Genomic DNA, 42,061 nt, shown 5'->3' on the forward strand with positions numbered 1-42,061 from the left:
TAAAGCGTACAGAGCGGCCCCCGGAGCAATCCGGGGGCCGTTTCTGCATGCGGCCCACAGGACGGCGGACGCGAGCCCTGCGCGGGTCCTCGTGGGGAGATTGATCTGGGTCAAAACTTGGTTCTGGCTTGACCATAATGCATTGAAAATCATCGATATTAACGAAGCGACGGCGATGTCGGCGCATGGCTTCCCTGCGAAAGGGATAAGCATGACTGACATTGATTGGCCGCGCCGTGCGGGCCTGTCCGGCGCGCTGGACGAAGCGGCGATCGTGGCGATCACGGATCGCGCCGGCGAGATCCTGTACTGCAATCAGAAGTTCGCCGACGTCAGCGGCTACAACTGTGCCGAACTGGTCGGGCAGAACCACAGGCTGGTCAACTCCGGCCACCATCCGCGCGCCTTCTTCCAGAATCTGTACCGGACCATCGCCGGCGGCGCCGTCTGGCGCGGCACGATCCAGAACCGCAACAAGAACGGCGAGATGTACTGGGTCGACACCACCATCGTGCCGAACCTCGGCGAAGACGGGCGCCCCGAGACCTATACCGCGATCCGGTTCGAGGTTTCGGACCACATTCGGGCTCTGAAGGCTCTTGAGGTTGCGCAGGAGGAGGCGCGCCGCGCCGCCCAGGCGCGCGACCGCTTCTTCGCCAACATCAGCCACGAGGTGCGCACGCCGCTTAACGCGGTCTTGGGTCTGGCCTCGGCCCTGGCGCATACGTCGCTGACGAACCGACAGGCGCAGATGCTGTCTCTGATCACCGGTGCGGGCGATTCTCTGCGGCGGGTGCTGGACGACATGCTGGACCTGTCCAAGATGCAGGCGGGTCAGTTCCGCCTGACCCCGGCGCCCTTCGACCTGCGCGCTGACATCGCGGCGGTTGTGGAGATGCGGACGGCGACGGCCGAGCCGCGCGACGTGACCTTGTCGGTGGCGTTTTCGGAAGCGGCGTCGGGAAGGGTGCTCGGCGACGGCGTGCGGATCACCCAGATCGTGTCCAATCTGGTGTCGAACGCCGTGAAGTTCACGCCGACCGGGACGGTCGAGGTGCGGGTCGATCTGACGACTGACGGCGCTGGGGATCAGTTGCGGATCGAGGTGCAGGACACGGGGATCGGCTTTGATCCTGAAACGGCGGCGCGCCTGTTCCATCCCTTTGTTCAGGCCGATGACACCATCTCGCGTGAGTTTGGCGGTACGGGGTTGGGCCTGTCGATCTGCCGTTCCCTGGCGGAACTGATGGGGGGGCGGATCACGGCTGCGTCCACGCCGGGCGAAGGCAGTCTGTTCACAGTCGTCCTGCCCATCGAGAGGCTGTCAGAGACGGTGGATGGCACGGAAGAAGGGGATGGCGGTCTGGCGGCCGAGGCGTCGCAGATCCTGCTGGTCGAGGACAATTTCGCCAATCAGATGGTGGTGCGCTGCCTGCTGGAACCCCTGGGCTTTGGCATCGTGACGGCGGACAACGGGCGCGAGGGCGTGGACCGTTTTCTGGGCGGCGACTTCAGCCTGATCCTGATGGACATGCAGATGCCGGTCATGGACGGGCTAAGCGCCATCGCCGAGATTCGTGCGCATGAGGTCCAGCAAGGGCGGCGACGCACGCCCATAGTCATGCTGACGGCCAATACGACGGACGCCCACCATGAACGGGCCATGAGGGCGGGGGCGGACGCCTTGGTCGCCAAGCCGGTGACGCTGGAAATCCTGCTGGCCGGCCTGCGCCACGGCGCAGCGGCGGCTGAGGCTTGGTCGCGTACGGAGATCGCCGCCTGATTGAATCGTCTGGCGGAACCGCGGCCGCGCCGTGACGTTGCTGCTGGTTGTTAAGAAATGGGTAACCATAGATGCGGCGCGCGATCCGGCTGGGTTTGTTCATCGGCACCATCATTGGCATGAGCGCCTGCGCGTCGGCGCCCGATCCTGAAGGGCGAGCTTCGTCGGGCGCCTATGGCTCGATTGGGGTCGGACGCACCTTCTAGGCAATCAAATGCTGGCGTAGCAGGGCGATCGGCCTTATTGTCGCCGCGCGGACGCCGGTTGTCGCGCCGCGCCGCGGGTCTTTCCCCTTTCGATGTTGACCATCGCTATCGCCGTCGTGCTGCTGCTTGTGGTGCTGAACGGCCTGTTCGCCATGACCGAGCTTGCGGTCGTTTCATCGCGTAAATCCAAGCTCCAAAGTCGTGCTGAACGCGGGGATCGCGGCGCCAGGACGGCCCTGAAGCTGTCTGAAGAGCCGACGCAGTTCCTTTCGGCGGTTCAGGTCGGCATCACCCTGATCGGGATTCTGGCGGGCGCCTATGGTCAGGCGACCATCGCGGGTGAACTGGACCGCATCCTGGAAACCAGCTTCCCGGCCTTCGCGCCCTATTCCGAGATCGCCTCGACGGCCCTGGTGGTCGTGCTGATCACCTATGTTTCGCTGATCGTCGGCGAACTGGTGCCGAAGCGTCTGGCCTTGATCTTCCCCGAGACGATCGCCTCGAAGATGGCGGCGCCGATCTCGACCATGGCCCTGGTGATGAAGCCCTTTGTCCTGCTGCTGACGGCCTCGACCTCGGGCATCCTCAAGGTCATGGGCGTGAAGGACCGCGACGGTTCGGACGTCACCCAGGAAGAGGTCGAGAGCATTCTGGCCGAAGGCACGTCCGCCGGTCTGATCGAGCCTGAAGAACAGGTGATGATCGAGGAAATCTTGCGCCTGGGCGACCGCGCCGTGCGCGTGGCCATGACGCCGCGCCACGAGGTCTTCTGGATCGCCCTGGACGACCCCGAGGAGGTCGTGCGCGAGGAAATCCGCACCTGCCCCTATTCGCGGATCGTGGTGGCGCGCGAGAGCGACATCGATAACCCCCTGGGCGTGGTCCACAAGAAGGACCTGCTGGACGCCCTGCTGACCGACGGCTCCTACGACATTGAAAAGCTGGTCGCCGAGCCGGCCTTCATTCCGCAGTCGACCTCGGTGCTGAAGGCGCTGGAGATCCTGAAGGGCTCAAAGGTCCACATGGCCTTCGTGGTCGATGAATACGGCGCCTTTGAAGGCGTGGTCACGGCGACCGACCTGCTGGAGATGATCGCCGGCGATTTCAACGAGAGCCACGACGAGCAGGACCTGTCGATCCGCAAGCGCGAGGACGGCTCCTGGGCCGTGGACGGTCAGGCGGATCTGGACGAGCTGGGCGACGAACTGGGCGAGGATTTCGGCGAGCACGAGAGCTTCCATACGGTCGCCGGGCTGGTGCTGCACCACCTGTCGCGGCTGCCGCACGAGGGCGAAATCCTGCAACTGGGGCGGTTCGAGGTCGAGGTGCTGGATATGGACGATCGCCGGATCGACAAGTTGCTGTTCCGGGCGATCATCCCGGGGCAGGGAAGCGGCCCCACCGACACGGATTGATCGGGCGGCGAGCCGCTCACTCAAAACGAAGAAGCGCACGTCCGGTCAGCGGGCGTGCGCTTTTTCATGCATGGTCCAGGGGCGTCAGTTCTTGGTCTTGTCGCCCATGTTGCTCCACACCGAGGCGAATCCGAGGGCGGCCATGAAGACCAGGAAGGCCGAAACAATAGCGGCGATGACGGGAACGACGTCTGCGGGCATGGGGTGTCTCCTTTGATCCCAGCAAAGCCGTTTGCGGATGGCTTCGCCTTGATGGAGATCAAAGGCACGCGAAGGGATCAGGCCGTCGTCGCGGCCCTTCGCGGCGCCATCTGAACCACGCCGGACGGCGCCAGGCCCGTCACCGTCAGGTGTTGGTGGCACAGAGCCAGAGGCGCGGGGCGATGGCTGATCAGGATCAGGCCCTGGCCGGTGCGTTCCAGGCGTTGCGCCAGCCGTTCCAGCACCCGCGCCTCGGTGGCGGCGTCCAGACCTTCGGTGGGTTCGTCCAGCACCAGCCAGGGCGCGGGACGCAGATAGGCGCGGGCCAGGCCCAGGCGACGACGTTCGCCGCCCGACAGGCGGGCGCCGTTCTCGCCCAGAGGCGCGTTCAGACCGGCGGGCGCCGCACGGATGCGGTCAGCGAGATCGGCGTCTTCGAGCGCGGCCCACAGGGCGTCGTCATCGGCGCCCGGCAGGGCCAGCTTCAGGTTCTCTCGCACCGTGCCGGCCAGCAGCACGGCCTGCTGCGGGGCGTAGGCGAACAGGGCGCGCGCGGCGTCGGGGGCGGTTGCGGCGGCATCGACGCCGCCCAGCGTCGCTTCGCCGGGCAGGGGTGTGCGTAGGTGCATCCAGCGCTCGATCAGGGTGGTCTTGCCGGCTCCTGACGGCCCGGTCACGGCCAGACGCTGCGGCGGCGTCAGCGCCAGATTGGCGGACGGCAGGCCGATGGCCGGGCTGACGGGTGTGGCTGACGCGGCCGGAGCCGCTTCCAGCAGTTCGCCCAGCCGGTCCACCGCCGCTTCGACCGCGCCGTTGTGGCGGAAGGCGGTCAGCAGGGCGCCGGCGCTCTCGACCGTGGTGACGGCAGCCAGAATCGCCAGGGCGATCAGGGGCGGGGAGGCGGCCCCGGCAGTGGCCATCACCCCGACCACGGCCAGGGCCATGGCGACCGACTGGGTCAGCATGATCCAGCCGCCGGCCGAGGCCAGATGTTCGGTCGCGCCTTCCAGCACCGCGCCATTCTCGGCCAGACGATCCTCGGCCCAGGGCTTGACGCCATAGGCTTGCAGTTCCGGCGCGGCGGCGGCCAGGGCGGCGAACTGGGTCTTCAGATCGCCGGACGCGGCCTGCACCGCGCGACCCGCCGGGTCGGCCAGCCAGCGACCCACGAGGGCGGCGGCGATAACGCCGAGCAGCGCGGCGGCTGCGATGGCGACGGCGGTCGTCCAGCCGGTCAGCAGGGCCAGGCCGAGCCCGGCCATCAGACCGGCGGCGGCGCCCCAGGGCGCGGACAGGCGCACGAAGCGGTTCTGAACCGCGTCAACGTCCTGAACCATCCGCGAGGAGGCTTCGCCGCCCGCCAACGTCAGAGCGCGGCTTGCGGGGCCGCGCGCGACGCCCTCGAACAGCTGAGGACGCAAGACGGCCAGGGCCTTCAGCGCGGCGTCATGGCCGGTGATGCGCTCGCCGTAGCGCGAGCCGGTGCGGACGATGGCGAGGAAGCGGATCAGGGCGCTGGGCACCATGAAGTTGAAGCTGTGGGCCACCAGGGACCCCGCAAGACCGGCCAGGGCCGAGGCGGTGATGAACCAGCCGGACACGCCCAGAAGCAGGACGGCGGCGGCGGACACCAGGGCGGCGCAGACGGAGGCGGCCAGAAGGCGGGCACCCTGACGGCGCTCCTGCGCCCGGATCAGGGACTTGAGGCGGGCGACGCCGGACATGTTCGGTACGTTCACAGCCGCACCACAACGTCGGCCAGTTCGGCGACGGCCTCGGAATGGGTGGCGATCAGGGTGGTGCGGCCTTCGGCGGCGGCGCGGATGATCGGCAGCAGGGCGGCCTCCGACGCGGCGTCCAGATTGGCGGTGGGTTCGTCCAGCAGCAGGATCGGCGCAGGCTTGAGGAAGGCGCGGGCCAGACCCAGCCGCCGCCGCTCGCCGCCCGACAGACCGCCGCCGCGCTCGTCGATGAGCCGATCCAGGTCGCCGGTGAAGCCGGCGCGGGCCGCGGCCTCCATGACGCGCGACGAGGAGGCGCCGCGCCAGGCCAGGGCGATGTTCTCGGCCAGGGTTCCGGGCGCCACGACCGGCGCCTGCCCGGCCCAGGCGACCCAGCCGGTCAGGTCGGGATGCTCCGACAGGCGCGCCTCGCCGACCTCGACCTCGCCGCCGGTCAGCGGCGACAGGCCGAGGAAGAGGTGCAACAGGCTGCTCTTGCCCGATCCGCTGGCCCCCAGCAGGGTCACGGTGGCGCCCGGCGCGATCTCCAGATCGAACCCGGTCAGGACGGGCGCGCCCGCCTCATAGGCGATGGCGACGTCACGAAAGGTGATGGCCGGGGCGCCGGCGGGAACCGCCGGGCGCGCCGCTACGGGGGCTGCGTCCTCGGTCAAGGCCCTCAGGCTGGGCACGGCGGCCTCGGCGGCCTGGCGGTCATGATAGGCGGCGGCCAGGCGGCGCATCGGCGCATAGACCTCGGGCGCGAGGGCCAGCAGGAAGAAGGCCCGGGTCAGGCTCAGTTGCTCGGGCGCCGGGAAGGGCAGAAGCTTCAGCAGGTTGAAGCCGCAATAGACGGCGACCAGCGCGACCGCCAGGGCCGAGAAGAACTCCAGAATCGCCGAGGACAGGAAGGCGATCTTCAGCACCTTGCCGGTGCGCCGGGCGAGGTCGTTGGAGGCGCGGGCGATCACCGCCGTCTGCTGCGCCTCGGCCTGGAAGGCCAGGATGGCGGGCAGGGCGCGGATGCGGTCGAGGAAGAGGCCGGACAGCCGCTCCAGCGCCTGGAACTGACGGCGGCTCTCGGCCCCGGCCGCCATGCCGGTCAGGGCCATGCCGATGACGAAGGGCAGCAGGGTGAAGATGAGGATGCCGGCGGTGAAGGGGCTGACCACGGCGGCGACGGCGATCAGCAGAAGCGGCGTCACGGCGGCGGCCATGCGGGCGGGGAGGAAGCGCGAGACATGGCCGTCCAGCGCCTCAACCCCCTCGACGGTCGCGGTCATGGTCTCGGCGTCTGACAGGCGGCCTGAGAAGGCGCCGTTCAGGACCTGACGCCGCAGGTCGCCCTTGACGGCGCGGGCGGCGCGGGCGGCGACGACGGTGGCGCATTGCGCCAGCACGCCGCGCACCAGCAGGGCGGCGACCGCCAGGGCGGCGCCGGGCAGGGCTAGGCTGAAGCCTTGCGGCAGGGCGCCGACCGCCAGACCCAGACCCGCAGCGAACCCTACGGCCGGAACCGCGTCGGCGATCACCAGCCCGCTGGCCAGGGCCATGATCCGCTTGCGCGGGGCAAGCGCCGTCTTCAGCCATTGGGCCGGATTGGCGTCTGCTTCGATCGGCTGGGCCGTCATCGTCTCTCCTGCTCCGTCCGCGCGAACAGACATAGACCAGCGCGAAGGCGCATTGGGCGAATCGTCCTTGTGACGAAACAGCCTTGGGCGAAACGCCGTCTAGAGCGAGTCGTCGCGTCTGGGCTTTGATCAGGATCAAGGCGCGCCCAAGAGCGTTGCCTTAGGTTATAGTCGAACGCCGGTCGATGGGGGCTGGCGGTCAGGAGCCTGAGCCCATGATCGACCTGGCGGTCGTAGACCTGTCGCGCCTTCAGTTCGCACTGACGGCGCTATACCACTTTCTGTTCGTGCCCCTCACACTGGGCCTCTCCTTCATGCTGGTCATCATGGAGAGCATCTATGTGATGACGCGGCGGCCCATCTGGCGGACGATCACCCGCTTCTGGGGCACGCTGTTCGGCATCAACTTCGTTCTGGGCGTGGCCACGGGCCTGACCATGGAGTTCCAGTTCGGCATGAACTGGTCCTACTACTCCCACTATGTCGGCGACATCTTCGGGGCGCCGCTGGCCATCGAGGGCCTGATGGCCTTCTTCATGGAGGCGACCTTCGTCGGCCTGATGTTCTTCGGCTGGGACAAGCTGAAGCCCCACGCCCACCTGTTCGTCACCTTCATGGTCGCCCTGGGCACCAACCTGTCGGCCCTGTGGATCCTGGCCGCCAACGGCTGGATGCAGAACCCGGTCGGCGCCGCCTTCAACCCCGACACCATGCGCATGGAAGTCACCGACTTCATGGCGGTGATCTTCAACCCGGTGGCCCAGGCCAAGTTCGTTCACACCGTGTCGGCCGGCTATGTCTGCGCCGCCGTGGTCGTGCTGGGCATTTCGGCCTTCTATCTGCTGAAGGGCAAGCACGTCGGCTTCGCCAAGCGGTCGATGACCGTGGCCGCCGCCTTCGGTCTGCTGTCGTCGCTGTCGGTCGTGGTTCTGGGCGATGAGTCGGGCTATGCCCTGACCGACAACCAGAAGATGAAGCTGGCCGCCCTGGAAGCCATGTGGCGCACTGAACCGGCGCCCGCCGGTCTGACCGCCTTCGGCCTGCCCAGCCTGGAAGACCGTCACACCCATTTCGAGGTCAAGATCCCCTATGTCCTGGGCCTGATCTCGACCCGCAGCATCGACAAGCCGGTGATCGGCATTCTTGAGCTGGTCGCCGTGGCCGAGGACCGCATCGAGCGCGGCGTCGTCGCCTATGACGCCCTGGAGAAGGTCAAGGCCGACCACACCGACATGGCCGCCCGCGCCCAGTTTGAATCGGTGCGCAACGACCTGGGCTATGGCCTGCTGCTGAAACGCTATGTCGCCGATCCGCGTCTGGCCACGCCGGAGCAGATCAAGCAGGCCGCCTGGGACACCGTGCCCAATGTGCCGCTGATGTTCTGGGTCTTCCGCATCATGGCCGGGATCGGCTTCCTGATGATCGGCCTGTTCGCCACCGCCTTCGTCCTGTGCACCCTGCGCAAGCATGAAACCAAGTGGTTCCTGCGTCTGGCCGTCCTGGCCATTCCCCTGCCGTGGATCGCCATCGAGTCCGGCTGGGTCCTGGCCGAGGTGGGTCGTCAGCCCTGGGCCGTGGAGGGCGTCCTGCCGACCTTCCTCGGCGCCTCGAGCCTCAGCGTGCCGCAACTGTGGACCACGATCGTCTGCTTCACCCTGCTCTACGGCGCCCTGGCCGTGGTGGAGGTCAGCCTGATCCTCCGCACGATCAAGAAGGGTCCGTTCGCCGAACAGGAAGCCCGCGAAGCCGACGCCAGCACGGAAGGCGAACCGGCGGTCGCCTGACCCCGGTCGTTGAAGGAAAAGAGAGATGGAACTCCCCCTCGACTACACCACCCTCCGCCTGATCTGGTGGGGACTGCTGGGCGTGCTGCTGATCGGCTTCGCCCTGACGGACGGCTTCGATATGGGCGTCGGCGCCCTGCTGCCCTTCGTCGCCAGGACGGATGAAGAACGCCGCATGGTGATCAACACCGTCGGCGCGACCTGGGAAGGCAACCAGGTCTGGTTCATCGTCGGCGGCGCGGCGATCTTCGCCGCCTGGCCGCAGGTCTATGCGGTCAGCTTCTCGGGCTTCTACCTGGCCATGTTCCTGGTCCTGTCGGCGCTGATATTGCGGCCTGTGTCCTTCAAGTATCGCTCCAAGAGGCCCGAGGCGCGCTGGCGCTCCATGTGGGACTGGGGCCTGTTCATCGGCAGCTTTGTCCCGGCCCTGGTGTTCGGCGTCGCGGTCGGCAACGTCCTGCTGGGGGCGCCCTTCCGTCTGGATAGCGATCTGCGCAGCTTCTACGAAGGCAGCCTGCTGGGCCTGTTCACCCCCTTCACCCTGATCTGCGGCCTGCTGTCCGTCTCCATGCTGGTCCTGCACGGCGCGGCCTGGCTGTCGGTCAAGGGCGAGGAAGGCGTGGTGCTGAAACGCGCCCGCGCCATCGGTACGGCCGCCGGTCTGGCCAGCCTGGTCCTGTTCGCGGTCGGCGGCGCCTTGGTGGCCTTCGGCGACATGGGCTTCCGTATCACCGGCGCGGTCGATACGGGCGGCGTCTCCAACCCCCTGCGCACGGCGGTCGAGGCCGCGCCCGGCGCCTGGCTGGACAACTACGGCCGCTATCCGTGGATGGTCATCGCCCCGGTCCTGGGCTTCGCCGGCGCCGTGATCGGCCTGCTGGGCATGTGGCGCAAGTCGGCGGCCCTGGCCTTCGGCGGCTCGTCAGCCTCGGCGGTGGGGATCATCTCGACGGTCGGTCTGTCGATGTTCCCCTTCATCCTGCCCAGCTCGATCAACGCCCAGTCCAGCCTGACCGTCTGGAACGCCTCGTCCAGCCACACGACCCTGTTCATCATGCTCATCGTGGTGGCGGTCTTCCTGCCCTTCGTCCTGTTCTACACCGCCTGGGTCTACAAGGTGCTGTGGGGCCGCTCGAGCACGGCGGCGCTGAAGACCAACCCCGACCTCTACTGATCCCGCGAAAGGAGATCATCCCATGTGGTATTTCGCCTGGATCCTGGGCCTCGGCCTGGCGGTGGCCTTCGGCGTCCTGAACGGCCTCTGGCACGAGTTCCGCCTGTTCGACGAAGGGGACGAGGGGCGCTCAGAGCCCTGACTCTATCGTTCAATGCAATCAGCCTCCTCGATCTCGGTCGGGGAGGCTTTTTCGTGGGGTGTGAGTTTCCACCGTCGCTGACAGTTCATCGTCACCCCACAAGTCCCTGTCATCCTCGGGCTTGGCGTCGCGCGGCTGGACAACCCGACCCTCGGGTCAAGCTCGAGGATGACGGCGGGAGGGGATGCTGACGGTTGAACGGAGGGCTGGCGGGTTCGCGGACAGGCCGGGGCCGAGGCGCCCCGAAGTGCGGCCCAGTCAGCCTGCGCCTTCGCCCAGGGCCTTCAGCGCCGCAGGATCGGGCAGGGCCACCTCGTTGTTCGGCAGCAGCTGAATCAGGCCCGAGGTCTTGAATTGGGTGAAGACCCGGCTGACCGTCTCGATGGTCAGGCCCAGGTAGTCGGCGATGTCGAGGCGGGTCATGGGCAGGTGGACGCGGCCCTCAGCGCCGCCCAGATGCACCTGCCGCGCCGACAGACGGGTCAGGAAGCTGGCGATGCGTTCGCGCGCTGTCTTGCGGCCCAGCAGCACGATCTGCTCCTGCGCCGCCATCAGCTCGTCGCCCGCCATGGCCACCAGGCGGTGCTCCAGCGCGGGCAGGGCGTTCAGCAACTGATCGAAGTCACCGCGCCGGAAGCGGCAGGCGCTCAGCGGCGTCAGGGCCTCGGCGGTGAAGCTGGACGGCCCGCGCCCGCCCAGACCCAGAAAGTCGCCCTGGAACAGGAAACCGGTGATCTGGCGCCGCCCGTCGGGCAGCAGGCGATACAGCTTCACCGCCCCGTCGACGACGTTGAAGACAAAGGGATTGGGATCGCCCTCATGGAACAGGGCCTGACCCGGCTGGGCCGACACGGTCTCGCTGGCGCAGGCCATGCTCTGCAACTCATGACCCTTCAGGTCGGCGCAGACGCCCAGAGGCCGCGCTCCGCAGGTCGCGCAGGGGTGGATGTCTTCGAGACGAACGTCCGAGGCTTCGGCCAGGGCGGCGGTGCAGGCGGTCATGGTCGGCTCCAGCATTCCGCCGCAGCCTAGCTGAACGGGAACCGCTTTCGAAGTGGGCAGGCTGTCCTAGGCTTAGCGCCTAGTCTTCGGCGTAGCGCAGCCTGGCTCCCAGCTTGTGGGCCAGGGCGGTCAGCTCGACGGCCAGGCTCTGTCGCACCAGAGGCCGTACCCCCATTTCCCGCACCACGAAGGGACCGGCCCACAGGGTCTCGCCGTATTCCAGATCCGGCTGGCGCCACCAGCTGACGAAGCCCAGGACGCCGCCGCGCTGGGTGCGGGCGCTGAGGATGCCGCGACTGTCGGGGGCGGCGCGCCAGTCCCGAAGGAAGGCCCGCCACTGATCGGGTCCGAGGTCGGGGCGCCACAGCTGCGCCAGGGCGAACTCGGCGGGGGCCTCGGCCTCGGTCAGGGGAACGACATCCAGGCGCGGGGCGTCCGGCATCAGGCGGGGCTCGGTCATGGAACCATTTCGCCCGGCGTCGGCTGATTTACATTGATCTGCGTCAAGGTGATCCTGCCGCGCCCGCAGCACGATCCGCGAATACGGAGGACAGGCCATGAGCGTTTCAGACTATGCCAACCCGACGCCGATTCACGGCGCGGCGGTGGCGGCGATCCTCAAACTGCTGAACGCCCAGCGCCTGATGACCTTGGCCTGCAACCGCGCTGACGGCCGCCCTCAAGCCGCCACCCTCGGCTATCTGAACGACGGGCTGAACCTCTATTTCGTCACGGCGCGCGACAGCGAGAAGCTGCGCAACATCACCGCAGACCCGCGCGTCGGCGTGGCCATTCGCGGCGAGGCGGGGGAGGGCGAGGCCGTCGGCGTTTCCATCGACGGTCGCGCCGAAGAGGTGACCGACGGCGACGAGGTCGAGCGTCTGAACGACCTGATCATCGCCCGCTCGCCGGACGTCAGCCCCTACGCCCCCGGCGGCGACTCGGTGGCAGTGGTGAAGGTGATTCCCGAACTGGTCGAAGCCGTGGCCGTGGTGGACGGCCGCAGCCGCGCCCAGACCTTCTCGATCGGGGATCCTGACCGGGTCGTGCACGGCGTCAGCTATGAACCCAGCGCCGTAGCGCGGCTGTTCTGAACAAAGCTGCGCATCTATCGACGGTTATCGTGAAACGCCCCTTGAAATGCGTTCGGCCGTCAGGCATATGCGCCCCTCTGGCGAGGTTAGCGCCGTCGAGCTTGCTCACGGCGCATTGATCTTTGTCCGGGACACTAGGAGTGTAGCTCAGCTGGTAGAGCATCGGTCTCCAAAACCGAGGGTCGTGGGTTCGAGTCCCTCCGCTCCTGCCATTCCCCCTGTCGCAGTCGCTTGGGAGTTCCCATGTGAGGCGACAGGTTCCAGAGGTTGAAGAGACGTCATATGGCCAAGGCGAAGACCCCCGGCGGTCGCCGCACCGTGGGAAACCAGACCGCAGCCGCCGCATCCGGCGCCGCCACGGTCGCCGTTGACGCGCCTGCACCCAAGAAGAAGACGTCGCCTGCCCAGTTCTTCAGCCAGGTTCGCGCTGAAGCCCGCAAGATCGTCTGGCCCAGCCGCAAGGAGACCTGGATCACCTCGGTGATGGTCTTCATCATGGTGCTGATCGCCTCGGCCTTCTTCTGGATCGTCGATACGGGGCTGAGCTTCGCGTCCCGCTTCATTCTCGGCCTTGGCCAATAAAGGAGACGCGCACATGAGCGATGCAGCGCCCAAGCCGGCGGCCAAACCCCGCCACAAATGGTATATCGTCAACGCCTACTCGAACTTCGAAAAGAAGGTCGCGGAACAACTGCGCGAGCAGGCGAAGCAGCAAGGCCTTGAAGACGCCTTCTCCGAAATCCTGGTTCCGACCGAGGAAGTCGTCGAGATCCGTCGCGGCCGCAAGGTGAACTCGGAACGCAAATTCTTCCCCGGCTATGTGCTGGTGAAGATGGAGATGACCGACAACGCCTATCACCTGGTCAAGAATACGCCGAAGGTCACGGGCTTCCTGGGCGCTGCGGGCGGCACCAAGCCCCTGCCGGTCTCGGAGCGTGAAGTTCAGAACATCATCGGCGCCGTGGAAGAGGGCGTCGAGCGTCCGAAGCCCACGATCCATTTCGACATCGGCGAGACCGTCAAGGTCATCGACGGTCCGTTCGCCAGCTTCGACGGTCAGGTCGAGAGCGTCGACGAAGACAACGCCCGCCTGCGCGTGGCCGTCTCCATCTTCGGTCGCCCGACCCCGGTGGATCTGGAATACAATCAGGTTGAGAAGACCGCGGGCTGATCGGCCTGCCATTTCGAGCCTTTGCAGCGGCGGCCCTCCGGGGCCGCCGTTTTGCGTTCCGGAGGCGGCGTCTGAACCTGCGTCTCGCGCATAATCCCGGGCGCCAACGCCAAGGAAAGCTTGGGGTTGAGAGATTTCGCGGCTCGTCTTCCAGCCGGGTTCGCGGACCGGCCTAGGCTGCGGCCGTTTGCCTCCGCGCTACGGCTCAGCAGGAAGATTTCAGACGATTCAGACGAATTGGACTCTGTTTTTCCCTCTCCCGGCGGGAGAGGGCTTGAGCCTCGGAGAGCCGAAGGCGATCCGCGAAGGCGAAAGGGTGAGGGGCTAGGTTTTCAGTCGGCGTGAGCCGTGGCGCTCGATGTTTGGACAGGCGCGTGCTTGAAATCTGGGGGATTGCGACGGCTTCGCCGATGCAGGCCGCGAACCCTCACCCTTTCGCCTTGGCCAATCGCTTCGCACTTGGAGGCTCAAGCCCTCTCCCATCAGGAGAGGGTTCAGGAAACTCGCCACCCGATCCCTTCATTTGCCTTCGCGGCCCGGTCCTGTTAAACGCGCGCCTTCGCTGGACGGCCCTCGAGTCGCCCGGCGGCAAATCCGTGGGAGGCAGCCATGCCAGACCACGGCTCACCGGCCCCCTCGGTTTCTGTCGGGGTCATTCATAGGAGAGACCAATGGCCAAGAAAATTCTCGGCTATATCAAGCTGCAAGTGGCGGCCGGCTCGGCCACCCCTTCGCCCCCGATCGGCCCGGCTCTGGGTCAGCGCGGCGTCAACATCATGGGCTTCTGCAAGGAGTTCAACGCGCGCACCGAGAAGGTCGCCAAGGGCACCCCGCTGCCGACCGTCATCACGGTCTATCAGGACAAGTCCTTCACCTTCATCACCAAGACGCCTCCGGCCACCTTCTACCTGAAGCAGGCCGCCGGCATTAAGTCGGGCGCCAAGCTCGTCGGTCGCGAGACCGCCGGCAAGGTCACGCAGGCGCAAGTCCGCGAGATCGCTGAAGCGAAGATGAAAGACCTGAACGCCAACGACATCGACGCTGCCATGCGCATCATCGAAGGCTCGGCCCGCGCGATCGGCATCCAAGTGGTGGAGGGCTAATCCATGGCTAAGCAAACCAAGGCTCAGAAAGCCCGCACCGGCGTCACCCAGGAGCTGATGTCGTTCTCGGACGCCATCAAGCTGGTCAAGGACAACGCCAAGGCCAAGTTCGACGAGTCGATGGAAATCGCCGTCAACCTGGGCGTCGACCCGCGTCACGCCGACCAACAGGTCCGCGGCGTGGTCAACCTGCCGTCGGGCACCGGCCGCGACGTCCGCGTCGCCGTCTTCGCCAAGGACGCCAAGGCTGACGAAGCCCGCGCCGCCGGCGCTGAATACGTCGGCGCCGAAGATCTGTACGAGCAGATCAACGGTGGTCTGATGGACTTCGACCGCGTCATCGCTTCGCCCGACATGATGGCCCTGGTCGGCCGTCTGGGTAAGGTGCTGGGTCCGCGCGGCCTGATGCCGAACCCCAAGGTCGGCACCGTGACCCCGAACGTCGCCCAGGCCGTCAAGGACGCCAAGGGCGGCGCCGTCGAGTTCCGCGTCGAGAAGGCTGGTATCGCTCACGGCGGCATCGGCAAGGTCTCCTTCACGCAGGAAGCCCTGGAAGCCAACGTCAAGGCTTACGTGGACGCTCTGAACCGCGCCAAGCCCTCGGGCGCCAAGGGCACCTATGTGAAGCGCATCACCCTGTCGTCGACGATGGGCCCGGGCTTCAAGGTCGATCCGGCTTCGCTGGTCTGATCTCGGACTTCAGTCTGAACTGCGAAAGCGGCGGAGAGCAATCTCCGCCGCTTTTTCGTTGACCCGTGTCGCCGAGTGGGCAAGGCGAAGCTTTCAGGGGGAGGCGAATATATGTGGCGATCTATCATCGGTCTTTGCGCCGCTTTAGTCATGCTGGGAGCGCCTCTATCGGCTAGTGCGCGTGACGAGGCGTCGGAACGCCTTGATCTGGCCTATCGCTTTGTCGCCCTGATGCAGGTCGAGGACATGGCCAAGGCGATGGAGCAGTCCTTTGTAGGTCTGTTTCCGGCTACAGCGAGCATGAATCCCGAGGATGCCCGTGCCGTTCAGGAAACCGTGGCCGAGATGATGCAGGAATATATGCCTGCCCTCTTCAAAGCCATGGCGCCGGTCTATGCCGAAATCTTCACGTTGGAAGAATTGCGCGCGCTTGTTGCCTTCTATGAGAGCGATGTTGGGCGCTCGATGGTGCGCAAGAGCTATGACGCAGCGCCGCGTATCGGTGTCGTGGCGCAAACAGTTCTGCCGCCTGTGCTGGAACGCGCCATGGATCGACTCTGCGATCGCCTGGAGTGCTCGGCTCAAGAACGGCAGGAAATGAAGTCAGCGCTTAGGGGACAGGCTGGACAGGCGGCATCTGCCAAATAGAGGCCGCCTGTCGCCCGGCTCAGTAGCCGACCGTGAAGCGCCGGCGGCTGTGCTTGGGCGTCTCGATTTCGTCAGCCATGGCGATGGCGTAGTCGGGGAAGGAGATGGCGCTGTGGCCGTCCGCCCCGACCAGCAATGCGTCGCCTCCCAGACGGAACTGGCCCGTCCGTTCGCTGCCGTCGAATACGGCTGAAGGCGACAGGAAGGTCCAGTCCAGGTCGTCTTCCTGACGCAAGCGATCCAGGAAGCGGCCGCCGGCGGCGGCTTCGGCCTTGTAGATATCCGGGAAGTCTGGGGTGTCGATGACCTTCAGGCCCGGCGCGGCCTCCAGGCTGCCGGCTCCGCCGACGACCAGATAGCGCGGCGCGCCCGCCGCCTTGACCGCCCCGATCAGGGTTTCGGGGTTGGCATCGACGAACATGATGGCGCTGACCACGGCATCCGCACCCTTGAGGAGGGAGGGGAGGGTGGCGGCGTCGTTGGCGTCGCCGCTGACGGCGGTGATCCCTGCGCCGGTCGGGATGCGGGCGGGGTTGCGGGCCACGCCCGTTACCTGATGGCCGCGACGGGCCAGTTCCCTGGTGATTTCCGATCCGGCGCGGCCGCTGGCGCCGATGACTGTGACTTTCATGGGGAGGACTCCATAGGTTACCAATGGAGACCAGGTGTGATATTGGAAGCGACCATGCAAGAAGGCACCGAAACCTCATCAGGTCACCCGGCGGAAACCGCGCCGGCGCTTTGGCGCGGCGACGTCTATGCCGCCAACTGTCCAACGCGGTTGTTGCTCGACCGCATCGCCGACAAATGGACCGTTCTGCTTCTGACCACGCTGGCGGACGGCCCGATGCGCTTCAACGCCCTGAAGCGGCGCGTCGAGGGGGTGTCGCAGAAGATGCTCAGTCAGACCCTGCGTCAGATGGAGCGAGACGGTCTGGCGACGCGTTCGGTCGAAGCGACGGCGCCGATCTCCGTCACCTATACGATCACCCCGCTGGGGCTGGCCCTGGTCCAGGCCTTGCAGCCGATCATCGACTGGGCGGAGACGCGAATGCCGGAGGTGGAGCTGGCTCAGGCTGCCTATGATCAACGGGCAGTCTAGGCCGTCTGAAAGTCGCGCTGGGCCTTCATCATTTCGGTGATCAGAAGCTTTTCCTTGTCGTCCAGATAGGGGTTCCAGACGTCGAAGATCAGGATGACGCGCAGGTCGTCGGCGTCGTTCCAGGCTTCATGCTCGATGGTGTCGTCGAACACCCAGGCCTTGCCCATTTCCCAGGGGCGGGTCGTGTTGCCGACGCGGAAACGCGCCGGGCCAGGCAGGATGATCGGCAGGTGGGCCAGCAGGCGGACATTCGACGACCCCGTGTGCGCCGGGATATGGGTGCGTGGCTGCAGGGCTGAGAACATGGCCGTCGGGGCAAAGCCGTCCTGATCCGCCATGGGCAGGCTTTCCAGCAGGGCGGCTGTGCGTGGGCAGCGATCACAGACCGCGTCCTGGCGGCGACCGTCCTTCCAAAGGAACAGCGAACTCCATTTGCGGGAGTGGTTCAACTCGCCCCACTGATTGACCGGCGCGCCCTTGGGATAGGCGATGTAGGGCGAGAATTCATCCATGGCCGTATTTAGCAGGTTCGCCAGTTCCTCCTGGATGAAGGGGGTTGCCTCCTCGAGCGTGGACAGCCAGGGAAACAGGCTGCGGTCGTAGAAGGGGATGATCGGCAGACGAGGATAGTTCAGCAGCAGGGGTTGTTGTTTCGGCGGCTGGATCAGGCCGGCGTAGATCTCCAGGCCTTCGTCGAATCGATCGAGGGCCGCTTCGCCTACATCGGCGCGCAGCCCCGCCAGGCGCTCACGCATGAACTCGCCGAGCGCGCGCGCATGCTGTTCGACCATCCGGGCGGCGTAGTCCATCTGGGTCGTGACGGCGGGCGGACAATGAGCGCGGGGCGGGGCGATCTTGAGCGCATTGCGATAGACCTCAACCGCCGCCTTGGGCTGGTTGATCTTTTCCAGCATGGCGCCCTTGGCCAGCAGAGCCGTGAAGTCATAGGGGCGCATGTCCAAGGCGTCGTCGAGGACCGCGAGCGAGCCATGATAATCGCCAAGCAGGCGCAGAGCGACAGCCCGGTTCAGCGTGGCGTTGTGCGTGCGTCCCAAGGCGTCGGCCTTGTCCAGCAAAGCCAGAGCCTGGCGGGGATCCCGGCGCGCTAACGCCTGACCGGCCTGGATCAGGAACTGCTCCTGGGCTGGACTGTGGTCTGGCATGCGCACTCCCCAATGCGGACACAAACATGAACTGTGCGTAATGTTGCACCGCAAGAGGTTCGTCACAACGCGGATTGTGGGAAACCGTGATTTCCGTATGCGGACGACTTGACGGCGGGGGGGTAATTCCGGTCTTGGGGCCTTGTCGCCTAGCGCGGCCCTTTCGGAGACGACTGATGCTGAGCTGGTTCCAGGCCCTGTTGCCCAAGGAAGACAACTTCTTTCGCCTGTTCGACGCCCACGCCGCCACCCTGGTGAAGGGCGCGGAGGCCCTGCGCGGAATGCTGGACGGCGGCGAGGCCACGTCCGGTTGGTGCCAGAAGATCGTCGATCACGAACATGAGGCCGACGAGGTCGCGCGCGAGGTCCTGTTCGCCGTGCGCCGCAGCTTCATCACGCCGTTTGACCGCTCGGACATTCGCGGCCTGACCAACTCGCTGGACGACACCATCGACCAGATGCAGAAAACGGCCAAGGTCGTCACCCTGTACGAGGTGCGCGACTTCGCCCCCAAGATGCGCGAACTGGCCGACATCGCCGTTCAGTGCGGCGCCCTGACGGCCGAGGCGGTGTCCCTGCTGCCGGCCATGCGCAAGAACCATGACCGGTTGAACGAACTGACCGAACAGATCGCCCGTCTGGAGAGCCAGAGCGACACCCTCTACGATGAGGGCATGAAGGCGCTCTATGAGTTGCACCGCCACGACATGACCGGCGGCAACACCCTGGGCTTCATCATCGGCGGTGAGATCTACGACCACCTCGAGAAGGTCATCGATCGGTTTGAGGATGTCGCGAACCGTATCAACGGCGTCCTGGTCGAGCACCTGTAGGACCCGATGGATCACGCCCTCCTGATCCTGGTCTTCCTGATCGGCGTCGCCCTGCTGTTCGACTTTCTGAACGGCCTGCACGATGCGGCCAATTCGATCGCCACCATCGTCGCGACGCGCGTCCTGCCGCCGATCTATGCGGTCGGCTGGGCGGCCTTCTTCAACTTCATCGCCTTCCTCTTTTTTGGCCTGCACGTGGCCGACACCATCGGGCGGGGCATCATCTCGCCCGACGTGATTTCGGACCAGGTGATCTTCGGCGCCCTGATGGGGGCCATCAGCTGGAACGTCATCACCTGGCTGGCGGGGATTCCGTCGTCCAGCTCGCACGCCCTGGTCGGCGGCTTGCTGGGCGCGGGCATCGCCAAGGCGGGGACCAGCGCGGTTGTCCTGGCGGGGGTGCTGAAGACGGTGGGCGCCATTTTCATGTCGCCGGCCATCGGCTTCCTGCTGGCCTTGCTGCTGGTGCTGATCGTGTCCTGGCTGTTCGCCAAGGCCAATCCCGCCTTCGCGGACCGAATCTTCCGGGGGCTGCAGTTTGTCTCGGCCTCGGCCTATTCCCTGGGGCACGGCGGCAATGACGCGCAGAAAACCATGGGAATCATCGCCATCCTGCTGTACTCGCGGGGCATGCTGGGCGGCGAATTCCACGTGCCCTTCTGGGTCGTCATCACCTGTCAGGCGGCCATCGCCTTGGGCACGCTGTTCGGCGGCTGGAAGATCGTCCACACGATGGGCTCGCGCATCACGCGCCTCAGCCCGCAGCAGGGGTTCTGCGCCGAGACGGGCGGGGCCATCACCCTGTTTGCCGCGACCAGCATGGGCATTCCGGTGTCGACCACCCACACCATCACCGGCGCCATCGTCGGCGTGGGCGCGGCCAAGCGGGTCTCGGCCGTGCGCTGGAGCGTGGCGCGGAGCATTGTCACCGCCTGGTTCATCACCATGCCCGCTGCTGCGGCCATCGGCGCCATCTTCTACTTCCTCGGCGGCCTGTTCCTGACCTGATGACCGTTTCGGCCCGAACAGAGACGTCAGAGAACCGCCAGGTCGCAGCCCTGCCGTGGCGACAGGGCGAGAACGGCTTGGAGGTGATGATGATCACCTCACGCGAGACGCGCCGCTGGGTCATTCCCAAGGGCGGCCGCATGGTCGGCAAGACCGACCCCCAGGCGGCGGCTCAGGAAGCCTATGAGGAGGCGGGCATCCAGGGCGAGACGCTGGAGGCTCCCGTTGGTCACTTCCGCTACGCCAAGCGGCTGAAGTCGGGCGCCGAGCAGGCCTGCGTCGTCGCCGTCTATCCTTTGGAAGTGCTGATCCAACTCGGCGCCTGGCCCGAGGACCAGCAGCGCCAGCGCCGCTGGATGCCCCAGGTCGAGGCCGCAGAAGCGGTGCACGAAGCGGATCTGGCAGAATTGATCCGGAATTTCCGACCCCAGTAGGGAGTAGTGGGCGGGAAGCGTGGCGAGCATTGTTCGTTTTGGCTATGAGGGAGCAGGAGAAGTTCCCATGCGCCCTCTCGCCGTTATCGCCGCCATCATCAGCCTGGCCTTCGCAACCCCCGGCGTGGCGCAGACCACTGAACGTCAGGCCTTGGCTGAGCGGTACGTGGAACTCTCCATGGTCGGCATAGACAAGACGCTTCAGAGCTTGCTCGACGCTCAGATCGCCCAGTGGGACGCATCCGTACCGACGGAACAGGCGAGGTGGTTTCGCCGACATGCGCTGCAGATCATGCAGACGCATATGCAGCCCATGATTGATGAAATGAGCCGCGACTACGCCGAGCGCTTTAGCGAAGCCGAACTCAGCGCCTTGGTCGGCTTCTATGAAACCCCTATGGGGCGGGGAATAGCCCGCAAGCAGTTGGAAGCCGGCGTAGCGCAGAGCCAGGCCATGCAGCAGTTCGAGGTCGCCTATCTTACCGATCTGATGACCAAGTTCTGTGCCGAGTTCGATTGCGACGGCGCGCCTCCCAAGGGAACGGCCGCAGCAAAGCCTTCAAGCCATTGATTTCCTCACTCAGCCGTGTATAGAGCGCGGCTTCTCGTCAGGGCTTCGGCCTTGGCGGATCCTGTCCGAGAACTTCGGGACGCGGGGGTCGCCTGCGTCATAATCGTCAGAGAGCCTTCTGACGCCGTGGGGAGATGGGGATGCAAAGACCTTTCATCCAGCCGTTTTCGGCCGGATAGGCCTGCTTCCTTCGGACAATAAGACCGGCCTGAACGCTGTGCAGCGATGCATGGCGCTTAAGCCAAATCCGTCGTCGGGAATTAGCCCGGCGGCGAATACCAAAACTGGAGACCGCAATGGACCGCGCACAAAAAGCCGAGTCGATCGAATCGCTGAAAAGCGTGTTCGCCGACGCGGGCGCCGTGGTCGTGACCCACAACCTGGGTCTGACCGTTGCGGAGATGGAAGACCTGCGTGGTCGCCTTCGTAAAGAAGGCGGCGCGTTCAAGGTGGTGAAGAACCGTCTGGCGCTGAAGGCGCTGGGCGTCGAGGAAGGCTCGGCCTACCACGATCTGTTCAAGGGTCCGGTGGGCATCGCCTACGCCGCTGATCCGGTCACCGCTGCGAAGGTCGCGGCTGAATTCGCCAAGGGCAACGACAAGTTCAAGCTCGTCGGCGGTTTCATGGGCGACAAGGTGCTGGACGCTGCTGGCGTCGACGCCCTGTCCAAGCTGCCGTCGCTGGACCAACTGCGTGGCAAGCTGATCGGCCTGCTGCAAGCCCCGGCGACCAAGGTTGCTGGCGTCCTGCAAGCACCCGCCGGCCAACTGGCTCGCGTCTTCAACGCGTACGCGACCAAAGACGCCGCCTAAGCCTCGTCATCTCTGCATATCTCTCTGAACCTCATCCTACCGAAGGAAGACTAAAATGGCTGATCTCGCCAAGATCGTTGAAGAACTGTCGGCTCTGACCGTCCTGGAAGCCGCTGAACTGTCGAAGCTGCTGGAAGACAAGTGGGGCGTCTCGGCCGCCGCTCCGGTCGCCGTCGCTGCTGTCGCCGGTGGCGCTGCTCCGGCTGAAGCCGCCGAAGAGCAAACCGAGTTCACCGTTGTCCTGGTTGACGGCGGCGACAAGAAGATCAACGTGATCAAGGAAGTCCGCGGCGTCCGCACCGACCTGGGTCTGAAGGAAGCCAAGGACCTGGTCGAAGGCGCTCCGCAGAACGTCGTCGAGAACGTCTCGAAGCAAGTCGCTGAAGAGCTGAAGAAGAAGCTCGAAGAAGCCGGCGCCAAGATCCAGATCAAGTAAGATCGGATTTTGCGCTTCGGCCTTCGGGCCGAGGCTCAGACTTCAAGGAACGGGTCGGAGGGAAACCTCCGGCCCGTTTTCTTTTGGGCGCGACTGGCGGGGCGGGCAGGCCGGGACCATCTCAGCCGCTCACGCAAGGATGCCCCCCATGAAGATCCTGATGGTGCTGACGTCGCACGACCAACTTGGCGACACCGGCCACAAGACCGGCTTCTGGCTGGAAGAGTTCGCCGCCCCCTATTACGCCCTGAAGGACGCAGGGGCCGAGATCGTCATCGCCTCGCCGAAGGGCGGGCAGCCGCCGCTGGACCCCAAGAGCGACGCCGAGGACGCCCAGAGCGAGGACACGCGCCGCTTCAAGGCCGACGCCGCGGCGCAGGCCGCGCTGGCGACCACGCAGCGTTTGGCCGACCTGAAGGTCGAGGATTTCGACGCCGTCTTCTATCCCGGAGGTCACGGGCCGCTGTGGGACCTGGCTGATGATCCGGCTTCCATCGCCCTGATCGAGGCTTTCGCCGCGGCCGGCAAGCCGACGGGCTTCGTCTGCCATGCGCCGGGCGTGCTGAAGGATGTGAAGGGCGCGGACGGCCAGCCGCTGGTCAAGGGGCGGGCGGTCACTGGCTTCACCAACAGCGAGGAAGCCGCCGTGGGCCTGACCGAGGTCGTGCCCTTCCTGGTCGAGGACATGCTGACGGCCAACGGCGGGCGCTACAGCAAGGGCGTGGACTGGGCCTCCCATGTCCTGACGGACGGGACCCTGGTCACCGGCCAGAACCCGGCCTCGTCGCGTGAGGCGGCGGAGGCTCTGCTGACGCTGCTGGAAACCTAGATGCGAAAACGGCCCGGGATCGCTCCCGGGCCGTTTCTGTATTCAGCGCGCCTTAGCGGCGGCGCGGAGCCAGAATGTCGCCTAGACGGTCCGGCGTGTCGGGGATGCGTTCCAGGCGCGGGTAGCGCAGGCCGTCGTGGTAGTCGAAGGCCACGGTGCGGTAGCGGTCGCCGTTCTTGAGCAGCAGGCTGAGCGGCTTGTCCGTGCCCTTGGCGGCGGTGACGGCGTCGCGCAGGACCTCGGCCGAGGCGGCGCGGTCGTTGACGGCGGCTAGTTCCCAGCCGGGGCCGATGTCGGCCTCGAAGGCGCGACCGCCCCAGCGGATGCCGGTCAGCTTGTTCGACGAGGACAGGGTGAAGCCCAGCGAGTACTGGAAGTCGGTGGCCCAGCCGGACTGGATGCGCTTCTCGCCGGCGGTCAGGCTGTCGGTGTAGGTCAGGCGGTAGCCGCCGCGCGCCAGGCCGTCCAGCGGGGCCTTGGCGTCCGGGCCGCTGGCGTCCAGACGGGTGCGCAGGAACCCGGCCCAGTCGTGCGGGTGGACAGCGTTCAGGGCCGCGACCACGTCATCGAAGGTGTAGCCGCGCGGGGCGTAGGAGCCGTCGTCGCCGCCGAAGAAGCCCTTGGCGAAGTCGTCCAGCGACTTCTTGCCGCCCGTCGCCTCGCGGATCAGGGTGTCGGCGTCCAGCCAGATCAGCAGGCTTTCGCGGTAGTAGTCGCCGGTGCCGCGCATCCACGACGAATAGGGATTGCTGGTCCGGTAGCCGAGCAGGTTGTGGTTGTTGACGTCCTGCAGCGGGCGCCATTCGCGGCCCGGCTGGTTGTCATAGAAGGCGGCGTTCTCCGCCACGGTGACCAGAATGTCCTCCTTGGAGGCCAGGCCCGAGCGGGCCGTCAGCACGTCGCCCCAGTATTCCGTCTGGCCTTCATAGACCCACAGCAGGGTGTTCTGGGTCGGGATGTTGTGGTTGGCGGTCAGCTCGTCCGCAGGGCGCTGGCGCTTGCCGTTCCAGGCGTGGACGAACTCGTGCGGGAGCAGGCCGACCGCGCCCATGCTCTTGCCCCAGTTGGTGAAGAAGTCAGTCGGGACCGAGTTCTCGGACGAGCGGTGATGCTCCAGGCCGATGCCGCCCATCTTCGCCGTGGCGGCGACCAGGAAGTCGTAGCGGTCATAGGGGCGGGCGCCGAACAGGCGGTCGGTCTGGGTGACCAGGTTCTCGAACCAGGCGATCTGCTCCGGCGTCGGGGCGATGTTCTTGGCCTCGTCGGCCACGATGTTCAGATGAACCGCCTCGCCGCGCGGGTCGATCTCGATGCGCTGGAAGTGGGCGCCGCCGAACAGGGGGCTGTCGATCAGAGTATAGAGGTCGGTCGGACGGAAGGTCGCCACGCCGTTCTCATAACGCTCGGTGTCCAGGGCTACGCCGTACTTCCAGCTCTCGGGCAAGCGGATCGACGGGGCGAAGGTGATGCCGGTCGAGCGGTAGCCGGCGGGGTAGAGCAGGGCCTTCTCCCACTGCAGGTTGACCATTTCCGGCGTCATAACCACGCGCCAGGTCGAGTTGTCAGGCTGGGTCAGCCACTGGAACTCGACCACGATCTCGTCCACGCCCTGCGGCACGTCGATGTGGAAGGCGTTGGGGTCGATGGTGTCGCGCAGCCAGTCGATGCGGGCGCCGCCGCCCGTCACGGTCACGCCCGAGATCAGCTGGATCGGGCCAGTGGCGGCGTGGTTGCCCGGCAGGAACTTGGGATAGAGCAGGACCAGCGGGCCCGCCTTGACCGGCATGGTCTGGCGCACGCGGACGATCTTGCGTTCGACGTCGGTGGCGTCGACCTCATACTTGATGACGCCGGGGTAGGTCTCGGCGGTCGGGGCCGGGATCGGCGGCAGGGCGCGGGGCAGGCCGAGCGGCGTGTTCTGGGGCGTGGGCGCGGCCGGCGCCTGCGGGCCGGTCCAGACCTGCGGGGCATGAGCCAGGGCGGTCGAGGCGACCGAGGTCAGCAACAGGGCGAGGGCGGCGGCGGGCAGGCGTCGGGTCATCGGGTATCCAGGACTCAGAGGTAATCAGGCGTAAGGCTTGGCAGGCGGCGTCAGCGACGGCGAGGCGACAGGATGTCGCCCAGGCGGTCCGGCGTGCCCTCGATCCGCTCCAGATGCGGGTAGCGCAGGCCGTCGTGGTAGTCGAAGCGGACGGTCTTGAAGACGTCGCCATTCTTGAGGATCAGCTCGATGGGGGTGGATGTCCCCTTGGCGGCGGTGACGGCCTCCTTCAGCGCATCGGCCGAGGCGGCGCGCCCGCCGACGGCGATCACTTCCCAACCGGAGGTCAGGCCCTGCTCGAAGGCCGGGCCGCCCCAGAGGACCGAGGTGATCTTGTTCGCCTTATTCATCATGAAGCCGAGCGAATAGGTGAAGTCGTTGCGGCCCAGCTCTCTATGCAGGGCGCCCATGTAGCCGGACGGCTCTTCCTTGAAGACCAGGCGGTAGCCGCCGCGCTCGATGCCGTCGAGCGGTCCGCGCGAGTTGGGGCCGACCGCGTCCAGACGCTCACGCAGGAAGGCGGGCCAGTTGTTCGCCCGCACCCCGTTCAGGGTCGAGGTCACGGTGTCGAAGGTGTAGGGGGCCGGGTTCCAGTTCCCGTCCTCGACGCCGAAGAAGGCCTTGGCGAAGTCGTCCAGCGACTTCTTGCCGCCGGTTTGCTCGCGGATCAGGGTGTCGGCGTCCAGCCAGATCAGCGACCCCTCGCGGTAGTAGTCCTCGCTGCGCTGATAGGAGCCCCAGGGCTGAGGGCGACGCTGGGCGATGATGGGGTCGTTGGTGGTGTCCTGCATGGCGCGCCACTGGCGGCCGGGGATGTTCTGGAAGCTGGCGGCGGTCATGGCCAGGACGTCCAGGGCCTGTTGCTTGCTCATCAGACCCGCGCGGGCGGTCAGGACCAGGCCCCAGTACTGCGTCTGGCCCTCATAGACCCAGAGCAGCGAGTTCTGCAGCGGCTCGTTGAGGTTGGGCGTCATCTGGTCGGCGGGGCGGCGCCACTTGCCGTTCCAGCTGTGGGTGTATTCGTGGCCCAGCAGGTCGCGGTCGGCCAGGGTGTCTTCGCGGTCGGTGAAGTATTTGGGATCGACGCTGTTTTCGGACGAGCGCTGATGCTCCAGGCCGATTCCGCCCAGCTTGTCCGTCACCGCCACGAGGAAGTCGTAGTGGTTGTAGTGGCGGGCGCCGAACAGGCGGTCGGCCTGCTGGACCAGGTTGCGGTGGAGCTGGATGTGCTCGTCGGAGGCTTCCAGCATCTTGGCGGTGTCGGCCACGACGTTGAGGCGAACCGGCGAGCGGCCGCCCGGATCAAGGTCGATCTGGCGATAGTGCTGACCGGCGAAGACGGGGCTGTCGGCCAGGTGATCGAGCGTGATGGGGGCGAAGGTCGCCAGGCCGTTCTCGAAGCTGACGGTGTCGAGACCCGCGCCGTAGTTCCAGCCGGCGGGCAGTTTCAGGCTCGGTTTGAAGGTGATCTGACGCGAGTAGTAGCCCGCCGGATAGAGCAGGGCCTTCTCCCACTGGATGCTCAGCATCTCGGGGGTGACGACGACGCGGCCCTGATTGCCCTCGATCGGGGTCAGCCACTGGAAGGCGACCTCGATCTGGCTGACGCCGGCCGGCACCTCGATCTGATAGGCCCAGGGCTGGACCGTGTTGCGCACCCATTCCAGCCGCTGGCCATTGGCGGTGAAGGTCAGCCCGCCGACGTTGGCGACAGGACCGGCGGGGCTGTGATTGCCCGGCAGCCATTGCGGATAGAGCAGAACCATCGGCCCGGCCTGGGTCACAGGAATGGTCTGACGCACCTGGATCAGCCGGCGGTCGATGTCGGTGGCGTCCACGTCGAGACTGATGACGCCGGGATAGGCCACGTCGCGCGGGGCCGGGATGGGCGCAAGCGCCACGGGCAGGGCGGGCGTGCCGACCTGGGCCAGCGCGGGCGCGCCCATCGAAATCAGCAGGGCGGCGGCGCTGACGGCCAGGGCGAAACGCTTCATCACAGGAAATCCGGAAACGGCCGCCCCCACGCGGCCTGATGCGGGGCGCAGACCACAATGTGTCGCACCCTGCGTCAAGCCGTATGACGAAGCTGTGTCAGCTCGCCGGGTTCACTTCCAGAAGCTCGACGGTGAAGCGCAGCACCGAGTTCGGCGGGATCTCGCCGCCTACCCAGCGCGCGCCATAGGCCAGGTCGGCCGGAATGACGAACTCATAGGTTTCGCCGGTGCGCATCAGGGCGACGCCCTCGGTCCAGCCCTTGATGACGCGGTTCAGGGGGAAGCTGGCCGGTTCGTTGCGCGAGTAAGAGCTGTCGAACTCGCGGCCGTCGATGAAGGTCCCGCGATAGTGGACCTTGACGGTATCGGTGGCGGTCGGCTGGGCGCCGTTCTTGTAGGCCTTGCCGACACGGCGATACTGAAGGCCCGACGGCGTGGTGGTCCAGCCGTGACGTTGGCCGTTCCACATGAGATAGGCGGCCTGACCGACCTCCCAGTTTTCCTGGGTGGCGGGGCCTTGCGGCGCGACAGGGGCGGTCGTCGCAGGCGTCGAGGCGCAGGCGGACAGGGTCAGGGCGGCGGCGGTCGCGGCGAGCGCGGGCATGAGGATGCGGTTCATACCGCTAGGCTTATCACGCCGAGTGAAACTGTCACCTGTCTGCGTCAGGGGCCTTTATTTCGCCGCTGATCGGCGTATATATGCGCCTCCCGCAGATTCCATGAATCCCGCGCGAAAGCGCCGAGGCCCGGTTTGTCGCCCTCCGACCGGTGCGCAGGCGTCGCTCCTTTCCCAAGGAGCGAGCATATTCAGGCGTCCTGATCCCGTAGCGGATCGAGGGTGGGCGCCGAGAGAACTTTCGGTCACGGATCGCTGAATGGCGGGCCGTGGCTGCTGCATTGACGTCGGGCCTTCGCTGGTCCGCGATTGGGAAAACAGAATGGCAAACTCCACTGACGGTCTCGCCCTGGGTAAGATCGCCTCCGCCACCTCGTTCACCGGAAAGAAGCGTATTCGTCACTCGTTCGGGCGCATCCCCGAAGCGGTGAAGATGCCGAACCTGATCGAGGTTCAGCGCGCTTCCTACGAGCAGTTCCTGCAGCGCGAAGTGCGCAGCGGCCTGCGTAAGGACCAGGGCATCGAGGCGGTCTTCAAGTCGGTCTTCCCGATCAAGGACTTCAACGAGCGCGCCGTCCTGGAGTACGTGTCCTACGAGTTCGAGGACCCCAAGTACGACGTCGAGGAATGCATCCAGCGCGACATGACCTATGCCGCGCCGCTGAAGGTCAAGCTGCGCCTGATCGTCTTTGAGACCGAGGAAGAAACGGGCGCCCGTTCGGTCAAGGACATCAAGGAGCAGGACGTCTACATGGGCGACATTCCGCTCATGACGGACAAGGGCACCTTCATCGTCAACGGCACCGAGCGCGTGATCGTCTCGCAGATGCACCGTTCGCCGGGCGTCTTCTTCGACCACGACAAGGGCAAGACCCACTCGTCGGGCAAGCTGCTGTTCGCCGCCCGCGTCATTCCCTATCGCGGCTCGTGGCTGGACTTCGAATTCGACGCCAAGGACGTGGTCTACGTCCGTATCGACCGTCGCCGTAAACTGCCGGCCACCAGCTTCCTGCTGGCCCTGGGCATGGACGGCGAGGAAATCCTCAAGACCTTCTACGAGACCGTGCCTTACGAGAAGCGCGGCGAAGGCTGGGTCACCCCCTACAAGCCGGAACGCTGGCGCGGCGTGAAGCCGGAGTTCGACCTGGTCGACGCCGACACTGGCGAAGTGGTCGCGCAAGCGGGTCAGAAGATCAGCGCCCGCGCCGCCAAGAAGCTGGCCGACGGCGGTCTGACCTCGCTGTCGCTGGCCGCTGACGCCCTGCTGACCAAGTATCTGGCCGCCGACGCCGTCAACTATGAAACCGGCGAGATCTACGCCGAGGCGGGCGACGAGCTGGACGCGGAAACGATCGCCCTGCTGGAAGAGCACGGCTTCACCACCATCGACGTGCTGGACATCGACCACGTCACGGTCGGCGCCTACATGCGCAACACCCTGCGCATCGACAAGAACACGGGTCGTGAAGACGCCCTGTTCGACATCTATCGCGTCATGCGTCCGGGCGAGCCGCCGACCCCGGAAGCCGCCGAAGCCATGTTCAACTCGCTGTTCTTCGACGCCGAGCGCTACGACCTGTCGGCCGTGGGCCGCGTGAAGATGAACATGCGTCTGGAAACCCCCGAGGTTTCGGACGAAATCCGCGTCCTGCAAAAGGACGACGTGCTGAAGGTGCTGCAGATCCTCGTTGGCCTGAAGGACGGCCGCGGCGAGATCGACGACATCGACAACCTGGGCAACCGTCGCGTGCGTTCGGTCGGCGAGCTGCTGGAAAACCAGTACCGCGTCGGTCTGCTGCGCATGGAGCGCGCCATCAAGGAGCGCATGAGCTCGGTCGATATCGACACGGTCATGCCGCACGACCTGATCAACGCCAAACCGGCCGCCGCTGCGGTGCGTGAATTCTTCGGCTCGTCGCAGCTGTCGCAGTTCATGGACCAAACCAACCCGCTGTCGGAAATCACCCACAAGCGTCGCCTTTCGGCGCTTGGCCCGGGCGGTCTGACCCGTGAGCGCGCCGGCTTTGAAGTCCGCGACGTTCACCCGACGCACTACGGCCGCATCTGCCCGATCGAAACGCCGGAAGGCCCGAACATCGGTCTGATCAACTCGCTGGCCACCCACGCCCGCGTCAACAAGTACGGCTTCATCGAGAGCCCCTACCGTCGCGTGAAGGAAGGCAAGGCTACGGACGAGGTGGTCTACATCTCGGCCATGGAAGAGGCGAAGCACGTTATCGCCCAGTCCAACATCGAGCTGAAGGCGGGCGAGATCGTCGAGGACCTGGTCCCCGGCCGGATCAACGGTGAATCCCAGCTGCTGACCAAGGCCGACGTCGACATGATGGACGTGTCGCCGAAGCAGGTCGTTTCGGTCGCTGCGGCCCTGATCCCCTTCCTGGAAAACGACGACGCCAACCGCGCACTGATGGGCGCCAACATGCAACGTCAGGCCGTGCCGCTGGTGCAGTCGGACGCGCCGCTGGTCGGCACCGGCATGGAAGCGGTCGTGGCCGTGGACTCCGGCGCTGTCGTGATCGCCCGTCGTGACGGCGTGGTCGAGCAGATCGACGGCACGCGTATCGTTCTGCGCGCCACCGGCGACGTGGACGCCGGTCGTTCGGGCGTCGACATCTACCGCCTGTCGAAGTTCCAGCGTTCGAACCAGTCGACCTGCATCAACCAGCGCCCGATCGTGCGCGTGGGTGACGCCGTGAAGGCCGGCGACGTCATCGCCGACGGCCCGTCGACGGACCTGGGCGAACTGGCTCTGGGCCGTAACGTCCTGGTCGCCTACATGCCCTGGAACGGCTACAACTTCGAAGACTCCATCCTGATCTCCGAGCGCATCGTGCGCGACGACATCTTCACCTCCATCCACCTCGAGGAATTCGAAGTGATGGCGCGTGATACGAAGCTTGGGCCGGAAGAAATCACCCGCGACATCCCCAATGTCGGCGAGGAAGCCCTGCGCAACCTCGACGAAGCGGGCATCGTGGCCATCGGCGCCGAAGTCCAGCCAGGCGACATCCTGTGCGGCAAGGTCACGCCGAAGGGCGAAAGCCCGATGACGCCGGAAGAGAAGCTGCTGCGCGCCATCTTTGGCGAGAAGGCTTCGGACGTGCGCGACACCTCGCTGCGTCTGCCGCCCGGCGTCGCCGGCACGGTCGTCGACGTGCGCGTCTTCAACCGTCACGGCGTCGACAAGGATGAACGCGCTGTCGCCATCGAACGCGCTGAAATCGAACGCCTCGGCAAGGACCGCGACGATGAGCTCAAGATCCTTGAGCGCAACGTCTATGGCCGCCTGAAGCCGCTGCTGCTCGGCAAGGACGCCGTCTCGGGCCCGAAGGGCATGGGGCGCGGCGAAGTGACCGAAGAGAAGCTGGCCGAAGTGTCCAAGGGCCTGTGGTGGCAAGTCGCCCTCGACGACGAGAAGGCGATGGGCGAACTCGAGGCCATGAAGAAGCAGTTCGAGGACGCCCGTAAGGCGCTCGACCGCCGCTTCGAAGACAAGGTCGAGAAGCTGCAGCGCGGCGACGAACTGCCGCCGGGCGTCATGAAGATGGTCAAGGTCTTCGTGGCCGTGAAGCGCAAGCTTCAGCCGGGCGACAAGATGGCCGGCCGTCACGGCAACAAGGGCGTCATCTCCAAGATCCTGCCGATCGAGGACATGCCGCACCTGGACGACGGCACCCACGTCGACATCGTTCTGAACCCGCTGGGCGTGCCTTCGCGCATGAACATCGGTCAGATCTTCGAAACCCACCTGGGTTGGGCCGCTGCGGGCCTCGGCAAGCAGATCAAGGGCCTGCTCGACAACTGGATGGACGGCGGTCTGCGCGAGGCCCTGGTCACGCGTCTGACCGAGATCTACGGTGCCGACACGCCGCTGCCGGAATCGGACGAGGACCTGATCGAGCTGGCGCAGAACCTGGCCAAGGGCGTGCCCTTCGCGACCCCGGTCTTCGACGGCGCGCACATCTCGGACATCGAGGACCTGCTGGAATCGGCCGGTCTGGACCGTTCGGGCCAGTCGATCCTGTTCGACGGTCAGACGGGCGAGCAGTTCAAGCGTCCGGTCACGGTCGGCTATGTGTACATGCTGAAGCTGCACCACCTGGTCGACGACAAGATCCACGCCCGCTCCATCGGCCCGTACTCGCTCGTCACCCAGCAACCGCTGGGCGGTAAGGCGCAGTTCGGCGGTCAGCGCTTCGGGGAAATGGAGGTCTGGGCTCTGGAAGCTTACGGCGCCGCCTACACCCTGCAGGAAATGCTGACGGTGAAGTCCGACGACGTGGCCGGCCGCACCAAGGTCTACGAGGCGATCGTCCGCGGCGACGACAGCTTCGAAGCCGGCATTCCCGAGAGCTTCAACGTGCTCATCAAGGAAATGCGCTCGCTGGGCCTGAACGTGGAGCTGGAGAACAGCTGATCGGAAACTTGAAGCCCTCTCCCGCCTGGCGGGGGAGGGCGATCCGACCGCCTCTCCTCTCTGAATGAATTTTCGCGGGGCATTCCCGCAGAAGGAAAAAAGATGAACCAGGAAGTCCTGAACATCTTCAACCCGGTCCCGGTCACGCCGACCTTCGACCAGATCAAGATCGCCCTGGCCTCGCCGGAGAAGATCCGTTCGTGGTCGTTCGGCGAGATCAAGAAGCCGGAAACCATCAACTACCGCACGTTCAAGCCCGAGCGTGACGGCCTGTTCTGCGCCCGTATCTTTGGCCCGACCAAGGACTACGAATGCCTGTGCGGCAAGTACAAGCGCATGAAGTACAAGGGCATCATCTGCGAGAAGTGCGGCGTTGAAGTCACGCTGGCTCGCGTTCGCCGTGAGCGCATGGGTCACATCGACCTGGCCGCCCCGGTCGCCCACATCTGGTTCCTGAAGTCGCTGCCGTCGCGCATCTCGCTGATGCTGGACATGGCGCTGAAGGACGTGGAACGCGTCCTCTACTTCGAGAACTACATCGTCACCGAGCCGGGCCTGACCCCGCTGAAGCAGAACCAACTGCTGACGGAAGACGAGTTCTATCGCTACCAGGAAGAATACGGCGACGACGGCTTCACCGCTGAAATCGGCGCCGAGGCCGTCCGCAACCTGCTGATGGGCATCGACCTGAACGCCGAGGCCGAGCGCCACCGCGGCGAACTGGCCGACAACCCGTCGGAAATGAAGGCCAAGAAGGCGTCCAAGCGCCTGAAGCTGATCGAGGCCTTCCTGGAATCGGGCAACAAGCCCGAGTGGATGATCCTGACCATCGTGCCGGTCATTCCGCCGGAACTGCGTCCGCTGGTGCCGCTGGACGGCGGCCGCTTCGCGACGTCCGATCTGAACGACCTGTATCGTCGCGTCATCAACCGCAACAACCGCCTGAAGCGCCTGATCGAGCTGCGCGCGCCCGACATCATCATCCGCAACGAAAAGCGGATGCTGCAGGAATCGGTCGACGCCCTGTTCGACAACGGCCGTCGCGGTCGCGTTATCACGGGCGCCAACAAGCGTCCGCTGAAGTCGCTGGCCGACATGCTGAAGGGCAAGCAGGGTCGCTTCCGTCAGAACCTGCTGGGCAAGCGCGTCGACTACTCGGGCCGTTCGGTCATCACCGTGGGCCCCGAGCTGAAGCTGCACGAGTGCGGCCTGCCCAAGAAGATGGCGCTCGAGCTGTTCAAGCCCTTCATCTATGCGCGTCTGGACGCCAAGGGCCTGTCGGGCACCGTCAAGCAGTCCAAGCGCATGGTCGAGCGCGAGCAGCCGCAGGTCTGGGACATCCTGGAAGAAGTGATCCGGGAACACCCGGTCATGCTGAACCGCGCGCCCACGCTTCACCGTCTGGGCATTCAGGCGTTCGAGCCCAAGCTGATCGAGGGCAAGGCCATCCGCCTGCACCCCCTGGTCTGCACCGCCTTCAACGCCGACTTCGACGGCGACCAGATGGCTGTTCACGTCCCGCTGTCGCTGGAGGCGCAACTCGAAGCGCGCGTCCTGATGATGTCGACGAACAACATCCTGTCGCCCGCCAACGGCAAGCCGATCATCGTGCCGTCGCAGGACATCGTCCTGGGTCTGTACTACCTGTCGCTGGTCAAGGACGGCCAGCCGGGCGAAGGCAAGTTGTTCGCCAACATGGGTGAAATCGACGCCGCCCTGGACGCCCAGGTCGTCAAGCTGCACACCAAGATCAAGGCCCGCTGGACCGAGATGAATGCTGCGGGCGAAGAGATCACCAAGGTGATCGACACGACCCCGGGCCGGATGAAGCTGGGCGCTCTGCTGCCTCTCAACCCGAACATCGGCTATCGTCTGCTCGAGAAGAACCTGACCAAGAAGGAAATCGGTAACCTGATCGATCAGGTCTATCGTCACTGCGGTCAGAAGGCGACGGTCATCTTCGCCGACCAGATGATGCAACTGGGCTTCCGTGAAGCCGCCAAGGCCGGCATCTCGGTGGGCAAGGACGACATCGTCATTCCCGCCAAGAAGGAAGCCCTGGTCGCGGAAACCCGCACCCAGGTCGAGGAATACGAGCAGCAATACGCTGACGGTCTGATCACCAAGGGTGAGAAGTACAACAAGGTCGTCGACGCCTGGGCCAAGGCCACGGACAAGATCGCTGACGAGATGATGGGCGAAATCGCTCAGCCGCGCGTCCTGATCGCGGGCCAGGAGCCGGACATCAACTCCGTCTTCATGATGGCCAACTCCGGCGCCCGTGGTTCGCAGGCGCAGATGAAGCAGCTGGGCGGCATGCGCGGCCTGATGGCCAAGCCCTCGGGCGAGATCATCGAGACGCCGATCATCTCGAACTTCAAGGAAGGCCTGACCGTCCTTGAATACTTCAACTCCACCCACGGCGCCCGTAAGGGTCTGGCCGACACCGCGCTGAAGACCGCCAACTCGGGTTACCTGACCCGTCGTCTGGTGGACGTGGCGCAGGACTCCATCGTCACCGAGGAAGACTGCGGCTCGACGCGCGGCATCACCCTGCGCGCCGTGGTCGAAGGCGGTGACGTCCTGGTCTCGCTGGGCCAACGCGTCCTGGGTCGCTATGCGGCCGAGGACATCAAGGAGCCGGGCGGCGACACGATCCTCTTCCCTGCGGACACCTATCTCCAGGAAGAAGAGATCGAGGTCATCGACAAGGCCGGCGTCCAGTCGATCAAGGTCCGTTCGGCCCTGACCTGTGAAGCCGAAGCCGGCATCTGCGGCATGTGCTACGGTCGTGACCTGGCGCGCGGCACCAACGTCAACATCGGCGAAGCGGTTGGCGTCATCGCCGCCCAGTCGATCGGCGAGCCGGGCACTCAGCTGACCATGCGTACCTTCCACATCGGCGGTACGGCCCAGGTGGCGGAAACCTCGTTCTACGAGGCGACCAACGCCGGTTCGGCCAAGATCGTCGGCCCGACCGTTGTCGCGCCGCACGGCGACCTGGTGGCCATGAGCCGCAACGTCGTCGTCACCGTGGTCGTGGACGGCAAGGACCGCGAGACCCACAAGGTCCCGTACGGCGCCCGCATCCGCGTCAAGGAAGGCGCAGACATCGCCAAGGGTCAGCGTCTGGCGGAGTGGGACCCCTACACCACGCCGATCCTGACGGAAGTCGGCGGCGTCGTTCGCTTCGAGGACCTGGTCGACGGCCTGTCGGTCCGCGAAGAAACCGACGAAGCGACCGGCATCGCCCAGCGCGTGGTTTCCGACTGGCGCGCCAGCCCCCGCGGTTCGGACCTGCGTCCGGCCATGGGCATCACGACCGGCGACACCTACGCCAAGCTGGCCTCGGGCTCTGACGCCCGCTACCTGCTGCCCGTGGGCGCCATCCTGTCCGTGTCGAACGGCGACGAGGTCAAGCCGGGCGAGATCATCGCCCGTATCCCGACCGAAGGCGCCAAGACCCGCGACATCACCGGCGGTCTGCCGCGCGTGGCCGAACTGTTCGAAGCCCGCCGTCCGAAGGACTGCGCCGTCATCGCCGAAATGGATGGCCGCGTTGAGTTCGGTCGCGACTACAAGAACAAGCGTCGCATCAAGATCACCCCGGAAGTGGATGCCGACGGCAACCAGGCCGAGGCGGTCGAATTCCTGATCCCGAAGGGCAAGCACATCTCCGTCCACGACGGCGATCTGATCCAGAAGGGCGACTACATCATCGACGGCAACCCGGATCCGCACGATCTGCTGCGCATCCAGGGCGTCGAAGCGCTGGCCGAGTATCTGGTGAACGAAGTGCAGGAGGTCTACCGACTGCAGGGCGTGCCGATCAACGACAAGCACATCGAAGTCATCGTCCGTCAGATGCTGCAGAAGGTCGAAGTCATCGACTCCGGCGAAACCACCCTGATCCGTGGCGACACGGTCGAGGTGGCCGAGGCGGCCTTCGAGAACGCCAAGGTCGAGAAGCGCGGCGGCCGTCTGGCTGTCACGCAGCCGGTCCTGCTGGGCATCACCAAGGCGTCGCTGCAAACCCGCAGCTTCATCTCGGCGGCGTCCTTCCAGGAAACCACGCGCGTCCTCACCGAGGCTTCGGTCCACGGCAAGAAGGACCTGCTGGAAGGCCTGAAGGAAAACGTCATCGTCGGCCGTCTGATCCCGGCGGGCACGGGCGCCTATCTGCGCTCGCTGCAGAAGCTGGCGAACGAGCGCGACGCCCAACTGACGCAGGCCCGCGAAGACGCCATCGAGCCGCTGCCGGCCGACCTGGCCCTGGAACTGGAGCAGCCGGAAGGCTGATCCGTTTCGGAACTGAAGACTGAAGAGGGCGGCGCTGGTGACAGCGCCGCCCTTTTTTGTTGGCCTACCGCCCTCTGGGCTGCTTGAGGCCGTTTGGGCCTACCGCCCTTCGGGCTGCTTGAGGTCGAAGAGGCCGCGGCCCAAGGCCCCCTCTATTGAGGGGGACGCTCAAGGGTTCGACGCTCGCCCTCATTGACCGTGCTGCGCGCGCCCTGGCGCATGTCGACGCCCTGGATCTCCCTGAGGTGGGCGCCGGCGCAGCCTGTGCCGAAGTTCGAGCCAGGGCAGTCCGCTGGCGGCAGGACGCCGACGCCGCCGCCCAGGGGCCGCCGTTGGGCCTCATAGCGTTGCATCTCGCGCGCACCCTCGCGGGCGAAACGGGCGTCGCGTTGGGCGTTGCCTGTGCCGGTGATCGGGCGCTGGGCGCCCTCGGCGGCCCGAGCGTTGAAGCGCTCATTGCAGATGTCGCGCTCGCTTTGGGTGAGCATGCCGGTGGACGGGCAGCCGGCCGGCGAGGTGCGAAGGGCGCGGGCGTTGCGGCCGGCCTGTCCCTCGGGGTTGAAGCGCCAGGCGTCGGTGACGCCGCTGGCGGCGGGGGCCGGCGCGCCGCCGGGGGCCGGCATAGCTATGCGCGGGCTCGGCGGCGACGGTGGGCCGCTGGCGGCCTCGTCCTCGTCCTCGTCCTTGTTTCTGGCGGGGCGATGTGCGGGCAGAGCCGGGGCGGAGACGCTGGGCGCGGCGGCGGCCGGCGACGGGGCAGGGGTGGGCTGCGGCGCAACGACCGGAGGCGTCGGCGGCGCGACGACGGGGGCGATGGCGGGCGCAGTGATCGGGGCCGGCCTCGAAACCGGGGCGGCGCTCAGCGTCTGGGCCGGCGCCTGGACCGGTTTGGGCGCAGGGGGCGCCGGCGGGGCGACTTGGATCGACGGCAGCGGGGTGGGCGGAGCGAGCGTGGGGAGGGGGCTCGGCGTCGTGATCGGTGCGGGCGCCGGGACGGGAAGCGGCAAGGGCCGCTGCGGTTCAGGTTCAGGTTCGACGAGGGGTTCGACAGGAGGCTGTGTCAGCGGCTCGATCTGGCGTTGCGGCTCTGGCGGCTGGGGGCGCGGGCGCCACTGCGGCGGCAGGGGCGGGCGTTCGATTTCGAGCTGGATGATCGGAGGCAGAGGCGGCTGGACGGGAGGGCGATCCTCGTCGGCCGCGAGCAGGATCATCGCGCCCAATACGGCGACGTGCAGTGCGAGCGAGGCCCCCGCCATCAGGGTGCGGCGCAGACCCGGACGAAGAGGGCGCGGCGCGGACGCACGAGCCAGAACGGCGGCAGTCATAGCGGCTCCCCCAATCCACATTGCGAAAGATGCCAAGGCAAGCATGGCATTATAGGGGCGAGTCCTAGTGATCTCGTAACAGCGATCTGAGCCCCGGATAGGCGCCGTCGTTGCGGGTGTAGTCGCTCCAAGCCTTGTTGGCGGCGGCGGTGCGCGCAAAGGCGCCGCTGGGGTCCGCGTCGGGCGACTGGAGAGGGGCAGGCGGCGGCGCTCCGGCGCGCCGCACGGTCGCGGCGGCGAGGCGCATCCGATCCCGCTCGTTGCACAGCGCCTGGGCTGACGGGTTGGTGAAAGCGTCGGGGCAGTCGCCCCAGCCCGACCCGCCGATCGCGGGGCGAACGCGCCAGCGGCTGTCGATGGGCATGACGACCTCGGCCGGAGGCGATGTCGCGTCGGGCAGGGCTAGCGGACGGTGCGGCGCCGGACGGGAGGGAAGGGGGCGGCGCTCGGTCACGGCGCGGGCCGCAGCAGACGTGGAGGCTGATGTCGTTGCCACGGGTGACGCCGCGGGGACGGTGCGAGGCTCCAACTGGATCAGCATAGCCGGCGCCTCGACGTCTTGGACGATTTCGAACGCTGCGCCCAGGGCGCCGAAGGCCAGGGGGGCGAGCAGGGCGGCATGGACCAGGGCCACGCCCCCCAGCGCCGTCAACGGCACGTAGTCTCTGTCTCGGTGACGCCGCATCGTCGCCATCTGGCCTCCCCGCCGTTTCGTGCGATAAGCAGACGAAGCAAGCGTGGCGAATTTCGGGCGCCGGTGTTCGTTGAATGCGGAGCGGCGCCGCCCGTCCAGGCGCGGCGGCGGTGAATCACTTGACGCATTCACCCATCACGCGTACATCGCGCGCACTTTCGAGACGTGGGCGGTTCGCCGTCTGCTGAGATCGTGACAACTGAACGGACGGGCTGTGCCCGCCGGAACGCCCGAAGCGCGCGTTCCGGCTTTTTCGTTTGGCTGTTCCGGCTCGCTCGATCAACACCCGGGCGGCGCTTCGGCGGCGTCCAAAAGAAGGCTCATGAGGCGCCCCGGCCGAAAGGCACACGCCTCCACATCGAAAAGAGACAAATCGTATGCCTACGATCAACCAGCTGATCCGCAAGCCGCGCAAGCCCAAGCCCACCCGCAACAAGGTGCCGGCTCTGGAGGGTTCGCCCCAGCGTCGCGGCGTTTGCACCCGCGTCTACACCACGACCCCGAAAAAGCCGAACTCGGCTCTGCGTAAGGTCGCCAAGGTCCGTCTGGCCAAGAACGGCTACGAAGCCGTTTGCTACATCCCCGGTGAAGGTCACAACCTGCAAGAGCACTCGGTCGTGCTGATCCGCGGCGGCCGCGTGAAGGACTTGCCCGGCGTTCGCTACCACATCCTGCGCGGCGTGCTCGATACGCAAGGCGTCAAGGACCGCAAGCAGCGTCGTTCGCACTACGGCGCCAAGCGTCCGAAGTAAGCGAACCGCTTTCAGGCCTGCTGGTCTGGACCCTCAGAGATTTTCCCGGCGTCAGTCGGGCACTGCAAGGAATAACCCATGTCGCGTCGTCACCGCGCCCAGAAGCGTGAAGTTCTGCCGGATCCCAAGTTCGGGGACCTGGTGGTCACCAAGTTCATGAACTACGTCATGTACGAAGGTAAGAAGGCCGTCGCCGAAAACATCGTTTACGGCGCCTTCGACATCCTGGCCGAGAAGAAGAAAGACCACACTGCGGTCGAAACCTTCCACGCCGCTCTCGACAACGTCGCTCCGTCGGTCGAAGTCCGTTCGCGTCGCGTCGGCGGCGCCACCTATCAGGTGCCGGTCGAAGTCCGCCCGGACCGTCGTCGCGCCCTGGCCATCCGTTGGCTGGTCAACGCCGCTCGCAAGCGCGGTGAAAACACCATGACGGAAAAGCTGGCTGCCGAGCTGCTGGACGCCTCGAACAACCGCGGCACCGCGGTCAAGAAGCGCGAAGACACCCACAAGATGGCCGAGGCCAACCGCGCCTTCAGCCACTACCGCTGGTAAACGTCTTAAAACCGTCCCTGTTCGCAAGTATGGGGACGGCGGCGTTCTAAGACGATCCGGCGCGGGCGTTCAGACTGAACCGCCCGCGCCGTCATATCCGACACCAATGGGCGCTCGCCGCGTCCGGGAAGCAGCCCGAAGGCAACTCCAATGCCCCGCACACACAAAATCGAAGACTACCGCAACTTCGGCATCATGGCCCACATCGACGCGGGCAAGACGACGACGACCGAGCGGATCCTGTTCTACACCGGCCGTAACCACAAGATGGGCGAGACGCACGACGGCGCTTCGACCATGGACTGGATGGACCAGGAGCAGGAACGCGGCATCACCATTACGTCGGCCGCGACGACCGCCTTCTGGAAAGGCAAGCGCCTCAACATCATCGACACCCCCGGCCACGTGGACTTCACCATTGAAGTCGAGCGCTCGCTGCGCGTCCTCGACGGCGCCGTGACCGTTCTGGACGGCAACGCCGGCGTCGAGCCGCAGACGGAAACCGTCTGGCGTCAGGCCGACAAGTACAAGGTTCCGCGCATCGTCTTCGTCAACAAGATGGACAAGATCGGCGCTGACTTCGCTGCTTCGGTGCAGTCGATCCGCGACCGTCTGGGCGCCAAGGCCGTGCCGATCCAGCTGCCGATCGGCGCTGAAAACCTGCTGAAGGGCGTCATCGACCTGGTCGAGATGAAGGCCCTGGTCTGGGAAACCGACACCGTCGGCGCCGACGCCGACGTCCGCGACATCCCGGCCGACATGGCTGACGAAGCCGCCGCCGCTCGCCAGTACCTGATCGACAACGCCGTCGAGCTCGACGACGACGCTATGGAAGCCTACCTGGGCGGCGAAGAGCCCTCGGTCGAAGTGCTGAAGAAGTGCATCCGCAAGGCTGTTCTGACCGGCGCCTTCTACCCGATCCTCGGCGGCTCGGCCTTCAAGAACAAGGGCGTGCAGCCCCTGCTCGACGCCGTCATCGACTACCTGCCGTCGCCGACCGACATTCCGGCCACCCCGGGCATCGACTTCCGTACGGAAGAGCCGGTCACCCGCAAGGCCTCGGACGAAGAGCCCCTGTCGGTTCTAGCGTTCAAGATCATGGACGACCCCTTCGTCGGCTCGCTGACCTTCTGCCGCCTGTACTCGGGCAAGATGGAAACCGGCATGTCGCTGCTGAACTCGTCGCGTGACAAGAAAGAGCGCGTCGGCCGCATGCTGCAGATGCACTCGAACAACCGCGAGGACATCAAGGAAGCCTACGCCGGCGACATCGTCGCTCTGGCCGGCCTGAAGGAAACCCGCACGGGCGACACCCTGTGCGACCCGATCAAGTCGCCCATCATCCTCGAGAAGATGGAATTCCCGGCGCCGGTGATCGAAATCTCGGTCGAGCCGAAGACCAAGGCTGACCAGGAGAAGCTGGGCGTGGCTCTGGCCAAGCTGGCTTCGGAAGACCCCTCCTTCACCGTCTCGACCGACCACGAGTCGGGCCAGACGATCCTGAAGGGCATGGGCGAGCTGCACCTGGACATCAAGGTCGACATCCTGAAGCGCACCTACAAGGTGGAAGCCAACATCGGCGCGCCGCAGGTGGCCTACCGTGAATCCCTGGGCCGCAAGGTCGACATCGACTACACGCACAAGAAGCAGACCGGCGGTACGGGTCAGTTCGCCCGCGTCATGATCACCTTCGAGCCGGGTGAAGCCGGTTCGGGCTTCGTGTTCGAAAACGCCATCGTCGGCGGCGCGGTGCCGAAGGAATACATCCCGGGCGTCGAGAAGGGTCTGGAATCGGCCAAGGAAAACGGTCTGCTGGCCGGCTTCCCGATGATCGACTTCAAGGCGACCCTGACGGACGGCAAGTTCCACGACGTTGACTCCAGCGTCCTGGCCTTCGAAATCGCGTCGCGCGCCGCCTTCCGTGAACTGAAGGAAAAGGGTTCGCCCAAGCTGCTCGAGCCGATCATGGCGGTTGAGGTCGTGACCCCCGAGGAATACCTCGGCTCGGTCATCGGCGACCTGAACGGCCGTCGCGGCATGATCCAGGGCCAGGACATGCGCGGCAACGCCATCGTCATCAACGCCTTCGTGCCGCTGGCCAACATGTTCGGCTACGTGAACACCCTGCGCGGCATGTCGCAAGGCCGCGCCCAGTTCACCATGCAGTACGACCACTACGAGCCGGTGCCGCAACACGTCGCCGACGAAGTGATCAAGAAGTACGCCTAAGTCCGTCATTTCGACGGACCCACTTGAAAACGGGGCGGTTTGATCACAAATCGCCCCACTCATCCCCAAACCTAAATGGACCCCCGGTTCGGGGACGCTCCAGGAGCTAGAGAATGGCCAAGGAAAAGTTCGAACGCACTAAGCCGCACTGCAACATCGGCACGATCG

Annotated in this window: 35 protein-coding genes and 1 tRNA gene; 25 read left to right on the top strand and 11 right to left on the bottom strand. The window is 65.9% G+C overall.

Annotated elements, in window-relative coordinates:
- The first annotated feature begins 211 nt into the window (after nt 1-211).
- Nucleotides 212-1,783, top strand: a complete 1,572-nt coding sequence (locus RTY13_RS17230) for an ATP-binding protein (protein WP_312785361.1) — start codon at nt 212-214, stop codon at nt 1,781-1,783.
- 298 nt (nt 1,784-2,081) lie between these two features.
- A complete protein-coding gene (locus RTY13_RS17235) occupies nt 2,082-3,404 on the top strand; it encodes a hemolysin family protein (protein ID WP_312785362.1) in 1,323 nt (440 codons plus the stop codon).
- A gap of 278 nt (nt 3,405-3,682) precedes the next feature.
- On the opposite strand, the gene RTY13_RS17240 is transcribed toward RTY13_RS17235, so the two are convergent.
- Both RTY13_RS17240 and cydD read right to left on the bottom strand, forming a co-directional pair.
- Complete coding sequence (locus RTY13_RS17240) at nt 3,683-5,329, bottom strand: ATP-binding cassette domain-containing protein (RefSeq protein ID WP_312785363.1); 1,647 nt, start codon at nt 5,327-5,329, stop codon at nt 3,683-3,685.
- An 11-nt stretch (nt 5,330-5,340) separates the two neighbouring features.
- Nucleotides 5,341-6,957, bottom strand: coding sequence for a thiol reductant ABC exporter subunit CydD (gene cydD / locus RTY13_RS17245; protein ID WP_312785364.1), 1,617 nt, complete (start codon nt 6,955-6,957; stop codon nt 5,341-5,343).
- Nucleotides 6,958-7,175: 218 nt separating this feature from the next.
- Between cydD and RTY13_RS17250 the strand changes: the two genes are divergently transcribed.
- The 3 genes from RTY13_RS17250 to cydX are packed head-to-tail and all read left to right on the top strand — an operon-like array spanning nt 7,176 to nt 10,057.
- Complete coding sequence (locus RTY13_RS17250; RefSeq protein ID WP_312785395.1) at nt 7,176-8,741, top strand: cytochrome ubiquinol oxidase subunit I; 1,566 nt, start codon at nt 7,176-7,178, stop codon at nt 8,739-8,741.
- 25 nt (nt 8,742-8,766) lie between these two features.
- Nucleotides 8,767-9,915 (top strand): cytochrome d ubiquinol oxidase subunit II, encoded by a 1,149-nt coding sequence (gene cydB, locus RTY13_RS17255; protein WP_312785365.1) that lies wholly within the window; start codon nt 8,767-8,769, stop codon nt 9,913-9,915.
- Between the two features lie 22 nt (nt 9,916-9,937).
- Nucleotides 9,938-10,057 (top strand): cytochrome bd-I oxidase subunit CydX, encoded by a 120-nt coding sequence (cydX, locus tag RTY13_RS17260; RefSeq protein WP_181543479.1) that lies wholly within the window; start codon nt 9,938-9,940, stop codon nt 10,055-10,057.
- A gap of 258 nt (nt 10,058-10,315) precedes the next feature.
- Here the strand turns inward: cydX and RTY13_RS17265 are convergent, their stop codons facing one another.
- Together RTY13_RS17265 and RTY13_RS17270 are read right to left on the bottom strand one after the other, a co-directional pair.
- Entirely contained in the window at nt 10,316-11,059 is a 744-nt protein-coding gene (locus RTY13_RS17265) for a helix-turn-helix domain-containing protein (RefSeq protein WP_312785370.1), read from the bottom strand.
- A gap of 79 nt (nt 11,060-11,138) precedes the next feature.
- Nucleotides 11,139-11,519 carry a hypothetical protein gene (locus RTY13_RS17270; RefSeq protein ID WP_312785372.1) on the bottom strand — a complete coding sequence of 127 codons (381 nt, stop codon included), beginning with the start codon at nt 11,517-11,519 and terminating at the stop codon, nt 11,139-11,141.
- A 97-nt stretch (nt 11,520-11,616) separates the two neighbouring features.
- On the opposite strand from RTY13_RS17270, the gene RTY13_RS17275 reads away from it, so the two are divergent.
- From RTY13_RS17275 to RTY13_RS17305, 7 genes are all read left to right on the top strand, one after another.
- A complete protein-coding gene (locus tag RTY13_RS17275; RefSeq protein WP_312785373.1) occupies nt 11,617-12,153 on the top strand; it encodes a pyridoxamine 5'-phosphate oxidase family protein in 537 nt (178 codons plus the stop codon).
- 136 nt (nt 12,154-12,289) lie between these two features.
- A tRNA-Trp gene (locus tag RTY13_RS17280) sits at nt 12,290-12,365 on the top strand.
- 70 nt (nt 12,366-12,435) lie between these two features.
- On the top strand, nt 12,436-12,735 hold the full coding sequence (secE, locus tag RTY13_RS17285) for a preprotein translocase subunit SecE (RefSeq protein ID WP_312785374.1): 300 nt from the start codon (nt 12,436-12,438) through the stop codon (nt 12,733-12,735).
- Nucleotides 12,736-12,748: 13 nt separating this feature from the next.
- Nucleotides 12,749-13,324, top strand: a complete 576-nt coding sequence (gene nusG / locus RTY13_RS17290; protein ID WP_312785375.1) for a transcription termination/antitermination protein NusG — start codon at nt 12,749-12,751, stop codon at nt 13,322-13,324.
- Between the two features lie 671 nt (nt 13,325-13,995).
- On the top strand, nt 13,996-14,427 hold the full coding sequence (gene rplK / locus RTY13_RS17295; protein WP_292082345.1) for a 50S ribosomal protein L11: 432 nt from the start codon (nt 13,996-13,998) through the stop codon (nt 14,425-14,427).
- Nucleotides 14,428-14,430: 3 nt separating this feature from the next.
- Nucleotides 14,431-15,117: a 50S ribosomal protein L1 gene (rplA, locus tag RTY13_RS17300; protein ID WP_312785376.1), complete on the top strand. Its 687-nt coding sequence runs from the start codon at nt 14,431-14,433 to the stop codon at nt 15,115-15,117.
- 111 nt (nt 15,118-15,228) lie between these two features.
- Complete coding sequence (locus RTY13_RS17305; protein WP_312785377.1) at nt 15,229-15,765, top strand: DUF2059 domain-containing protein; 537 nt, start codon at nt 15,229-15,231, stop codon at nt 15,763-15,765.
- A 19-nt stretch (nt 15,766-15,784) separates the two neighbouring features.
- Here the strand turns inward: RTY13_RS17305 and RTY13_RS17310 are convergent, their stop codons facing one another.
- Nucleotides 15,785-16,396, bottom strand: a complete 612-nt coding sequence (locus RTY13_RS17310; RefSeq protein WP_312785378.1) for an NAD(P)-dependent oxidoreductase — start codon at nt 16,394-16,396, stop codon at nt 15,785-15,787.
- 54 nt (nt 16,397-16,450) lie between these two features.
- Here RTY13_RS17310 and RTY13_RS17315 point away from each other — a divergent pair, with 54 nt between their 5' ends.
- Nucleotides 16,451-16,867: a helix-turn-helix domain-containing protein gene (locus RTY13_RS17315; protein WP_312785379.1), complete on the top strand. Its 417-nt coding sequence runs from the start codon at nt 16,451-16,453 to the stop codon at nt 16,865-16,867.
- On the opposite strand, the gene RTY13_RS17320 is transcribed toward RTY13_RS17315, so the two are convergent.
- On the bottom strand, nt 16,864-18,030 hold the full coding sequence (locus RTY13_RS17320) for an aspartyl/asparaginyl beta-hydroxylase domain-containing protein (RefSeq protein WP_312785380.1): 1,167 nt from the start codon (nt 18,028-18,030) through the stop codon (nt 16,864-16,866). The two genes, RTY13_RS17315 and RTY13_RS17320, sit on opposite strands and share 4 nt — an antisense overlap.
- Before the next feature lie 176 nt (nt 18,031-18,206).
- Between RTY13_RS17320 and RTY13_RS17325 the strand changes: the two genes are divergently transcribed.
- The 7 genes from RTY13_RS17325 (at nt 18,207) to RTY13_RS17355 (ending at nt 22,953) form a co-directional block, all read left to right on the top strand.
- Nucleotides 18,207-18,863 (top strand): DUF47 domain-containing protein, encoded by a 657-nt coding sequence (locus RTY13_RS17325; protein ID WP_312785381.1) that lies wholly within the window; start codon nt 18,207-18,209, stop codon nt 18,861-18,863.
- A gap of 6 nt (nt 18,864-18,869) precedes the next feature.
- Entirely contained in the window at nt 18,870-19,871 is a 1,002-nt protein-coding gene (locus tag RTY13_RS17330; protein WP_312785382.1) for an inorganic phosphate transporter, read from the top strand.
- Between the two features lie 86 nt (nt 19,872-19,957).
- Nucleotides 19,958-20,305, top strand: a complete 348-nt coding sequence (locus tag RTY13_RS17335) for an NUDIX domain-containing protein (protein WP_312785383.1) — start codon at nt 19,958-19,960, stop codon at nt 20,303-20,305.
- 67 nt (nt 20,306-20,372) lie between these two features.
- Nucleotides 20,373-20,876: a DUF2059 domain-containing protein gene (locus RTY13_RS17340; RefSeq protein WP_312785384.1), complete on the top strand. Its 504-nt coding sequence runs from the start codon at nt 20,373-20,375 to the stop codon at nt 20,874-20,876.
- Between the two features lie 296 nt (nt 20,877-21,172).
- The gene (gene rplJ / locus RTY13_RS17345) at nt 21,173-21,688 is read left to right on the top strand and encodes a 50S ribosomal protein L10 (RefSeq protein WP_312785385.1); all 516 of its coding nucleotides are present in this window, start codon (nt 21,173-21,175) and stop codon (nt 21,686-21,688) included.
- Between the two features lie 55 nt (nt 21,689-21,743).
- Entirely contained in the window at nt 21,744-22,124 is a 381-nt protein-coding gene (gene rplL, locus RTY13_RS17350) for a 50S ribosomal protein L7/L12 (RefSeq protein ID WP_312785386.1), read from the top strand.
- Nucleotides 22,125-22,272: 148 nt separating this feature from the next.
- Nucleotides 22,273-22,953 carry a type 1 glutamine amidotransferase domain-containing protein gene (locus tag RTY13_RS17355; protein ID WP_312785387.1) on the top strand — a complete coding sequence of 227 codons (681 nt, stop codon included), beginning with the start codon at nt 22,273-22,275 and terminating at the stop codon, nt 22,951-22,953.
- A 52-nt stretch (nt 22,954-23,005) separates the two neighbouring features.
- On the opposite strand, the gene RTY13_RS17360 is transcribed toward RTY13_RS17355, so the two are convergent.
- The 3 genes from RTY13_RS17360 to RTY13_RS17370 form a co-directional block, all read right to left on the bottom strand.
- Nucleotides 23,006-24,994 (bottom strand): peptidase M61, encoded by a 1,989-nt coding sequence (locus RTY13_RS17360; RefSeq protein WP_312785388.1) that lies wholly within the window; start codon nt 24,992-24,994, stop codon nt 23,006-23,008.
- Nucleotides 24,995-25,044: 50 nt separating this feature from the next.
- A complete protein-coding gene (locus RTY13_RS17365) occupies nt 25,045-26,988 on the bottom strand; it encodes a peptidase M61 (RefSeq protein WP_312785389.1) in 1,944 nt (647 codons plus the stop codon).
- A gap of 97 nt (nt 26,989-27,085) precedes the next feature.
- Nucleotides 27,086-27,607 carry an FKBP-type peptidyl-prolyl cis-trans isomerase gene (locus RTY13_RS17370; RefSeq protein ID WP_312785390.1) on the bottom strand — a complete coding sequence of 174 codons (522 nt, stop codon included), beginning with the start codon at nt 27,605-27,607 and terminating at the stop codon, nt 27,086-27,088.
- A 319-nt stretch (nt 27,608-27,926) separates the two neighbouring features.
- Here RTY13_RS17370 and rpoB point away from each other — a divergent pair, with 319 nt between their 5' ends.
- Nucleotides 27,927-32,042, top strand: coding sequence for a DNA-directed RNA polymerase subunit beta (gene rpoB / locus RTY13_RS17375; RefSeq protein ID WP_312785391.1), 4,116 nt, complete (start codon nt 27,927-27,929; stop codon nt 32,040-32,042).
- Nucleotides 32,043-32,144: 102 nt separating this feature from the next.
- Entirely contained in the window at nt 32,145-36,341 is a 4,197-nt protein-coding gene (gene rpoC, locus RTY13_RS17380; RefSeq protein ID WP_312785392.1) for a DNA-directed RNA polymerase subunit beta', read from the top strand.
- 152 nt (nt 36,342-36,493) lie between these two features.
- Here rpoC and RTY13_RS17385 read toward each other — a convergent pair whose 3' ends face one another.
- Both RTY13_RS17385 and RTY13_RS17390 read right to left on the bottom strand, forming a co-directional pair.
- Nucleotides 36,494-37,666 (bottom strand): hypothetical protein, encoded by a 1,173-nt coding sequence (locus RTY13_RS17385; protein WP_312785393.1) that lies wholly within the window; start codon nt 37,664-37,666, stop codon nt 36,494-36,496.
- Nucleotides 37,667-37,730: 64 nt separating this feature from the next.
- Nucleotides 37,731-38,351, bottom strand: a complete 621-nt coding sequence (locus RTY13_RS17390) for a hypothetical protein (protein WP_312785394.1) — start codon at nt 38,349-38,351, stop codon at nt 37,731-37,733.
- A 386-nt stretch (nt 38,352-38,737) separates the two neighbouring features.
- Here RTY13_RS17390 and rpsL point away from each other — a divergent pair, with 386 nt between their 5' ends.
- The 3 genes from rpsL to fusA all read left to right on the top strand — a co-directional run bounded on the left by rpsL (nt 38,738) and on the right by fusA (nt 41,893).
- Entirely contained in the window at nt 38,738-39,112 is a 375-nt protein-coding gene (gene rpsL / locus RTY13_RS17395) for a 30S ribosomal protein S12 (protein ID WP_008260482.1), read from the top strand.
- A 78-nt stretch (nt 39,113-39,190) separates the two neighbouring features.
- On the top strand, nt 39,191-39,664 hold the full coding sequence (gene rpsG / locus RTY13_RS17400) for a 30S ribosomal protein S7 (protein WP_292082328.1): 474 nt from the start codon (nt 39,191-39,193) through the stop codon (nt 39,662-39,664).
- A gap of 150 nt (nt 39,665-39,814) precedes the next feature.
- Nucleotides 39,815-41,893, top strand: a complete 2,079-nt coding sequence (gene fusA, locus RTY13_RS17405) for an elongation factor G (protein WP_292082327.1) — start codon at nt 39,815-39,817, stop codon at nt 41,891-41,893.
- Nucleotides 41,894-42,061 lie beyond the last annotated feature (168 nt).

The sequence above is a fragment of the Brevundimonas sp. genome (assembly GCF_032055285.1).
In the GTDB taxonomy this organism is placed as follows: Bacteria; Pseudomonadota; Alphaproteobacteria; order Caulobacterales; family Caulobacteraceae; genus Brevundimonas.

Coding starts and splice junctions, on each gene's coding strand:
- RTY13_RS17230 (WP_312785361.1), top strand. CDS start 212: ATGACTGACATTGATTGGCCGCGCCGTGCGGGCCTGTCCGGCGCGCTG.
- RTY13_RS17235 (WP_312785362.1), top strand. CDS start 2,082: ATGTTGACCATCGCTATCGCCGTCGTGCTGCTGCTTGTGGTGCTGAAC.
- RTY13_RS17240 (WP_312785363.1), bottom strand. CDS start 5,329: ATGTCCGGCGTCGCCCGCCTCAAGTCCCTGATCCGGGCGCAGGAGCGC.
- cydD (WP_312785364.1), bottom strand. CDS start 6,957: ATGACGGCCCAGCCGATCGAAGCAGACGCCAATCCGGCCCAATGGCTG.
- cydB (WP_312785365.1), top strand. CDS start 8,767: ATGGAACTCCCCCTCGACTACACCACCCTCCGCCTGATCTGGTGGGGA.
- cydX (WP_181543479.1), top strand. CDS start 9,938: ATGTGGTATTTCGCCTGGATCCTGGGCCTCGGCCTGGCGGTGGCCTTC.
- RTY13_RS17265 (WP_312785370.1), bottom strand. CDS start 11,059: ATGACCGCCTGCACCGCCGCCCTGGCCGAAGCCTCGGACGTTCGTCTC.
- RTY13_RS17270 (WP_312785372.1), bottom strand. CDS start 11,519: ATGACCGAGCCCCGCCTGATGCCGGACGCCCCGCGCCTGGATGTCGTT.
- RTY13_RS17275 (WP_312785373.1), top strand. CDS start 11,617: ATGAGCGTTTCAGACTATGCCAACCCGACGCCGATTCACGGCGCGGCG.
- secE (WP_312785374.1), top strand. CDS start 12,436: ATGGCCAAGGCGAAGACCCCCGGCGGTCGCCGCACCGTGGGAAACCAG.
- nusG (WP_312785375.1), top strand. CDS start 12,749: ATGAGCGATGCAGCGCCCAAGCCGGCGGCCAAACCCCGCCACAAATGG.
- rplK (WP_292082345.1), top strand. CDS start 13,996: ATGGCCAAGAAAATTCTCGGCTATATCAAGCTGCAAGTGGCGGCCGGC.
- rplA (WP_312785376.1), top strand. CDS start 14,431: ATGGCTAAGCAAACCAAGGCTCAGAAAGCCCGCACCGGCGTCACCCAG.
- RTY13_RS17305 (WP_312785377.1), top strand. CDS start 15,229: ATGTGGCGATCTATCATCGGTCTTTGCGCCGCTTTAGTCATGCTGGGA.
- RTY13_RS17310 (WP_312785378.1), bottom strand. CDS start 16,396: ATGAAAGTCACAGTCATCGGCGCCAGCGGCCGCGCCGGATCGGAAATC.
- RTY13_RS17315 (WP_312785379.1), top strand. CDS start 16,451: ATGCAAGAAGGCACCGAAACCTCATCAGGTCACCCGGCGGAAACCGCG.
- RTY13_RS17320 (WP_312785380.1), bottom strand. CDS start 18,030: ATGCCAGACCACAGTCCAGCCCAGGAGCAGTTCCTGATCCAGGCCGGT.
- RTY13_RS17325 (WP_312785381.1), top strand. CDS start 18,207: ATGCTGAGCTGGTTCCAGGCCCTGTTGCCCAAGGAAGACAACTTCTTT.
- RTY13_RS17330 (WP_312785382.1), top strand. CDS start 18,870: ATGGATCACGCCCTCCTGATCCTGGTCTTCCTGATCGGCGTCGCCCTG.
- RTY13_RS17335 (WP_312785383.1), top strand. CDS start 19,958: ATGATGATCACCTCACGCGAGACGCGCCGCTGGGTCATTCCCAAGGGC.
- RTY13_RS17340 (WP_312785384.1), top strand. CDS start 20,373: ATGCGCCCTCTCGCCGTTATCGCCGCCATCATCAGCCTGGCCTTCGCA.
- rplJ (WP_312785385.1), top strand. CDS start 21,173: ATGGACCGCGCACAAAAAGCCGAGTCGATCGAATCGCTGAAAAGCGTG.
- rplL (WP_312785386.1), top strand. CDS start 21,744: ATGGCTGATCTCGCCAAGATCGTTGAAGAACTGTCGGCTCTGACCGTC.
- RTY13_RS17355 (WP_312785387.1), top strand. CDS start 22,273: ATGAAGATCCTGATGGTGCTGACGTCGCACGACCAACTTGGCGACACC.
- RTY13_RS17360 (WP_312785388.1), bottom strand. CDS start 24,994: ATGACCCGACGCCTGCCCGCCGCCGCCCTCGCCCTGTTGCTGACCTCG.
- RTY13_RS17365 (WP_312785389.1), bottom strand. CDS start 26,988: ATGAAGCGTTTCGCCCTGGCCGTCAGCGCCGCCGCCCTGCTGATTTCG.
- RTY13_RS17370 (WP_312785390.1), bottom strand. CDS start 27,607: ATGAACCGCATCCTCATGCCCGCGCTCGCCGCGACCGCCGCCGCCCTG.
- rpoB (WP_312785391.1), top strand. CDS start 27,927: ATGGCAAACTCCACTGACGGTCTCGCCCTGGGTAAGATCGCCTCCGCC.
- rpoC (WP_312785392.1), top strand. CDS start 32,145: ATGAACCAGGAAGTCCTGAACATCTTCAACCCGGTCCCGGTCACGCCG.
- RTY13_RS17385 (WP_312785393.1), bottom strand. CDS start 37,666: ATGACTGCCGCCGTTCTGGCTCGTGCGTCCGCGCCGCGCCCTCTTCGT.
- RTY13_RS17390 (WP_312785394.1), bottom strand. CDS start 38,351: ATGCGGCGTCACCGAGACAGAGACTACGTGCCGTTGACGGCGCTGGGG.
- rpsL (WP_008260482.1), top strand. CDS start 38,738: ATGCCTACGATCAACCAGCTGATCCGCAAGCCGCGCAAGCCCAAGCCC.
- rpsG (WP_292082328.1), top strand. CDS start 39,191: ATGTCGCGTCGTCACCGCGCCCAGAAGCGTGAAGTTCTGCCGGATCCC.
- fusA (WP_292082327.1), top strand. CDS start 39,815: ATGCCCCGCACACACAAAATCGAAGACTACCGCAACTTCGGCATCATG.